Below are 55,570 nucleotides of genomic sequence, written 5' to 3'. Positions count from 1 at the left end.
CCCGGCTCAAGTCATCAGTCGCCACTGGATCATCACCGATGCCGACCAACACGTTCAAGAGGTGCGCGGCTTGGGCGTGGTGGGGCAACAGCCCTTGCTGGGGCCCGGTGAATCCTTCGAGTACACCAGTGGTTGCCCCTTGCCTACGCCCTTTGGAACCATGAAAGGCTCGTATCATTGCGTAGGCGATAATGGCGTGCCTTTCGAGGCGCCCATCGCCGAATTCGTCCTGGCCATGCCCAGAACCTTGCACTAATAGGTGTGTAGTGCGGCCTGCGTGGCCTCTTATGTAAGAACCAGGTATTGCATAGATGAAGAAACTCGCGTCATTGGTATTACTGTCGGTGCTGGCAGCCTGCACTACCGTGCCCCCCGAAACGGATCAACAGGGCGCCGCGCCTGGGGCTCCCGCAGCGGATGTGGCAAGCCAGCCTTTACAGGTGCCGGCTTTGGCACAATTGCCCGAAACCCCTGCGCGTACGCTGGCCGGAAAATTCGTGGCGGTTGACTGGTCGACGTTGCCGGGCTGGAACGAAGATAATCTCGAACAAGTCTGGAAAGCCTTCCTGAACAACTGCAAGGGCTTGATGCGGCCAGTGTCGGGTTCCTTGGTGATGCCGGCCCGTGCCGCTCCCCGGGCTTGGCAGCCTGTGTGTGCCGCTGCGTCTCAGTGGCAAGACCGACCTGCCCCTAGCGCCGCCGCCATGCGCGAGTTTCTGCAAACCCGGCTGCGCCCCTGGCGTGTGCTGGATGCCCAGGGCAAACTCGCCAGCAATACCGTCACGGGTTACTACGAACCCATCATCCAGGGCTCCAAACGGCGCGAGGGTGTCTACCAATGGCCTCTGTATGCGCCGCCTGCCGACCTGCTGACCGTAGATCTGGGTACCGTCTATCCCGAGCTGGCGGGTAAGCGCATACGCGGCAAGCTGCAGGGTAAACGGGTCGTCCCCTACGACACCCGGGCGCAAATTGCGGCCTCTAACAACCAGCCGCCTGTGTTGGTATGGGCGGCCGATCCGGTAGAAGCGTTTTTCCTGCAGATACAAGGCTCGGGTCGTGTGCGTTTGCCTGATGGCAGCATGCTGCGTCTGGCCTATGCCGACCATAACGGTCGCCCCTATGCTTCCATAGGCAAGTGGCTGGCCGACAAAGGCGAACTCTCGCTTTCACAGGCTTCCATGCAAAACATCAAAGCGTGGGCTCAGCGCAACCCGGCCCGTGTGCAAGAAATGCTGAACGCAAATCCGGCCATGGTGTTCTTCAGCGAAGAGGCTATCGTTGATCCCGAATTGGGGCCCAAAGGCGCTTATGGCATTCCGCTGATCGGCCAGCGTTCAGTTGCTGTTGATGCTGGGTTTGTCCCCCTGGGAAGCCCCATTTACTTGGCCACCACCCACCCCAGCTCGAATGCGCCGCTGCGTCGCTTGATGTTTGCCCAAGATACCGGGGCCGCCATCAAGGGTGCGGCACGCACGGACTTCTACTGGGGTTCGGGCGATCAGGCCGGCGAGCAAGCGGGCCGCATGAAACAGAACGGTCAGATGTGGGTATTGTGGCCGCGCCAGGCAGGAGCTCCTACAGCCCGATGAAATCTCCGTCTATTGTTGTCTGCGGCACCGGCCTTGTCGGCCTGGCGAGCGCATTAGGCCTGGCAAGGGCCGGCTTGCGCCCCTGCCTGTTGGGCCCGCGCCAAGCACCCGCTCCGGCTGTCCCCGAGCACTATCACCCGCGGGTTTACGCGGTGTCTCCCCCAGCGCAGCGCTTTTTGCACGAGCTGGGTGCCTGGGGCCTGCTGGATACGCGCCGCCTCACGGCTGTAGAGGGCATGCAGGTTTATGGCGACGCGGGTGGCAGTGTCGAACTGCGCGCCTGGCAGCGCATGTTGCCGGCTTTGGCTTGGATTGCAGAGTCGAGCGAGATTGAGCGCGCCTTGTATCAGGCCCTGCAAGTGTTCGGCGTAGACTGGGTCGAAGACCGTTTCGAACGCCTGGTGCAGGGCGGCTTGATCACAAGCTCGGGGCGCGAACTCAAGACACCGCTGGTGATCGGTGCGGATGGCGCCAACTCCGCCGTCAGGCAAGCGGCGGGTATTACGCAAACCGAAAGGGATTATCGGCAAATGGGCCTGGTTACTCATCTGTCAGCGGCGCTGCCGCATGGCGGCATGGCCAGGCAATGGTTTGTCGATGGTGAAATCGTCGCCCTGTTGCCCATGCCCGATACCGCCCAAGGCCACCAGGTTTCCATGGTGTGGTCCATGGAAACGTCGCGAGCCCAAACCGTGTTGGCTATGCCTGAGCAAGCGCGTGCCGACCACGTGCAGCGCTTGTTGGCAGCTGTAACCGCAGACTGTCTGGGGCCGCTCACTGTGCGGGGCGAGGTTCTGGGGTTTGCACTGACGGTGGCGCAAAGCAGCATGGTTGCGCCAGGCGTGGCCTTGGTGGGCGACGCCGCGCACCGCGTGCACCCCTTGGCGGGGCAAGGTTTAAACCTTGGCCTCGGAGATGTGGAACATTTACTGCGCGTGCTGGTCGAAAAACCTGCATTGGCCAGCCCCGGAGATGAAACCGTGCTGCGTCGCTATCGACGTGCGCGTGCCGAACCGGTGTGGGCCATGCGTATGGCTACCGATGGCTTGCATCGCCTGTTTTCTACAGATTTGCCGCCTGTGGTACTGGGGCGTAACCTGGGCATGAGCCTGGTAAACCGCCTGCCCTGGGTCAAGCAGCGGCTGATTGCTGCAGCTTCAAACAATTAAATTTCCTGCGAGGACACGCATGCCTTTTCGTTCATCCATACGTCACTTCCGCCCGGCGCAAGCCGCTTTAGCGCTGGCAGCATGCTGGGGGTTGATGGCGCCGGCGGCTTGGGCAGATACGCCCGCGCCGGCAGAGGCCGCTGCACAAGCACCGGCAGAGCAGCCTGCGGAGGCGGCGAGCCCTGCCATGGCACCTCAGCCTGAAGAGGCCGTCGTCAGTGCGCCTACGGCTGCCGAGCTTGCGGCGGCAGAAAAAGCCAAGGTGGAACAAGCCAAGGCAACCATCAAGCAAAGCTTTGCTCAGCGTTTTCCGGGTGTGACGTTGGGCGAGGTGGAGCAGACACCGCTTGCCGGGGTGTACGAGATTCCCGTTCAGGGCGAACTGTATTACGTGGATGGCAGCGGGCGCTACATGCTGCAAGGGTCTTTGATCGATCTGGAAACGCGCACCGACTTGACAGCGGAACGCGTAGCCAAGTTGACTGCCGTTGACTTCGAGAAACTGCCTTTGGCCACCGCCGTCAAGCAAGTGCGTGGCACAGGCGAGCGCAAAATCGCTATTTTCGAAGACCCCAACTGCGGTTACTGCAAGCAGTTCCACCGCACCCTGGAGCGCTTTGACGACATCACCATTTATTCCGTGATGTTCCCCATATTGGCCCCTGATTCTCGCGAAAAAGCCACGAACATCATGTGTGCCGACGATTCGGTTGCGGCGCTGCGCAGCTGGATGCTGGACGGTAAGACACCAGCCAAGGCAAGCTGCGAAACCAATATCGACGAGCTGCTGGCCTTTGGCAAGCAACACAATGTGCGCGGTACGCCCGCTGTTTTCTTCGAAGATGGCAGCCGGGTAGGGGGCGCGATGACTTTCGAGCAGCTGACGCGTCGACTCGAAGGTGTCAAGAAGCCTTCTTAAGGCTCAGCCGGGGCGGTGGGCCGTTTGCGCACCGCCTTGTTGGGTTGGGGCTTGTACTGCTGGTTCACTATCTGCACCCAGTCGCTCAGCAACGCCTGATACCTTGCATCGTCCCGTTTCCAGGTACGGTTGATGCCCATGCCGCGCACGATATTCAGCGTCAGGTTCAAGATGGTGTCGGCGTCGCTTTCGGTATAGCCCGCTTGCACAAATACTTCTCGCCATAAGTCATTGGTGGTTTCACGATAGTGCTGCATTACCGGCACGATGTGTTCCATCAGCGCTTCGTCGGTGCGGGCCACCATCACCACTTCCAGCGCGGCAATGTAAGGCCAGTCGAAATACACACTGGTGCTGTCCGAGATGAAGCCTTCCAGTGGGTTCTCGACCGCGCCCGGCGTACGTGCGATACGTTGACCACGCAGTATCCATTCGTCGTAAACGGCTTTGGTGGCTGCAATGACCAGTTCCGCCTTGGTGGCGTAATGATGCATGAGCGCGCCGTTGGACATACCTGCCGTTTTCGCAACCTCTTTGGTTGTCAGGCCGCTATAACCGCGCTTAAGCAGAATCTCTATCGTGGCGCCCAGCAGCCGCTCGCGCGCGTCGCGGCTGCGGTCTTCCTGCTTGCGACGCGCAGGGCTGGTTTTGTTGGGACTGGGTTTCCCGGCGACGCCGGCAGTGCTGATCGTCATATTAGAGCGTCCCCGAGCGGCATGAGTGTGCTCGGCAAGTGTTGCAGGGATTATATCCATGCGGGTTTCCACTATATCGAAATGTTTGTTTATTTACAAACCGATCACTCTGTTTGTGATAAATTATTCAGCATAGTCACGCTAAAGCGCAGCATTCCGAAGGAGACAATCATGGCATTTGTACGTAACGCTTGGTATGTGGTCTGTACTCAAGACACCATCAAAATCGGTGAGCCTTTTTCGCGCCAAATCTTGGGTGAAAAAATCGTGTTCTACCGCAAGCAAGACGGTACGCCGGTAGCCATGCAAGACCGCTGCCCACACCGCTTCATTCCTTTAAGCATGGGCAAAGTGGTGGGTGACGTCCTCGAATGCGCCTACCACGGCTTGCAGTTCGATTGCAGCGGCAGCTGTGTCAAAAATCCTCACGGCGATGGCCGTATCCCGGCGGCAGCGCGTGTCGCTAGCTATCCCGTTCACGAAAAACATGGCCTGATGTGGATCTGGATGGGCGAAAAGCAGGCCGACCCTGCCCGCATCCCCGACTACAGCGTGTTAGACGAAGGCACGGGTTTCAGCATCAGCGGCGGCTATCTGCACATGGCCTGTAATTACGAGCTCATGGGCGAAAACCTGCTCGACCTCAGCCACATTACCTATCTGCACGATGGTTACCTGGGTAGCCCGGAACAGGTCGGTGCCGACCAGGTCATGGTCGAAAAAGCTGATGGCGTTCAATGCAATCGCTGGATGCCCAACGTTTCGGTGCCCGGTATCTTCGACTTGCTCTATCGCCGCGACGGTCAACCCGTCGATATGTGGACGAACATGCGCTGGATGGCCCCCAGCTGCTTCTTGCTGGATACCGGCGTACATGCCGTGGGCGGCGAACGCGAAGGTCATGGCTGGTACTACGGCGTGCATATCCTGACACCCGAAACAGAAAACACCACGCACTATCACTTCATCGCCGCCATGCCACCCGACACTAAGTTGTCGCCCGAAGACGATGAAAAATTCCGCACGCTGCGCCGCTATGCCTTCGAGATGCAAGACAAGCCCATGATAGACATGCAGCAACAAGCCATCGGCGATGCCAACTTCTGGGATCTGAAGCCTGTGCTGCTAAGTGTTGATGCCGGGCCGGTGCGCATGCGCCGCACACTGGAAAAAATGGTGGCCCAAGAGCAGGCTGAACGTGAAGCAGCCAAAGCGGCGGTTGCCAAGCCTAGCCGCGAAGCCGCACACGCTTAAAACAAAGATATAAGACCCCAAGGAGACCCTTCATGCAAGGAAAATTCAAGGCCGCTCTGGCTTCGGCGGCGATTGCTGCGGCGTTCTGTACCAGTGCTCAGGCACAAGATGCGGTAAAGATAGGCTTTATTGGCGAACTGTCGGGCCCCACGGCCGGTGTTGGCCAAGACCAGCTCGACGGCTTCAAGCTGTATCTGGAAGATAAGGGCGGCAAGCTCGGTGGTGTGCCCATTGAGTTGTTGGTAGAAGACAGCCAGTTCAAGCCTGATGTCGCCATGCAAGTGGCGCGTCGTCTGGTTGAGCGCGACAACGTGTCGGTGATTACCGGTGTTTCGTTCTCGAACGTCATGATGGCCATACACAAGTACATCACCGACCGCGATGTCGTGTTGCTCAGCTCTAACGCCGGGCCCTCGCAGATCGCAGGCGAGCGCTGCTCACCTTATCAGTTTGTCACCTCGTGGCAGGGCGACCAAGCAGCGGAAGCCGTCGGCAAATATGCCCAAGAAAAGGGTTTCAAGAACATCGCTGTGCTGGCCCCCAACTACCAGGCCGGCAAGGACATCGTCACGGGTTTCAAGCGTTACTACACCGAACCCTTGGCTGAAGAAATCTACACTCAGCTGACACAGTTGGACTTTTCTGCAGAGCTGGCTACTGTGGCAGCCGCCCAGCCCGACGCTATTTTTGCTTTCTTCCCGGGTGGTTTGGGCGTGGCCTTTGCCAAGCAATATGCTCAAGCCGGCATGATGGGCAAAGTGCCTTTGCTGACGACTTTCGTGGTGGATGCTTTGTCGCTACCCGCCATTGGCGATGGGGCCCAAGGCATTATCAGCGGCGGTTTCTGGGCGCCTGACTTCGACAACGCACAAAGCCGCAAGTTTGTGTCCGACTTCGAGAAAAAGTACGGTCGCATTCCTTCCAACTACGCTGCGCAAAGTTACGACGCCGCCGCGCTGCTGGATTCGGCGCTGGGCAAGGTAGAGGGCAATGTCAAGGACAAGGCCGCCTTCCTGAAGGCTATGAAAGCAGCGGATTTCGATTCGGTGCGTGGCGATTTCAGCTTTGGCAACAACAACTTCCCCGTGCAAAGCATGCACGTCATGGAAGTCGCCAAAGACGACAAAGACCGCCTGAGCCTGAAAACCATCGCGACGCCTCTGAAGAACTACCAGGACGCCTATCACGGCAAATGCCCTCTGTAAGAGGGTAGGCGGATGGCTGAGCGACCGGGGCTGTGGCCTCCGGTCGTGGGCGCCGCGTGATCATTTGGTTTTTGACCCTCCATCCGGAGGGTTTTTCGATTTCAGGAGTATGCTTGCCGTGTTCCGCTGATGCGGGCCGCTCTGTTGGGCGGTCGGCTGCTTGACGTGTGTGCCTGGGAGGATAGTCAGTGAACATGTTTGCCTATTTCAAAGAGGCTGTTCCCTTCAAGTTTTGGCCGGCTGCCATTACCACTTGCGTACTCGTCGGGTTGTTGCTGGTGCCCACCCCGGAAGGGTTGACGCCCAAGGCCTGGAGCCTGCTGGCCGTGTTCATCACCACCATCGTCGCCATCATCCTGAAAGTCATGGCGATAGGCGTGATGTCGATGATGGCCATCATGATCATTTCGCTGTCGCAGGTCACGGCAACGTCCTCCAAAGAGGCCATCGCCGATGCGCTGAGCAGTTTTTCCAGCCCGCTGATCTGGCTGATCGTGATCGCCATCCTGATCTCGCGCGGCCTGATCAAGACCGGCCTGGGGGCGCGCATCGGTTATATCTTTATCTCATTGCTGGGCAAGCGCACCCTGGGCATAGGCTATGGCCTGGCCGTGTGCGAACTGCTGCTGGCGCCCTTCACGCCCAGCAATACGGCGCGTGGCGGCGGCATAGTCCACCCTATCATGCGCTCTATTGCCAATGCCTTCGACTCCGATCCGGCCAAGGGCACGCAAGGCAAGGTGGGCACCTATCTGGCACTGGTCAACTACCATGCCAACCCCATCACTTCGGCCATGTTCGTGACTGCAACCGCGCCCAATCCGCTGGTGGTGGATATCGTGGCCAAGGCCACCAATATGGAGCTGCACCTGTCCTGGGCGACCTGGGCCTTGTGCATGTTGCTGCCCGGTCTGGTTGCCATCCTGGTGATGCCGCTGATCATCTATTGGCTGGCGCCGCCCGACATCAAGCAGACCCCCAATGCCGTGGCTTTTGCCAAGGAAGAATTGCGCAAGCTGGGCAGCATCAAGCCGCCGGAAATTGTCATGATGTCGGTGTTCTTGCTGTTGCTGCTGCTCTGGGCCGATGTGCCGGCCATGCTGTTCGGCCCGGCGTTCTCGCTGGACCCGACTGCTGTGGCCCTGCTTGGTTTGTTCCTGCTGTTGCTCAGCGGCACCCTTACCTGGAATGACGTGCTCAGCGAGAAAAGCGCCTGGGACACCTTGGTCTGGTTCGGCGCGCTGGTGATGATGGCCGGGCAGTTGAACAAGCACGGCGTGATTTCGTGGTTTTCCGATGGCCTCAAGAGCGGCATTCTCAGCAGCGGCATGGGCTGGGAGGCCGCCGCCGCCGTGCTGGTGCTGGTCTTCCTGTTCTCGCATTATTTCTTTGCCAGCACCACCGCTCACATCAGCGCCATGCTGCTGGCCTTCCTGACAGTGGGCGTGCAACTGATACCCGCCGAATACATCAATCTTTTCATGCTGATCATGGTGGCGTCATCGGCCATCATGATGACGCTGACCCACTACGCGACCGGCACTTCGCCCATCATCTTCGGCAGCGGCTACGTCACCATGGGCCAATGGTGGCGCATCGGTTTCGTCATGGCGGTATGCGAATTGCTGATCTTCACCATCATCGGCGGTTTGTGGTGGAAGGTGCTGGGCTTTTGGTGATCAACGATACCGGCCCGCATGTTTCGTTTGGTCGGTAGCACGTGAGCTCCGCTCAAGCCCCCGAGAAAAGCTTGAAGATCAACTGCCGCAGCCACTGATTGCCGGGTTCCCGATGGTACTTGGCATGCCAGAACATATTGATGCCGATTTCGGGTAGTTTGATGGGATGAGGCAGGTAGCGCAGCCCAAAAGGCTGCGCTGACCTTAAGGCATAGCGCTCGGGCACGGTGGCGATCATGTCCGAGTTACGCAAAATATGCCCCAGCGCTACAAAGTGCGGTACATACAGGCTCACTCGGCGCTTTTCTTTGGCGCTATCTATGATTTCGTGCACTTTGTCGTGCCCTGTGCCGGTCGAAATCACCACCACATGTTCAGCTTCATAAAAACGACGTCGCGTTAGGCGGCTGCCATCCAAAGGGTGGCCCTCACGAAATAGGCAAACGTAGTGCTGCATAAAAAGACGTTGCTGGAAAAACCCTGTTTTGAGCTGCGGAATCAAGCCTATGGCCAGGTCGACTTGGCCGGCCTCCATATCGTCGCGCAGGCTGTCCCTGTTGTTGCGTACTGTGCTTAAGGTTACGCCGGGCGCCAACTCGTGCAGCGCGCGCATAAGGGGTGGCAATAGTTCGATTTCACCCAGGTCTGTCATGGCAACGGTGAAAGTGCGCTGACTGGCGGCGGGTTCGAAGCTTGCAGGGCTGGCCAGCGAACGTTGAATGGTATTAAGGGCGTAAGCAATAGGCTCGGCCAGCTGTGCGGCATAGGGTGTGGGCTCCATGCCTTTGGTGGTGCGCAGAAAAAGCTCGTCGTTCAGCAAGGTGCGCAGGCGCCGCAGTGCATTGCTGACTGTGGGCTGGCTTAGCCCCAACTTTTCAGCGGCCACCGACACGCTGCCGTCCGTGTGCAATTGGTTGAAGATGACCAGTAGATTCAAATCCAGATTCTGAAGGTTCATGGCGGGCGTTTAGGCTGGCGTCAAAGGGCGTTCAGGAGGGAGAGCAGGCGGTTTACAAGCGTAATTTCAGAGCTTCCAAGCCACCCTAGGGATAATACTAATATTTGGTTTTGAAATACATAAAATTCTGAATATTCTATTTATAAATTTGAAGGGGCTACTTATACTCCCGCCATCATCCTGTCATATTGTGTGGATTCATTCATGTCCTTGACCGTACAAGTCGAGCCTTTAGACCGTACTTTCGAAGCGGCTTCCGGTAGTAATCTGCTGGAAATCCTGCAGGCCAACGAAGTGCCCGTTTCCTATAGCTGTATGGCGGGCCGTTGCGGTACTTGCCGCTGCAAGGTCGTGCGCGGCACTGTGTTGGAATCCGGCCGTGAGTTCAAGCTCACGGGGCTGGATGATGGCCGTTATGTGCTGGCCTGCATGAGCGTGCTGACCGAGTCCTGTACGATAGAGATTCCCGAGCCCGACGAAATCGTCACTCACCCGGCGCGCATCATCAAAGCCAAAGTCAGCGAGGTCAGCATGCTGACGCATGACATTTGCCGCGTGCGCATGCAGTTGGCCAAGCCACTGTCTTTCTCGGCCGGCCAGTACGTACGCTTGCAGTTCACGCCCGAGATGATCCGCCCATATTCCATGGCGGGCCTTGCCGACGACGGCGAGATAGAGTTTCACGTGCGCGTGGTGCCTGGTGGGCGTGTCAGCAACTATATTGCCAACGAACTGAAGGTGGGCGATGCCGTGCGCGTCAGCGGGCCTTTGGGCACTGCTTACTTGCGTACGCGCCACGAAGGTCCCATGCTGTGCATTGCCGGCGGCACAGGGCTGGCGCCGGTGCTGTCCATTGTGCGCGGGGCGTTGGCGCAGGGTATGACCAACCCCATTCATATTTACTTCGGTGTGCGTTCGCCCGCCGACATCTATCATGAACAAGAACTGCGGGCGCTGGAGCAAGCGCACCCGCAGATCAAGGTGCATATCGTAGTCACTACCGGCGCCCAGGCAGACAGCCAGCGCCAAGGTCTGGTCACCGATGCGGTGGCTGAAGACTGGGCTGACCTGACGGGTTTCCGCGCCTATGTGTGTGGCGCGCCCCCCATGGTCGAAGCCGCCGCTTTGCTCTTGACTTCCAAGGGCATTCCAGCCGAACGCGTCTATGCCGACGCCTTCTATGCTGCAGCTGATTAATTTTCGAAACAGGAGCGCATCATGAGCCAAACGCCTGTCGTTTTCCCTGAACAGCCGGTCTGGCAGGACGAGGGAAGCAGCCGTATCCCGTTCTGGGCCTACACCCGCGAAGATATCTATCGCCGCGAATTAGAACGCCTTTTTTACGATAACCACTGGTGTTACGTGGGCCTTGAGGCCGAAGTGCCCAATCCCGGCGACTTCAAGCGTACGGTCGTGGGCGAGCGCGAAGTCGTCATGACGCGCGATATGGAGGGCGGGATCAACGTCATCGAGAACGTCTGTGCGCACAGAGGGATGCAGTTCGTGCGTGAGCGCGTCGGCAATCGCCAGGACCTGGTCTGTGCCTACCACCAGTGGAGCTACAGCCTGAAGGGCGACCTGCAGGGCGTGCCTTTCTTGCGCGGCGTCAAGCAGGACGGCAAAGTCAATGGCGGCATGCCCAAGGACTTCAAGCGCGACGAGAACAACCTGAACAAACTGCGCGTGGCTACGCGCGGCGGCGTGGTGTTTGCCTCGTTCAAGCATGACATCGAAAGCCTGGAAGACTTTCTGGGCCCCGAAATTCTGCAATATTTCGACCGTATGTTCAATGGTCGAAAGCTCACCATTCTGGGCTATAACCGCCAGCGTATTCCGGGCAACTGGAAGTTGATGCAAGAGAACATCAAAGACCCTTACCATCCAGGCCTGTTGCACACCTGGTTCATTACCTATGGCTTATGGCGTGCCGATAACAAATCGGCTTTGCGCATGGACGAGCATCATCGCCATGCCGCGATGATTTCGCGCCGCGGCAATGCCGGTGCCAAAAACGAAGTCACTTCGGGCGTGACTTCGTTCAAAGAGACCATGGAGATCAACGACAAGCGCTTGCTGGACATCGTGCATGAAGACTGGTGGGGCGAGCCTACCGCCGTGATGACGACGATATTCCCCAGCGTCATCTTCCAGCAGCAGGTCAACAGCGTGTCCACGCGCCATATTCAGCCCAGCGGGCCGGATGCTTTTGATTTTGTCTGGACGCACTTCGGCTACGAAGACGACACCCCCGAAATGACCGAGCGCCGCCTGGTGCAGGCCAACCTGTTCGGCCCCGCAGGCTTCGTGTCGGCCGACGACGGCGAGGTCATCGAACTGTCGCAGGAAGGCTTCCTGCAAAAACCCTATCACCGCACCCTGGCCGAATTGGGTGGCCGCGATGTCGAGGACACCGAGCACATGGTGACCGAAACCTTGATCCGCGGGATGTACGAGTACTGGCGCAAAGTCATGGAGGCCTGAGTCATGGATTTCGAAACCTACTTTCAATTAAGCAAGCTTTATACCGATTACGCGGCAGCAGTTGACGCCAAAGATTGGAATAGCTGGGTGGAATTCTTCGAAGAGGACTGTACTTACAAGGTTCAGCCCCGCGAAAACTATGAGCGCGGCTTTCCGCTGGCAACGATGAATTTCATCAGTCAGGGCATGCTCAAAGACCGTGCCTACGGCATTCAGGAAACCTTGTTCCACGATCCTTACTACCAGCGCCACGTGGTGAGCGCACCGCGTGTCTTGTCTTTCGAGAACGGCATCATCGAATCCGAAGCCAATTACGCGGTGTTTCGCACCAAGTACAACGGTGAGTCCACTGTGTTCAACGTCGGTCGCTATCTGGACCGCATCTCGGTCGGCCCCTCTGGCCTGAAAATCCAGTCGCGTCTGTGTATTTATGATTCGGAAATGATTCCGAATTCCATCATTTATCCCATCTAGGAGACCGCCATGGCTGAATGGATAGACATTTTGGCGCTGGACGAGGTGCCCGAGGATGACGTCACAGGTGTGCAGGCTAGCGGGCGCGACCTGGCCGTATACGGGGTCGAGGGCGAAGTCTACGTTACCGACAATATCTGTACGCACGGCAATGCCAGACTTTGCGATGGGTTTCTGGAAGACCACGAAATTGAATGCCCGCTGCATCAGGGGCGTTTCGATGTGCGCTCGGGCAAGGCGCTTTGCGCACCCCTGACTCAGGATATCCGAGCATATCCAGTGAAGATAGAAGACGGTAAAGTGTGGATAGAGGTAGACTAACACTCACGCCACTTTAAGACTAACCCCTACATTAAAAAAGGAGACAGGGGAGGATGACAACCTTATTGCTGTCGCAATTGCTGAATGGCGTGCAGTACGGCATTTTGCTGTTCTTGTTGGCCGCGGGGCTGACGCTGGTATTTGGCATCATGAGCTTCGTCAATCTGGCGCATGGCTCGTTGTACATGATGGGTGCCTATTTTGCCGCCACAGCCTATAACCACACCAATTCCTTCCTGCTGGCTGTCGTGGCTGCGCTGGCAGGATGCGTGATTCTTGGCATCATCCTAGAGCGCACTGCAGTTTCGCGGCTGTATTCGCGCGACCACCTAGACCATGTGCTGGTCACGTTCGGATTGGTGCTGTTTTTTAACGAACTTGCCCAGATCATCTGGGGCACTCAGCCCTATTTCCTTCCAGTGCCCAGCTGGCTAGACCAAACCGTCAGTCTGTTCGGCATTACCTACCCGGCTTACCGATTTGCCATTATTGTGGTGGGTCTTTTGGCCGCAGTGGGTTCCTACCTGCTCATCCATAAAACACGTCTGGGCATGTTGATACGCGCAGGCTCGGTCAATCCGGCCATCGTGGGGGCGCTTGGGATCAACATCAAGATGCTCAACGCCTTGCTGTTTGCCATAGGTGCTGCGCTAGCGGGGCTGGCGGGTGTCATGGCCGGGCCGATTCTTTCGGTGCAGTCCGGCATGGGCGAGCCTGTGCTCATCACTACGCTGGTGGTCATTGTCATTGGCGGCATTGGTTCTGTCAGCGGCGCCTTCTATGCGGCGCTCATCGTCGGCATTGCCGACACGCTGGGCCGGGCCTTTCTGCCCATGCTGCTGCGTGAAGTCATGGCACGCGACATCGCCAACGCGGCGGGGCCCGCCATTGCATCCATGCTCATCTACGTCTTGATGGCCGTCGTTCTGGCCATACGCCCGCAAGGCCTGTTCGTCGGAGGGGCGAAATAATGTCGGCTAGCTTCAAGCAATACAGCGTTACCACCTGGGTAGGGCTGGCGCTATTCCTGCTGCTCATTCTCGTGCCCATCTGGGGCTACGCGGCAGGGCAGGCTTTTTACGTGGCATTCTTCGCCCGTATCGTCATCTATGCCATTGCCGTGGTGGCGCTTAATCTGGCGCTGGGCTATGGCGGCCTGGTCAGTCTGGGGCATGCGCTGTTTCTGGGTCTGGGGTCTTACAGTGTGGCCTTGCCGGCCTTTTATGGCATAGACAACGGCTGGATACACCTGTTGATCTGCGTGACCAGCTGCGCCATAGTCGGCCTGGTCACGGGTGCCATCAGCCTGCGCACCACCGGTATCGGCTTCATCATGATCACCTTGGCCTTCGCGCAAATGGGCTACTTCCTGTTTGTCAGCCTCAAGCAGTATGGCGGCGACGACGGCACCAGTATTTCCGATACCAGCCAGTTTTTCGGCCTGAACCTGGGTAATGTCTACACCGTCTATACGGTGTCCTTGATCTTGCTTATCTTATTCACCTGGTGGATGGCCCGCCTGCGGGTGGCGCCGTTCGGTATGGTGTTGCGCGGCGCGCGGCAGAATGCTCGCCGGGTCAATGCCGTAGGTTTTCCGGCGCGCCGCTATTTGCTGGTGTCTTACGTCATTTCCGCCGTGGTGTGCGGTATTGCCGGCATGCTGCTGGCCAACCTCAACGCTTTTGCCTCGCCTTCCACGCTGTCTTGGATTATCTCGGGCGATTTGGTCGTTATGCTGGTGCTGGGTGGTCTGGGTACCATCTTCGGGCCGTTGTTTGGTGCGGTTGCCTTCCTGGGCCTCGAAGAAATCCTCAAGATCTTCACTGCGCATTGGCTGGCCATTTTCGGCTTGGTCATTGTCATGATCGGCTTGCTGGGCCGCGCCGGCATTGTCGGCTTTTTCGAAAGCATGAGTAAGCCTCGCAAAGCGGCACCCAAAGGAGGCCAGGCATGAGCAAGCTATCTTCCATGTTGCGCACCGAGAAACTGGTCAAGCGCTACGGCGGTTTGCTGGTCACCGATTCGGTCTCACTCGACGTGCGCGAGGGCGAACTGCACGCCATCATCGGGCCCAATGGCGCCGGTAAAACCACGCTGATCAACCAGCTATCGGGCGAGTTGCAGTCCAATTCCGGCAAGGTGCTGTTCGATGGTGCCGACGTCACCGCCATCCCGATTCATCATCGCGCCCGGCGGGGCCTGCTGCGCTCTTACCAGATCACCTCCATCTTCGAGGGCTTCACCGTGCTCGAGAACACGGTGTTGTCGGCCATGGGCGCTAAAGAGCATGCTTTCCGGTTCTGGAAGCCCATGCTGGCGCGCGAAGACCTGGTCGCTACGGCACGCGACGCGCTTGAAATAACGCAATTGTCCGCCTTGGCCGACGTGCCGGCAGCCGAACTGGCCTACGGCCAGCGCCGACAGTTGGAACTGGCCATGGCACTGGCCGCCCAGCCCAAGCTGCTGTTGCTGGACGAGCCCATGGCCGGCATGAGCGTGCAGGAATCCACCGGCGTCGTCGAGATGCTCAAGCGCCTTAAAGGCAAGCAAACCATTTTGCTCATCGAGCACGACATGAACGCGGTGTTTGCTTTGGCTGATCGCATTACGGTGCTGGTGTATGGCAAAGCCATGATCTCCGGCACCCCCGACGAAATCCGCAACAACCCCGAGGTCAAGACCGTGTATCTGGGTGACGAGGCCATAGGGTGACGAGATGACAACTTTACTAGACGTACAAGACATTCACGCGGCCTACGGTCATGCCCAAGCGTTGTTCGGCGTTTCCTTTCAGGTCGAGGCCGGCCAAGTCGTCACGCTGTTGGGCCGTAACGGCATGGGGCGCTCCACCACCATCAAGTGCCTGTTTGGCCTGCTGCCTGTCACTAGCGGCGAAATTCGTTTCGACGGCAAGCCTGTGCATACCCTGCCTTCGTATGCCATTGCCAAAATGGGTTTGGGCATCGTGCCCGAAGGGCGTCAGGTTTTCCCCAATCTTTCCGTAGAGGAAAACCTGATTGCCACGGCGCGCCCGCCGGTAGACCGCTCCTCCCAGCCCTGGACACTAGACCGCGTATACAAGTTCTTCCCTCGCTTGCGCGAGCGGCGTACTAACCTGGGCGGGCAGTTGTCGGGGGGCGAGCAGCAAATGCTGGCCATAGGCCGAGCCTTGATGACCAATCCACGCCTGCTGGTGTTGGACGAAGCCACTGAAGGTTTGGCACCGCTTATCCGCGCCGAGATCTGGGAAGCGCTGACCTCGCTCAAAGCGCAAGGCCAATCGCAAATCGTCATCGATAAGAACGTGGGGGCTTTGCTGCCTTTTGCCGATCGGCACTATGTGCTTGAAAAAGGCAAGGTCGTCTGGACAGGTACCTCCGACGACCTGCGTGCCGATAACCAGATTGTTCAGCAGTATCTGGGGGTTTAGCGAGCCAGCTCAGGGATGAAAGACCTGAATCTGCTCTACGTGTTCGAAGCGCTCTGGATAGAGCGCTCGGTCACGCTGGCGGCCGAACGGTTGAACCTTACCCAGGCGGCTGTCAGCAGCGCGCTCAAGCGCTTACGTCAGGAGCACGGCGATAAGCTGTTTACGCAAGTTGGCCGACGCATGGAACCTACGCCTTACGCATCCAGCCTGGCCCAACATTTGTTGACGGCATTGGCGCTGGTGCGTAAGGCATCCAATCACCAAGCGCCTTTCGATCCAGCGACATCGCGACGTTTGTTCACGATACGCACGCGTGATGTGGGTGAGGTGGTCTGTTTTCCCCGTATTCTTGCTCAATTGATGCACGAGGCGCCTCTTGTGCGCTTGCGCACCACTTTCGTGCCGATAGAAGAAACCCTGGCTGGGTTGGCGAGTGGCCGCATTGATCTCGCATTGGGTTTTCTTCCGTCATTGGAAACCGACATCCACCGGCGTTCGCTTGGGGGGCAGAACTACGTCTGTGCGATGCGTGCAGGACATGCGCTCGAACGGCAGCCCTTAACGCTAGAACGGTTTTGTGCCAGTGAACACTTGCTGGTCGAGTATTCGGGTAGTGGCCACCGCGTCATTGAGCAAGCGTTGATCAAGGCCGGGTTGCGCCATCAGATCAAGGTGCGCCTTCCTCAGTACTTATCCGCACCTCATTTCATACTTTCTACAGACCTTTTGTGGTGTGTGCCGTCTAGCTTGGCTTATACGCTCAGTCACCACTATCCGCTAGTACTCAAGCCTGTCCCCATCGCATTGCCTGATTTTGAGATCGCGTTGTATTGGCACGAGCGCTACCACCAAGATCCCGGCAATCGTTGGCTGCGCGATCTGATTGCGCAAACTTATCAGCCCAAGGTTTCCGCATAGCGCGAGGAGCGCTGAAAAGCGCCTTGCCCGGAAATATGCTCAGGCCCCGCATTGCGGCCAGGCAGCTTCGCGTTCTTACCGTTTTGAGCGCCTTGGCGTTGATGGGGAAGATTCCCCATAAGTATTAATGGCATTGATACTTAATAATCAATGAATACATATAGGTTAATCCTTCGGCCTTAGATAGAATTTTCATATATAAGAAGGAGGCAAAAAGTGGTCAAACGTTTCCAGGCTGTGGGTATCGTGGGCGTAGGTCAGCTGGGCCGCCCAGTGGCAGAGAGCTTGTTGCAAGCCGGTTATGAGCTGAGTGCCTATCAGCGCACGCGCAAGGGGACGCCGGTGGAGGGGGGCGGGCAGTGGGCCGAATCCCCGCTTGCACTGGCCCGCGCAGTAGATGCGCTGTTCTTGTGCCTGCCTTCCGAGGAAGCTGCCGAACAGGTACTTGAGGGCGAGTCAGGCATATTGGCGGGTCTGCGCCCGGACCAAATCGTGATCGAGCTAGGTACCTACCGTAAAAGTTTCAAGCTGGCTTTGGCTCGCAAAATACAGGCCAAGGGAGCGCAGGTGCTAGAGGTGGAGGTCAGCGGCTCACCAGTCATGGTGCGGCAACGCAAGGCAGCCTTATATATAGGCGGGGCTTCGGAATTGGTTGAAACTTGTCACTCGCTGCTAGAGGCGGTCAGCCCAAACCAGTTCCATATCGGCCCGCTTGGCAGCGCCGTGGCAATGAAACTGATCGCCAATTATTTGCTGAGCATCCATAACCTGGCGGCTGCCGAAGCCATGAACATGGCCGTGCGTGCGGGGTTTGACCCCCAGCGTGCTGTTGAGGTGCTACGTGATGGCGCGGGAGGGTCTGCGATGTTCTCTGTCCGTGCGCCTATGATGGCCAAGCGCCAGTTTCTCCCGGCCCCTGGGCCCTTCAGCACCCTGGAGAAATACCTGGATTTGGGTAGCGAGATGGCGCAGGAACTTGGCTGCGCAACGCCTCTGTTTTCCGCAGCTCAAGCTATTTATCGACAGGCGCTGGAAAGCCCGATGCGCGATGAGGACATCGCTGCAGTAATCAAGCTGCTGGAAGCGCAGTCGCGCTGAAAGCGGACACTGAAACACCTATGGCCCGGTATTGCGGAGCGTGCCGGACACAATAAGCAGGAGACTCGAATGATTCGTTCCTTGTTACACATAGGCATGACAGTGCCCGATCTGGAAATCGGGCGTGCTTTCTATGAAACCTTTGGGTTAGAGATGCGCGCGTCGGGCAATGACTATGTGTTTCGGTGCCCAGGTCGAGATCAGGATCAGATTCGACTGATGCAGGGCTCGAAGAAGAAGCTCAGCTATACCGCCTTGGGTACTAATGAAGCAGGCATGGAGCAACTGCTACGCAAGCTGCGTGAAGCAAATGTGTCCTTGCAGCCCCCGCCTTTTGATGTGCCGTTTGGCGGGATCTGGTTCCAGGATCCGCATGGCGACTGGTTGAACGTGCAGGTGGCCGAGCCCGCGCCGGCGGGGGGCAGCGTTTTACCGCCCGAGATCAACGCCCATGGGCGCTATCGGCGCATCGGCAAGCGTGCCTGCGACATCAGCACACGAGCCAAAAAGGCACGGCCTTTACGCTTAGGCCATCTCATCAAGTTTTCGCCCGATGTGCCGGCTTCGACGGCTTTTTATACCGACGTGTTAGGCATGCTGGTTTCGGATAAGTCTTTGGATATCCTCGCCTTTCTACGCGGTGCGGCAGGTGGGGATCATCACATGGTGGCCTTTGCCAAAAGTACGCATACCGGCTTGCATCATCTAAGTTTTGAGGTGGCAGACCTGGACGAGATAGAAATTGGCGCACAAACCATGATAAGGGCCGGTTATCAGGACAGCTTTGGTTTGGGGCGCCATGTAGGTGGCTCGAATTACTTTCATTATCTTCGTGATCCTTGGGGCAGCTTGATTGAGTACTTCTGGGATATCGACGTGATTCCTGAGGGTGCAGACTGGGAGCCAATAGATGCCGCGCCCCACGAAGTGATGTTCGTTTGGGCCACTACGCCACCGCCCGACGATTTTGTTCTGAACTTTGAAGCGCGTGACTGAACGCAGGTCGCAATTTTTTGGAACCGACAGTTCTACGTGTCGCGGCGATGTCTCGCTGCAAGTAGGCAGGAAATCACCCTATGACTGATGTAAAAGCCCAACTGGCAGGCATGCTGAACAAGTCCTTCTATGTGTCTCTGCGCCGGCCCGCCGATCTGTCCCGAATCGACAGTTTGCTACAGGCACACCTGGATTGGGCCGTGCAAGCTGAGCGCCGCGGAGAACTCTTCATGTCGGGGCCCTTTATGGCTGAAGGCGCAAAGCCGGGCACCCAGGGCGGCATGATGATACTGCGGGCCGATTCCGAAGCCGCCGCATGGCGCATCATCGAGCAAGACCCTTTCATCAAACAGGGTGTTTTTACCGCTGAGGTCAAGCGTTGGGTGTTGATGGAGGGCAGCATGACGGTGTCGGTGCGCTTCTCCGATCAAAGTTATCAACTGCGTTGAATAAACAGACTCCTCGATAAGCAACAAAGGATAGCAACATGAAATACCAGCTGTTCACCTATGTAGGTGAAGACGGCAGGCCCCAGCCTGGCCTGCATTTTGATGGTCAGGCCTATGCGCTGGGTCGGACATTGGAAGCCGGTGCGCCGCAATGGTGTTCGGTAGACGATCTGGTGAGCGAGTGGGAGCAAGCGGATCTGTGGTTGCAAGCGATCACCGATGAGTGGGCTGCCAAGCCCCATTTGGCGCAGCAGCACATGCTTTTGGCAGGCTTTGAGTATTTGCCGCCGTTAACGCGTTGCGGTGTGGTGTACGGGGCGGGCGCCAATTATCGTGATCATGTTGAGGCTATGGGCCGAGCCATGAATATGAAGCTGAATCTGGATCCCAAGAAAGACGGCTTACCGCCCTGGCACTTCCTTAAAGCAGGGCAGTCCACCCTGGCGGGGCATCTGCAAACGGTACCCTTCCCAGAGCACACGAGCAAGCTGGACTGGGAGGCCGAGTTGGCGGTCATCATCGGACGTCGTGCGTCTAAGGTTTCTCCGCAGCAAGCCTTGGACTATGTGGCTGGCTACAGCTGCGCCAATGACTTGTCAGCGCGCGACAACTTGACACGTCAGCAGGTTGATCCGAGTTCTCCTTTCCGATTCGACTGGATAGGGCACAAGTGCTTTACAGGATCCTGCCCCCTAGGCCCGTTCGTGACGCCGGCGCGATATGTGCGTACGCCCGAGAATCTGGGCATCAAGCTGTGGCTCAACGATGAATTGAGGCAGGACTCCAGCACATCCAATCATCTGTATAGCGTGGCTGATCAGATCAGTTATCTGAGCCACCGTCTGGATCTGGTGCCGGGCGACGTGCTGCTCACGGGAACGCCTGCAGGAGTGGGCATGGAAACAGGCGAGTTCTTGAAGCGTGGCGATGTAATGAGAGTGTGGATCGAGGATCTCGGTGAGCTTGAGACCCGAGTCGTTTGAATAACAGCGAGGAGGCAATATGCAAAAGAATCTGAAGAAGTTGACATTGGCATTGGCGATGGTGGGTTTCTGCACGGCTGTGCACGCAGATGTCAAAGTCGGTTTTATGGCGACTTTGTCCGGCGCCTCGGCAGAGGTTGGACAGGATCAGCTGGCAGGCTTTCAGCTGGCCTTGGATCAACTGGGAGGCAAGTTGGGGGGCGTACCGGCAACGCTAGTTGTCGAGGACGATCAGCTTAAACCCGAGACAGCCCTGAACGGGCTCAGCAAGTTGCTTGAGCGCGACAAGGTGGATGTGGTGACAGGGCTGACCTTTGCCAATATTCTGATGGCATTGCAGCCCAGGATAGCGGCTGTCGATGTGCCCTTTATTGGCACGGTAGCCGGGCCATCGCCTACTGCCGGTGCAGCGTGCAAGCCCAACTTGTTCATCGCATCCTGGCAAAGTGACGTACCCGCCGAAGCTATGGGTAAATACCTGAATGATCAGGGCGTAAAACGGGTGAGTACCTTGACCCCCAACTTTGTCGGGGGTAAGGACAAGGTCGCTGGGTTCAAGCACCTTTACAAAGGCGCTATTGCCGACGAAATCTACACGCCCTTGAATCAGCTGGATTTCTCAGCCGAGCTGACGCAGGTAGCATCATCACAACCGGACGCGATATTTTCTTTCTATCCTGGTGCCTTGGCTATTAGCTTCGTTCGCCAGTATGGTCAAGCCGGCATGAACCAGAAAGTGCCGTTGTACATGGTTAATGCGATCGAGGGCTCGGGCGTTGCCGCAATGGGCGATGCCGTCATAGGCGCGGTGGTTGGCGATACCTGGACGCCGGGTTTGAATAATGAGCAGACCCGCCGATTCGTGACTGCGTATCAAGAGAAGTATGGCAAGCTGGCTTCTGCCTACGCGGCTTTCAGTTATGACGCAGCCATGATCCTGGACGCCGCAATACGCAAGCTCGGAGGAGATGTTTCCGACAAAAAAGCCTTGGCCAAAGCGATAAAAGAGGTGGAGTTCCAATCGCTACGTGGCAATTTCAAGTTCGGTAACAATAACTATCCCGTGCAGGATTATCACATCTTCAAGCTTGAACCCGGCAACGATGGGAAGCCCGCGTTCAAGATGGTGCAAGAGGGGGTATTACGCAACTATGGCGATCGCTTCGCGCAAGCGTGCAAATTAAGCTGAGGCTTGTTTTGATGGAATGGCATCCCTCCGGGAGGGCCGGGGGGATGCTCTCTATGCAGACATGTCAGAGCAGGGAGGTTTTCTACCCTGCGTTGGTTACCAGCCTGATACCCGGCAAGACCTGTGCGGCAACCTCTGGGTTGCGTGTGGCGTAGTCCACGTTCATGCAGGCAATTTCCACGTGTTCTTCACCTAAGGCCTGGGCTCTGGCGCCCTGGCCATGTTCTATGGCTTGCAGCAGCATGTGGTGCTGGCAATGAGCGTGCTGCATCCAGCGCGTGCCTTCTTCAAGGGAAGACTGCATGGGCAGCATGGCGCTGGGGGCGCCAAAGGGTTGGCCATTCAGCATGTCCATCATGCGTTGTACGGTGCGATTGCCGCAGCCCTCTAGAATCAGCGCATGGAATTGGCTGTTGCCGTCTACATAGACGGCGTAGTCGTCCAGGCTCATACTGGCTTTGTTGACCGCTGCATCTATCTTCAGCAAACAAGCCCGCAGTTGCTTGGCAAGCTCGGGTGACAAGCCTTTTTCGGCGAGTTGCCGCGCGGCGTAGCCCTCGAGCACGCCACGGGTGCGAATAGCGTGCGCGACCTCTTCGTGCGTAAAGCCCCGCATACGATAGCCGCCGCTAGGCACTGCTTCGATCAGGCCTTCATATTCCAAGGTTGTCAGTGCCAGCCTGACGGGGGTGCGCGAAGCCTCCAGGCGCTCGGCCAAAGGAATCTCAGCCAGGCGCTCGCCGGGGGCAAACGCCCCTTTCAGGATGAGGTCGCGCAGCTGTATCAGGACGCGTGACTGTTGGGAATTAGGAATATTAGGCTTCATGGCAGGGCAGGGAACGATGGGCCATTCTACAGAATTCAACAGCGGGAGGGGGCGTTATGCATGCAATGTCCCGCATGAGTTTCAATATTGCATACAACAAACGGTTTGATACCTATCGTTTACCCTAGTATTTGCCATATTTTGTGGGTTTTTCTGGTTGAGTTGCATACAATTGATTTGTGGCCTTCAGGTTCTGTACGCAGTTTATACATTCCATGAAGGCAGATCCCGAACACCCCTATGGAGGTCTCCCCATGGCGATTACTGCAGAACAAAATGATTTCATGACGCGCGTAGGGCCCGGCACGCCTGCCGGCACTTTGCTGCGTCGTTACTGGCAGCCGGTTGCGCTGTCCGAAGAACTCGAAGAGAAACGCCCGCTTAAGGCCGTCAGGCTGTTGGGCCAAGACATGGTGTTGTTCCGCGACGAGTCCGGCCAGTTGGGTTTGGTGGATCGCGACTGTCCTCACCGTGGTGCTGACCTGGCTTTCGGTCGTCTGGAAGACGGCGGCCTGCGTTGCCCCTTTCATGGCTGGCTGTTCAACATCAAGGGCGAATGCCTGGAAACCCCTGCCGAGCCCGAGAACAGCCGCTTCCGTCACAGCATCCAGCAAGGCGCCTACCCCGTGGTAGAGCGTAGCGGCATTATCTTTGCCTACATGGGCGAAGGTGAACCTCCCGCATTGCCCGAGTTCGATTGTTTCGTGGCTCCTGATTCGCACACCTTTGCTTTTAAAGGGCGCTGGGAGTGCAACTGGTTGCAGGCGCTGGAAGTGGGCATAGACCCTGCTCACGCTTCGTACTTGCATCGCTTCTTCGAAGATGCGGACACGTCTGAAAGCTATGGCAAACAGTTTCGTGGTGCGTCTGCCGATACCGAAACGCCCATCACCAAAGTGCTGCGCGAATATGCCCGCCCCAATATCGACGCCAAGCTTACTGACTACGGCATGCGTATTATCTCTACGCGCAAGCTGGACGAAAAACAAACGCACGTGCGTGTGACGAACATGGTGTTCCCCGAGGCCATCGTCATTCCCATGAGCGCGCACATGACGATTTCGCAATGGCACGTGCCCATCGATGACACCTCCTGTCATTGGTATGCGATTTTCACCAGCTTTACCGAACCTGTCGATAAGAAAAAGATGCGCGATCAGCGCCTGCAACTCATCGAGCTGCCCCACTACACTTCGCGTCGCAACAAGCAGAACGACTACGGTTTCAACGTCGATGAACAGCTGAAAGAAACCTACACCGGCATGGGTCACGACATCAACGTGCACGACCAGTGGGCAGTGGAATCGCAAGGGCCTATCCAAAATCGCACACGCGAGCACCTGGCAGCCAGCGACAAGTGCATCTTCGCTTATCGCCGCATGCTGGTCAAAGCCATAGAAAGCACGCTGGCCGACCCCAAGGCGCCCGTACCCATGATGCCCGATGCTGAACAGGCACGCGAAATGATTGGGCCTATCTCCATAGACGGTGTAGGGGCCAGTACCTTGACGCCCGAACAGTACTGGGAGCAAGCCGACCGCAAGCGTCGTGAAGCCTGCGACTGGGCCGCAAAACGCCTGACCGCCTGAGGACATCATGGCCAGCTTCGTTGAACAACACGGCTTATGGACAGCCGAGCAGACTCGTGCGGGCGCAGAACTCGCCAAACGCTTCAAATCCGGTGAACTGGATGTGGTGCGTTTCGCTTTTCCTGACCAGCACGGGATCTTGCGCGGCAAAACCTTGGTGGCCGAGGCAGCTGCCTCGGCGCTGACCAGCGGCGTTAATCTGACCAGCACCCTGTTTGCCAAGGACACCTCGCACACCACGGTGTTTCCCGTGTTTGCGGCGGGGGGCGGTTTCGACTTCCCCGGCATGCAGGGCGCGGCCGATTTTGTCATGGTGGCAGACCCGACCACCTTTCGGGTATTGCCTTGGGCAAGTCGCACGGGCTGGGTCCTGTGCGATGCCTACCTTACTGACGGCAAGCCTTCGCCTTTGGCGACGCGCAGCATTTTGCAGCGCGCCTTGGGCGAGCTGGCCGAGCAAGGCCTTGAACTGTTCAGCGGCCTCGAGGTCGAGTTGCACGTGTTCCGCCTGGAAGACGCCAGCATGCAATTGCAGCATGCCAGTCAGCCAGGTCAGCCGGGCGAACCGCCTCAGGTGTCGTTGTTGTCGCATGGTTATCAATACTTAACCGAACAGCGCTACGACAGTGTCGACGAAGTGATGGAATTGCTGCGTGTCACGGCCCAGGGCCTGGGTTTGCCTTTGCATTCGCTAGAGGTGGAGTTCGGCCCCAGCCAGTTTGAAATCACCTTTGGCCCCATGGCCGGCATGGCCTCGGCCGATGCCATGGTGCTGTTGCGCAGCGCCGTTAAGCAAGTGTGTCAGCGCAAGGGCTATCACGCTACTTTCATGTGCCGCCCGCGCATTCCCAATGTCATGTCCAGCGGTTGGCATTTGCATCAATCGTTGCGCGACCTGAAAACCGGCGAGAACGTGTTTATCCCCACCGAAGCAGGGCAGAACCTCTCTGCCTTGGGGCAGCATTACCTGGGCGGCTTGCTGGCCCATGCGCATGGTTCGGCGGTGTTCTCTACGCCTACCATCAATGGTTATCGCCGCTATCGTTCTTTCTCGTTGGCACCCGACCGTGCCTCATGGGGCCGCGATAACCGTGGCGCCATGCTGCGAGTGTTGGGCGGTGTGGGGCAGTCGGCCACACGTATCGAAAACCGTATCGGCGAGCCCAATGCCAATCCTTACTTGTACGTGGCGTCGCAAGTGTTTTCGGGCCTGGACGGCATACGTCGCCAACTTGATCCCGGCCCTTGCGCCGATACGCCCTACGAGTCACCGGCTGCCTTGTTGCCGCGTTCGTTGGGCGACGCACTGCAAGCGCTGCGCCAGGACAACTATCTTTGCGAACAGTACGGACAGCGCTTTGTAGATTACTTCTGCCACATCAAAGAGGCAGAATTGGCACGTTTCAACCAGGCGGTCACCGACTGGGAGCAGCGTGAATACTTCGATATGTTTTAGGGTGACATGAAGCCGATTGCGATTTTCCAGCATACCCATGTGGGTGAACCGGGTGCCGTTCTTTCTACGTTGAACGAGCTCTCTTTGCCTTGGGTGATGGTGCCCATCATGGACGGGGCGCCGATTCCCGAAGACCCCGAGGCCTATAGCGGCATTGTGCTGATGGGTGGGGGGATGGGTGTCAACGACGGCCTGGATTGGCTGGCGCGCGAGATAGCGTTCGTGCGCCGGGCCGATGAGGCCGGGGTGCCCGTGATCGGCCATTGTCTGGGCGGTCAGATACTGGCTACCGCCTTGGGTGGGCACGTAGAAAAAGGCCCGCGCATGGAAATCGGTTGGCAAGCTGTGCAATATGAGCCCGAACCCGTCGTGCGAGAGTGGTTGGGTGAGTCCTTATCCGACGAGCTATTCCAATGGCACCAGGATATCTTCATCCTGCCCGAAGGCGCGCAGCGTTTGGCGCACAGCGATGTCTGTCCCAACCAGGCCTTCGTCTATGGCAATCGCCATCTGGGCATGCAGTTTCATCTGGAAATGACCCCCGAGCTGGTGGTCTCGCTATCGCAGGCAAACCGTGCCAGCCACGAACGTGAACTGGCCCGTAACAACCCTTCTACCAGCAGCCGCGAAGAAATGCTGGCGCAGCTGGACGTGCGTACACAGCGCATGCACCAGATGATGCGTACGGCTTATGCGCGTTGGGCACGGGGATTGAAGTAGGGCGTTGTCATCAGCGTTGCTGCCGACAATGCGGGCGGCGTGCGCGCGCCCGCATTGTCGGTGTGGGTCAGTTGCCTGTTGCATAACCTGGACGAGACTGTCATGAACCAGATCACGCATCCCCTGGTACAGGAAGCCTTGCAACACTTGCGGGAATTATCTGCCGATGAAACCTTGCGCTGGGCGGCGTTGCAGCGCGAGATCGCTTTGCTGGATGAACGCACCGCGCTAAACCGTGCCAGACGCGAAGGACATGAAGCGGGACGTACGGAAGGCCAGGCGGGTTTGTTGGAGCGGTTGCTGACGCGTAAATTCGGCAGTTTGCCTGTAGATGTCGTGGCGCGTATCGAGCAGGCAGATGCTGAGCAGTTGCAGGCTTGGTCATTCAAGCTGCTAGATGCGCCTTCCTGCCTGGACGAGGTATTCGGCAATTAGGGGCGCACTGAGCTCTTGACTCAGTGTGTGGCAGCTCTCGTCTTAAGGCGGAGCTGCCGCACGGTATTTCCCCAGAGTTATCAGCGTAGCTCGCCGCCTACCACGGTTCCCACACAGGTATTCTTGAACATTTCTTTGTGCAGACGCTTGCAGAAAGCTTCGTTCAGTACGTCTGGCCGCTGTTCTTCAAGCGTCATGGTGTGGGCTACGCCCAGGACTTCCGTGCTCTAAAGGAAATTCGCAACGTTGTTTGTGTATTGTTTCTTGGTTATATTTAATACACAAACAACATTTTGGAAATGCCGTATGTCTCGCACCACTACCATGACCGTCCGCCTCAAAGGACCGCTGAGTGACTTCGTTGCTTCCAACGTCGGTGAGTATGGTGCCTATGACAACGTTAGCGAGTATGTACGAGATCTGATCCGTCGAGACAAAGAGCGCACGGAAGCAGAGGCGTTCGAGCGCCTTAAGGCGGAGCTGGCGCAGGCATTCAATGCCCCCGAGTCTTCCTACCAGCCCCTAACAGCAGAGGATGTCATTGCCCGCAATAAGGGCTGACCGCATGGCAAACATCCGCGTACAGTACGCGGCATCTTTGCGGCTGGATGAAATTTACCGCTATACCCGAGCTCAGTGGGGTGAGCAGCAGGCAGTGCGCTACGTGACCGGTCTGTTCGATGCATTCGCCAAAATTACATCCCATGGTGTTGTCTCTCAGCCCGTCCCGTCTGAATTCGGGGTTGAAGGCTTCTTCTTCCGTTACGAGAAGCACTTCGTTTACTGGCGCTGGCTGTCGGATGGCGATATAGGTATTGTCACGATCTTGCACGAGCGTATGCACCAGATAGAGCGCTTTCGTGAAGATTTCGGGCTATAAGTTTGTGAGATGTAGAGCTGCGCGGCAAAGCGGCCTCCGCTTTTGTCTTGCCGCACAGCATTCACCAACTGTTATGAGCGCAGCTCGCCGCCTACCACGGTTCCCACACAGGGGTTGCTGCCCAGCACGAAGGCCAGGTCACCCGGCCTTTCTATATCCCACAGGGCGAAGTCGGCTTGCATGCCAACCGCCAGTTGCCCGCACTTATCCTGCAGACCCAAGGCGCGCGCGGCATGCGTGGTAACGCCGGCCAATACGCGCTCGGGCGTCAGGCGGAACAAGGTGCTGGCCATATTCATTGCCAGCAGCAGCGATGTCATGGGAGACGTGCCGGGATTGCAATCGGTAGAGATGGCAATAGGCACGCCGCCGTCTTGCAGTGCGGTAATGGGAGGCAGTTTGGTTTCACGCAAGAAATAGAAGGCGCCTGGCAGCAATACCGCCGCGGTGCCGGCCTGTGCCATGGCTTGTATGCCTTCTTGCGACAGGTACTCCAGATGGTCGGCAGAGAGAGCACCGTAGCGTGCAGCCAAGGCCGCACCATGCTGGTCAGAGAGCTGTTCTGCGTGCAGTTTGACGGGAAGCCCGGCTTGTTGTGCCGCCAGGAAGACTTTTTCGGTTTGGGCGGACGAGAAGCCTATGTTCTCGCAGAATGCGTCGACAGCGTCAGCCAAGCCATCGCGTGCGATGGCGGGCAGCATCGTTTGGCAGACCAGATCTATGTAGTCGTCGGACTTGTCTTTGTATTCGGGTGGTAAGGCATGGGCACCTAAAAAGGTGGTGCGCACATGCACCGGCAGCGTACGCCCTATGCGGCGCGCGACGCGCAGCATCTTGGATTCGCTTTCCAGATCCAGGCCGTAACCGGATTTGATTTCCAGGGTGGTGACGCCTTCGGCCAACAAGTCTTTGACACGCTTGACGCTTTGTTCAAAGAGTTCGTCTTCGGTGGCTGCCCGTGTGGCATGCACGGTAGAAACAATGCCTCCGCCTTGGCGGGCGATGTCTTCGTAGGTGGCGCCGTTCAAGCGCGCTTCGAACTCGTTGTTGCGGTTACCTGCGTAAACGATATGGGTATGGCAGTCGATGAGGCCGGGCGTTGCCCACACCCCGCGCGCATCGTGTCGATGAGCGGCGCGGTAGCCGTCGGGAAGCTCACGGCGAGGGCCCATCCAAGCGATTTTGCCGTCTTGTGTGGTGGCAATGACGGCGTCTTCCATGACGCTGTAGGTTCCGCCCTGCATGGTGGCTAGACGGAGGTTTTCCCAGAGGGAGTGCCAAAGAGGTACGGTAGTAGTCATGATCGGGTGCCGATGAGCGCGCGCATGGCTGGGTCAGCCAAGCGCGCAACGCAGCGCGCCGCTGTACGTGCGGTGCGGTCGTCTATGTCGTAAGAGGGGTTGAGTTCGGCGATGTCCGCCAAGCGCAGCTTACCACTTTGTGCCACAGCATCAAGCAGGTTCTCCACCAGCGTCAAGCTAACGCCATAGGCGGCTGGGGCGCTAACGCCGGGGGCCACAGCCGCCGGCAGTACATCTAGACAGAGCGTGAAGTAAACGTGGTCCACTTGGGCCATGAAGTCGCTCAGGTAACGCAAGGTGGCGTCTTCGTGCCCAGGGCCCATTTGGGTGTCTTCACGCCACCAAACGCCCAAGTCCTTGGCACGGTCAAACAGTGCCTGCGTGTTGGCAAAGCGGCTAATGCCCAAACAGCAGTATTGGAAAGCCCAACCCTTTTCCTGGCAATCGTCCGCGATCTGCCGAAAAGGCGTGCCGGAGCTGCCACGTGGCGCCAGACGCAGGTCGAAGTGGGCGTCAAGGTTGATGATGCCTACGCGAGGTTTTGCATGGGCACCTTGGTTTTCCAGGTGGCGCGCCAGACCCCGAAAAGAGCCCAGCGCTACCTCGTGGCCGCCGCCCAGTGTGATGGGCAGCAAACCTTGGTCCAGCAAGGAGGCCAGTTGCCCGGCCTGTTCGGCCTGAGCCGCTTCGAGCGCGTCGTCTTCACAGACCACGTCGCCCGCATCGTAAACCGGTACGGAGGGCGCAGGCAGCCCCGCCAGCATGCGGCGCAACTTGGTAGGGCCTTGACGGGCGCCTGGGCGCCCGTGGTTGCGCGCCACGCCGGCATCGCTGGCAAACCCCAGCAATGCCACGCCTTCGTGGGCTTCGTTGCTAAGCGCCTTGACGCATTGGTGCCAGCGCAAACCGGCGGCACCCTCGTCAGGCGTATCGTCACGCCCTGACCATAAAGACATGTTGGCAGGTTGAAACATAGCTGCGCTTTCCGTACTTGGATTACTTGATCATCGGCAGTTTAAGGCCGAAACGCTTGGCGCATTCGATGGCGGTTTCGTAACCGGCATCAGCATGACGCATGACGCCTGAACCGCAATCGTTGACCAGGACGCGGGCCAGACGGCGCTCGGCAGCGTCGGTGCCATCGGCCACGATCACCATACCAGAGTGCTGCGAATAACCCATGCCTACGCCGCCACCGTGGTGCAACGACACCCAGCTTGCGCCGCCGGCGGTATTGAGCAAAGCGTTCAGCAGCGCCCAGTCGGAGACCGCATCGGTGCCGTCTTTCATGCTTTCGGTTTCACGGTTGGGGCTGGCGACGGAACCGGTGTCCAGGTGGTCGCGACCAATGACGATAGGCGCCTTGAGTTCGCCGTTGCGAACCATTTCGTTGAACGCCAGGCCGGCTAGATGGCGCTCGCCCAGACCCAACCAGCAAATGCGCGAGGGCAAGCCCTGGAAGGCGATGCGTTCGCGTGCCATGTCCAGCCAAGTGTGCACGGAGCGGTTCTCGGGGAAGAGTTCCTTGATCTTGGCGTCGGTCTTGTAGATGTCTTCGGGGTCGCCGGACAAGGCTACCCAGCGGAACGGGCCTTTGCCTTCGCAGAACAAGGGGCGAATGTAGGCGGGCACGAAGCCGGGGAAAGCAAATGCACGCTTCTCGCCTTCGTCGTATGCGACTTGACGCAGGTTGTTGCCGTAGTCGACGACAGGGATGCCCATGTCGTGGAACACCAGCATGGCTTCGATGTGTTCGCGGCACGATTCTGCAGCAGCTTGCTTAAGCTTGCTGTGCTGTGAGGGATCAAGCTGAGCGGCCTTCCATTGCTCAACCGTCCAACCCTTGGGCAGATAGCCGTGGATCAGGTCGTGAGCGGAAGTTTGGTCGGTGACGAGGTCGGGCTTGATTTCGCCGGCCTGGGCGCGACGTGCCAGTTCGGGCACGATTTCGGCGGCGTTGCCCAACAGAGCGATAGAAACAGCTTCCTTGCGTTCGCAATGGTGCTTGATAAGCGCGATGGCATCGTCGATGTCGCGGGCTTGTTTGTCTACATAACGGGTGCGCAGGCGGAAGTCGATGCTGCTTTGCTGGCACTCGATATTCAGCGAGACGGCACCGGCAAACGTGGCGGCCAAAGGCTGAGCGCCGCCCATGCCACCCAGACCGGCAGTCAGAATCCAGCGTCCGGCCCAATCGCCGTTGTAGTGTTGGCGACCGGCTTCAACAAAGGTTTCGTAAGTGCCTTGCACAATGCCTTGGCTGCCGATGTAGATCCAGCTGCCGGCCGTCATTTGGCCATACATGAACAGGCCCTTGCGGTCCAGTTCGTTGAAGTGTTCCCAGTTGGCCCACTTGGGTACCAGGTTGGAGTTGGCGATCAGCACGCGGGGCGCATCAGCGTGGGTTTTGAACACGCCGACGGGCTTGCCCGATTGCACCAACAGGGTTTCGTCTTCGTCCAGTTGACGCAGTTGCGAGAGGATCTCGTCGAAGCATTCCCAGTTGCGGGCGGCGCGGCCAATGCCGCCGTACACCACCAGGTGCTTGGGGTTCTCGGCGACTTCTGCATCCAGGTTGTTCTGGATCATGCGGTAAGCGGCTTCGGCGATCCAGTTTTTGCAGCTCAGTGTGGCACCGCGCGGAGCGCTGATAACACGGCTGGCGTCGTAGCGGGGGTCGTTCTGAAGGTGGGAGTCTTGCGTAGTCATGATGGTCCTCAATGCGCGGGAGCGTTGTCGGTGTCGTCCTGATGCAGGCCCAGGTAGGCTGCTGTCAGGGAGGGGTCGTTCATAGCGTCGCTGGCTTTGCCTTGCCAGACGGGGCGTCCGGATTCCAGGACGCAGATGTCGTCGGCAACTTGCAGGGCGCGGGTGGTGTTCTGCTCAACCAGCAAAATGGTCATGCCGTCGTTGCGCAGGGTTTCCAGAGCGGCATAGCAAAGGTCGATGACCTTGGGCATCAAGCCCAGCGACAGCTCGTCTATCATCAACAGGCGGGGGCGGGCCATCAGGGCGCGGCCAATGGCCAGCATCTGCTGTTCGCCACCCGAAAGATTGCCTGCCAGCGTTTCAAGGCGTTCGCCCAGGCGCGGGAACAGGCCCAGCACATAGTCGCGGTCTTGGGTGAAGTGGCTGGCCGGTTGCACCAAGCCGCCTACGCGCAGGTTGTCTTCAACGGTAAGGTCTTTGAACAAGCGACGCCCTTCGGGCGAAATGGCCAGGCCGAGCCGCACGCGGTCGCCGGGCGACATGCCGGTAATGTCACGCCCCTGGAACAGGGTTTTGCCACCCTGTTGTGCGACGTGGCCGGCCAGGCACATCAGCGTGGAGGACTTGCCTGCGCCATTGGCGCCCAGCAGCCCCGTGATCGTGCCTTCGCGAAGCTTAAGGTCAAGACCGTGAACGGCTTGGAAAGCACCATAGCCGCAGGAAAAATCAGTCAGTTCAAGCATGGCTGGTCTCCGTACTGGCAGCGGTTTCGTCTTGAGCGCCGCCCAGATAGGCGGAGCGCACTTGCGGGTCGGCCATGACTGCGTGCGGTTCGCCTTGGCCGATCAGACGGCCGTTGTCGAGCACGACCAAGCGTTGGCAGATGCGCATGACTTCACCGAGGTTGTGCTCGATGAGAATAATGGTGACGCCTTGCTGGTTGATGTGCTGAATCGTGTCGGCCAAAGCCTTGGCTTCTTTGGAGTTGAGGCCGGCCAAGGGCTCGTCCAGCAGCAACAGTTCGGGGCTGGTGGCGAGCGCGCGAGCGACTTCCAAACGTTTCAGTACGCCCAGTGGCAGCGTACCGGGCAGCTGATCGGCATAGTCGCGTATGCCCACACGGTCGAGCAACTGCAGGGCGATCTCCAGTTGTTCTTTCTGGCTAAGGTGCATCAGTGCACGCAAAGGCGAGCGCGTCAGTTGCGAGCCTGCGGCCAGGGCAACGTTTTCGGCCACAGTGATCTGGCGCAAAGGGCGCACCAGTTGCTGCGACAGCGCCATATGCTTGCGTATGCGCTTGTGTATGGGCTGCTTGGTGATGTCTTCGCCATGCAGGTAGATACGGCCTTCAGTGGCGCGCACCACACCGGTAATAGCGCGCATCATGGTGGTTTTACCGGCGCCGTTGGGGCCGATCAGACCCAAGAGCTCACCCTTGCGCACGTCGAAAGTGACGCCGCTTACCGCCTTAAGGCCGCCGAACTGAACGGTGACGTTGTCTACGCGCAGCAGGCTGTCGTGAGAGGTCGTGTTCATGGCTGCGCTCCGTTGGGGTTGGAGGATGACTGGCGAGGTTTGCGCAGGGCGCGCACCATGCCGGCAACACCGCCAGGTGAAAAGCGCATCATCAGGAACAGCAGACCACCGTATACCAGCAGCTTGTAGTCACCAATGAACTGGAACCAGGCGGGCAGCACCGACAGGAAGGCCGCGCCAAAGATGACGCCGGGCACCGAGCCTATGCCGCCGAACACCACCATAGAGAGCACGGTGATGGATTCGATAAAGCCAAAGCTTTCAGGGCCTATGTATTTGAAATGCTGGCCGTACAAGGTGCCCGCCAGGCCTGCCAAGGCGGTGCCAATGGCAAAAGCCGCCAGCTTGTAGCGGGGCACGTCTATGCCCAATACCCGCATGGTGTCTTCGTCTTCGGCGATGCCGTTGAACACGCGGCCCATCCACGAACGGCGCAAGTACACGCACAGCGCGGCGGTAAGGGTGGCCAATACCAGTGAAAGCACCATGAAGCCGGTCTTGGAGAGATCGGGGCCGGGGATGTTGGTAATGCCCATCTCGCCACCCAGCCATTCTTGCTGGCGGACGACGCCGACGAACAAGAAGACCACGCCCATGGTGGTAATGGCCAGAAAGTCGGCACGCACCCGCAAGCTGGCCAGCCCGACGATGACGCCGAGGAAGCCGGCTGCCAGCATAGCCAACGGCATGGTGGCGTAGAACGGCATGCCGGCCTTGCACAGCATGGCCGAGGTGTAGGCGCCGACGCCCAGAAAGGCGGCATGGCCCAAGCTGATCTGCCCGCAAAACCCTGTGATGAGGTTCAAGGACAGCGCAAACAGAGCCATGATGGCCATGGAGGTAATCAGAGAAATTTCATATGCCATGTTTGACCCCTCAGCGCTTGGAGAACAGGCCCTGCGGGCGCAGCATCAGGACGATGATGAGGAAGGCGAAGGCAATCGCGTTGCGATCGAGTATGTGGCCCAGGTAGATGGTGCCGAAAGACTCCATGATGCCCAGCACCAGCGCTGCGACCAGCGTGCCGCGTACGGAACCCATACCGCCCAGCACAATAATGGCCAAGCCCTTGTATGAGGGAACGCTGCCCATGGTGGGTTCGACAAGGTTGTTCAGCAAACCGACCCAGACACCGGCAAACGCTGCCAATGCGGAACCCACGAAAAAGTTCAGATCGCGGATGGTGCGTGGACGAATACCGAATGACTCGGCCATTTGCGGGTCGGAAACCGTAGCTTGGCATGCAATACCCACACGGGTGCGGCTTTGCAGATAGCCCAGTATGCCGATGATGACGACCGTGCCACCCATGACCCAAAGTTCGGCCACCTTGAAGCTGAGGCCGCCAAACAGCGTGACGTATTGCTGCAGGGGAGGGGACTGGTAGGAAAGGCCCGAAGCGCCGAAAACAATACGGAACACTTCTTCGAAAGCAATATAAAGGCCGATGGAGGCAATGAGTGCCACGAAAGGCGGCTGCTTAAGCAGAGGCTCGTAGCACAGGCGGTACATGGCCACGCCTGCCAGACCTGCGGCCAACATGGCGACCAGGAAAGCCAAGCTGAGGCTGCCGGTGCTGTTGGTGACGAGCACACCAATATAGCCGCCCAAGGTGAACAGAGCCGCGTGTGCGACGTGAAGAATGCGCAGCAGGCCGTAAACGAGGGTCAGGCCCAGGGCAATCAACGCATAGATGCTGCCCTGAACCAACCCTTGGGCAATGAGCTCTAGGAAGAGCATGGTAACTCCCGGGTGTGTGTGAAATACGCGCCTTTATGAAGAAGGCAGCGAGGGCCGTTTCCCGTGGGAGACGGCCCGATGGATGCCAGGGTTTACTTCTTCAGGGTGGGGGCTGCAAGCAGCTCGGGGTCGGAGATGACCGAGTGGCGGCGCCATGCACCGTCTTTCACCACCTGAACTTGCATGTCGGTGTCGACTTCGTGCAAGTCGTTGAACACGAGCTTGCCGCTAGGTGTTTCGTAGGTGCCCGCAGCGATGGCGTCGCGCAGTTCCGCACCGCCCTTGCCGCCCGTTTTGCGCAAGCCATCAATCAAGATGGAGGTTGCGCTATAGGCCGCAGCGCCAACCATGTCGGCACCAAAACCGGCTTTCTCTTTGAAGTCCTTCAGGAATTCCTGAGTGACAGGCACTTCGGAGTCGCGGTCGAGCGTGGTGCTGATGATGATGCCTTCGGCAGCGGGGCCGGCGATTTCGATGAACTTGTCGGTGTCGTAGCCTTGCTGACCGATGACAGGCACGTTGACGCCGGCGGCACGCAGTTGGGAAACCAGAGGGCCAGCCGTGAAGTAATAGCCCGATGCGTAAATGGCATCAGGTTTGTCGGACTTGATCTTGGCGATGAGGGGGCCGAACTGGCGATCAGGCAGACCGTACTCGTACTCGCTGACGATATCCAGGTCGAACTTGGGCGCGGCTTCTTTGAAGCCCTCGGACAGTGCCTTGCCGAAGTCGTTCTTGATGGTAAGCAGCGTGACGCGCTTTGCACCCAGATTGCTGATCAGCTTGGCGCCGCCCTTGCCTTGCACTTCACCCATCATGGTGACGCGGAAGACGTAATCGCCGGCTTGCGTGACGCTGGGGTCGATGGTGTAGGCCGTGACGTAGGGGACTTCTGCGCTTTGGAAGATGCCGGCGGCGGCACGGGAAGCGGCAGAATACGAACCGCCTACAGCGCCCACTACCTTGTCGCGTTCGATCAGGCGGGTGGCAACAGGTACGGCTTCTTTGGCCGAAGCTTGGTCGTCATAGACGACGAGTTCGATTTTCTCGCCGTTGATGCCGCCTTGGGCGTTGGCGCGCTCGACTGCCAGTTCTGCACCGTTCAGGGCAGACTTGCCATCGAAAGCGGCAAAGCCGGTAAGGGGTACGTTGAAGCCGATTTTGATGTCGGCCAGCGCACTGGCTGAATAGCCGGTGGCGCCCAGGCACAGGGCAAGCGTCAGGGTCTTGATGCGGGAGCGAATCATGTCGTCCTCCTGGGTGAGGGTGGTGACGGGAGCTTCCGTCCGAAGGGGAAACGACCGTCAGGGGTGTGAATTACCTTGCAATAACTGAAATAGTTTAAGTTGTATATACAAGCTGCACAAGAACCCTTGCCCCGTTTTTTTTATTCGGGAAAACACCTAGGTGGCGCAGGTTTGCATCAGCGGCTTCGCCCCGTTTTGCTTGTTTTTGGCAGGGCGAAGCCGCAGTCGTTCAGGCTGATTTTTGCCAGAGAACAGGGAATAGCGAGTCGTTCATGGGCTCGCCGGCGGGCAGCCTGTCGACCAGGCCGGGGAACTCGGGAGAGGTTGTCCAGGGGCGGGGCGCATGGCGCATGTCGTCACCCAGGAAACGAACCGAGAACACCCGACGGCGACGGTCTTCCGCCACACCGCCTGCTCCGTGCAGAGTCAGCATATGGAAGCATACTACGTCGCCTGGCTCGATTTCCCAACCCAAAATACGATATTTTTCGCGTGCGGCTTCGATGTCGGGCAAATCGGCCAGCGTGCCTTCCGGGAACCACTTGGCCTGGTTCTCTTTGAAGGAGCGAGGCATCAGCCAGGGGCCAAGATGAGAACCCGCCACGAACTCCAAGGTAGAGGCGCGAGCCACCGGATCCACCGAAATCCACATGCTGCAGTTCTGTCGGCCCTCAACGTTATAGTAGGGCTGGTCTTGGTGCCAAGGCGTGCGTTGTTGGGTTTTGGGCTCTTTGACCAGTAAATGATCGTGATAAAGACGGGCCGTTTCGCACCCCATCAGCAGACCTGCGGTTTGGCCGACGGGGGATTCGAAAATAAAGCGCTCATAGGCTTCGTTTTCTTGCCAATTGCAGAAGTCTTGGAAGAAACTGCCTGGATCGTTGGCTGGGCTGGCGACCTTGCCGCGTGGGCTGGGGTGCTCCAGGTTGCGGTCTATGCCGCTTTTCAACAGCGCTATTTCGTCTGCGTTCAACAAGCCTTTCAGGCAAATGGCGCCATCTCGTTGAAAGGCCTCAATCTGTTCGGGCGTTACGACTTCGCGTATGCGCGCTTCGATACTGAGATTCATAGGTCAGGTCTCCTGGAAATGCTATTTGGATGCGCGCGTGGGTGCTGCGAGCAGAACGGGGTCGGAAATCGTGGAGTGGTGACGCCACGCCTTGTCTTTCACGACTTGAACTTGGATATCCGTGTCGACTTCATGCAAGTCGTTGAAGGTAAGTTTGCCGCTGGGGGTTTCGTAAGTGCCTTTGGCAATCACGTCGCGCAATTCGGCGCCGCCCTTGCCGCCTGTTTGGCGTAGGCCATCAAGCAAAATGGACATGGCGCTGTAGGCGGCGGCGCCCACCATATCGGCCCCATGGCCTGCGGCTTTCTGGAAGTCCTCCAGAAAGGCCTTGGTGACAGGTACCTGGGAGTCCCGGTCTAGCGTGGTGGTGATGATGACGCCTTCGGCAGCGGGGCCGGCGATTTCGATGAACTTGTCGCCGTCAAAGCCTTGCTGGCCGATAACCGGTGCGGTAACGCCGGCGGCACGCAGTTGCGACACAAATGGGCCGGCAGTGAAGTAATAGCCCGATGCGTAGATGGCCTCGGGGTTGTCGGCCTTGATCTTGGCAACCAGTGGCCCGAACTGACGGTCGGCCAAGCCATACTCGTATTCGCTGACGATATCCAGATCGAACTTAGGCGCCACTTCTTTGAAGCCGGCGCTTAGTGCCTGACCGAAGTCGTTCTTCATTGTGACCAGGGTGACGCGTTTGGCACCCAAATCATTGATTAACTTGGCGCCACCTTTGCCTTGTACTTCTCCCATCATCGTGACGCGAAATACATAGTCGCCTGCCTGTGTCACACTGGGGTCTATGGTGTAGGCCGCCACGTAAGGAACGCCAGCGCTTTGGAAAATGCCTGCGGCTGCGCGCGATGCGGCAGAGTAGGAACCCGAAACCGCACCTACGACTTTGTCGCGTTCGATCAGGCGCGTGGAAACGGGTACCGCCTCTTTGGCGGAAGCCTGATCGTCATAGACGATGAGCTCGATTTTCTCGCCATTGATGCCGCCTTGGGCATTGGCGCGCGCGACTGCCAGCTCGGCGCCGTGCAGCGCGGATTTGCCATCGAAAGCCGCAAAGCCCGTCAGGGGCACGTTGAAACCGACTTTGATGTCGGCCCAAGCGCCGGCGGAATAGGTGGACCCAGCCACGCACAGCGATAAGGCCAAGGCTTTAAGGGGGAATCGAATCATGAGTTGTCTCCGGTTGCAGGTCTAGTTGCGGTCAGTGGGAAAAGCAGGCAAAAATGGCTGCCTTTTCCACTGAACAGTATTTTTTTTCCTCAAATCAGTGTAAGTTGTATATACAAGACGTACAAGAACCTCACGCCCTGTTTTATGTCCGTGAAAACACCTAGGAGACCCCGCTCGTGATCGACAAAAAGCCGGTGCGCAAAAAGAAAGCGACGCCCGAGGGGAGTCGCGTGCCGCAGTACGAGCGCATCAAGCTGTATTTGCTTGAGCAGGTGCAGGCGGGGTATTGGAAAGAAGGCGAGGTGATTCCCGCCGAGGAAAGCCTGGCCGTGGAGTTTGGTGTTTCGCGCATGACGGTGAACCGCGCGATTCGCGAGTTGACCGCCGAAGGCGTGCTCAGCCGACGCCAGGGTGCGGGCACCTATGTGGCACAACAAAAGTATCAAGCCACCTTGGTAGAAATCAAGAGCATCGCAGATGAAGTGAGAGCACGTGGCCACCGCTACCGCAGCCAATTGCACGTGCTCGAAGAAATGCCTGCTTCGGTGGCGTTGGCCGAGAAATTTGGGCTCAAAACCGGCCAGTTGCTCTATCACTCCATCATCGTGCACTTTGACAACGACGTGCCCATACAAGTAGAAGACCGCTGGACCAACCCCGCCATCGCGCCCGACTACATGAAACTGGATTTCGCCGCCACCACCCCTAACGAATACCTGATGGCCGTAGCCCCTTTGCAGCGGGTGAACTACCGTATCGAGGCCGTGATGGCGCCGGATGCCGTGGTCGCCATGCTGGGAAGCTCCCAGCGCGAGCCTTGCCTGGTGCTGCATCGCAAGACCTTCTCATTCAACCAAGTGGCCTCTGTGGTCACCATGTGGTATCCGGGTAGCCGCTATCAGTTCGAGGGCAGTTTATAAGCGTCTGATTTGTTACTATATAACATTCATCGGAGTGCTTCGCCCTAAGGCGATGATCGACGTACGGCTCATAGCAAGGAAAGCAATCTCATGCGCGTTATACAAAGGTTCTCCACATTGGTGGCGCTGTTTTGCTTGCTAGGAGGCGGCCTTGCGCATGCTGCCCCGATTAAAGTCGTGGCCAGCTTTTCTATCTTGGGTGACTTTGTGCGCCAGGTGGGCGGCGACCGCGTCGAACTGACAGTGATCGCCGGGCCAGGCCAGGATGCGCATGTCTACGAGCCCAGGCCTGCCGATGTGGCGGCTGTGTCGAGGGCGGATCTTATCGTCGTCAACGGCTTGCATTTCGAAGGCTTTCTCGAAAGGCTGATCAAGGCCGGCGCGGGTAAGGCTCCCGTGGCTGCGCTAAGCGCCGGCGCAGCATTGCTACCGGCTGACGCGCAACATGACGAGCAACATCATCATCATGTTGATAACAAAGATGATGACCACGAACATCATGATCCTCATGCTTGGCAGTCTGTGCCAAATGCACAAATCTATATACGCAACTTGGCACAGGCGCTGTGCGATGTCGACAATGAGGGTTGCGATACTTACCGCGCCAACGCGCAGGCCTACGTCACTCAGTTGGGCGAATTAGATGCAGAGTTGCGAGCATCATTGGGTAACCTGGCTGCACAAGAGCGTAGCTTGCTAACCGCCCATGCGGCGTTCCGGTATTTCGGCCATACCTACGGGCTGTCATTTTTATCGCCTACGGGTGTCTCCACCGATGCGGAAGCCACGGCTGCCGATATGCGGCGCTTGGTCGAGCAGTTGCGCCAGCAAGAGGTGGCCGCCATCTTCCTGGAGAAGAACGCGAACCCGCGGCTGGTGCAGCGCTTGGCCAGTGAAACCGGCATGAAAGTGGGCGGCTTGTTATATGCCGACACGCTTTCTGCGCCGGGCGGCGAGGCCGACACCTATCTGGATATGATGCGCCACAACGGTCGCACCATTGTGGCCGCCATCCGTAAACAGCCCTAACGAGACTCGCTATGCAGATGGCATTTCAATTGCTCGGCGGCATGGGCCTGTTTTTGATCGGTATGGCCTTGCTCAGCGACGGCCTCACCCAGTTTGCGGGCGATGCCTTGCGGCGTGCCTTGCTGCGATTCACCGGGTCGCCGGTCAAGGCGTTTACATCGGGGGCGTTGATCACCCTGGTGGTGCAGTCTTCAACCGCCACCACCGTTACGCTGATAGGTTTCGTCAGTGCCGGGCTGATAGGCTTTGCGCAAGCCTTGGGCGTGGTCATGGGCGCCAGTTTGGGAACCACCGGAACCGGCTGGATAGTCTCTACTTTAGGTCTGAAGATAGACCTGGGTTTTTATACGATGCCTTTGATAGGGCTGGGGGCGTTGGCGCGCTTGCTGGCTCGCGGGCGCTGGCGACACATGGGTGGGGCACTGGCCGGCTTCGGCATGTTGTTTGTCGGCATAGGTACCATGCAAGAAGGCATGATGGGAGCCAATGAATGGTTCTCCTTGTCGGACATGGACGGCAGTAGCTGGGGCGGACGTGCCGTTGCATTGTTGATAGGCTTGCTGATGACGGTGTTGCTGCAGTCTTCCACCGCCACCGTGGCAGCCACCTTGACGGCGCTGGACACCGGGGCCGTGGATTTCGAACTGGCGGCAGTGGTGGTCATTGGTGCCGCCATAGGCACAACGATGACAGGGGTGTTGGCGGCCTTGGGGGGCTCCTTGCTTGCCAAGCGCACGGCATTGGCGCACGTGGTGTTCAACTTCACCAGTGGGTTGATTGCGATGCTGCTATTGCCCTTGTTGCTGGCTGTGCTTGATTTCGCCCAGCATCATTTGGGGCTAGAGCCTGGGGGCGTGAGTCTGGCGGCGTTTCATACGCTGTTTATTGGCTTGGGTGTGGCGTTATTCTTGCCCCATGCTGACTGGTTTGCACGTCGTATCGAACGTTTATTGCCCGAGCGCGGCGATTCTCCCACGCGTCAGTTGGATAGCTCTCAGTGGCAAGTGCCGGCCTTGGCCTTGGCCGCTTCCGGGCAATCATTGCAGGCGATTGCCCGAGGGCAGCTGCACATGTTGAGCCAAGTGTTTGAATATACGCCGGGTGAAGCGCCCCTGGCCAAGCACATTGCTCCGTCCGAGCTCTCCGCAATGGAAACCTCATTGCGCACCGTGCAAGAGTACTTCACGCATATTCCTGCCTCCGGGGATGATAATGAGTTGGCCGCTCAACGTTTGCGTCAGATGCACGTGCTGGATCACCTCTTGCGCTTGCAGGCTCGGGCAGCAGTGCTGCCTGGCCTAGACGCTGCGGCCAGTACGGCTGAATTGGCGCAGGCGCGTGCATTGTTTACAGATATGTTGAAGCAAGCCTCGGCTATGGTGGCGGATGATGGAGCAGCACCGTTGCTGCAAGAGGCCGACGCGCTGGAGGAACCGGCTGAACAGATTGCGCAGTTGCGCCAATTGACACGTCGCCGTGTCATGCAGGAAACCGCGCAGGGTGAGCGTGAGCCAGGGGAAGCCCTGCACACGCTGGATACCATGTTGTGGTTGCAACGTTCTGCCCACCATGTATGGCGCGTGTGCCACTATCTGGCCCAGGCGCCCACTGCTGATGCAGACGAGACGCCCTGATCTGGATGCCGGGCTAGGCTTGCGCTCAGCCCTCGTCTTTAATGATCTCTGAAGATCCGTTGAGTTTCACCGATTCAATCCCGCCATTGCGCGACGGTTCTGTACGGTACATCTGACTCACGCCTATGGTTTGCCCGTTCGCGGCAGTCAATGTGAAGTAAAAGCGCTCGTCCGCCGCCACCTTGCGTTGGTAGCGATCGTCGTTGGGCGAGTTGGTGCGGACGGACGCAATGCCGTTCAGAGCCGAAGCTTTGCTGGTATAGCGCTCACTGGTCAGGATGACCTCGTGGTTGCCGGCTTTGAGGTTGAACATATACTGGCTGCCGCTGCGTTTGAGCTCGTAATAGCCGCCCATGAGTATTCTCCTGACGATGCTTGAGGCTGGGATCTACCCGTGCATAGCTATAGTATGAAGCAGGCGCTGCGAGGCTTGGCATTGAATCGTTAAAAATGACAATGCTTGTCATTCAGCACCCTGAAAGCAGCATACTGCGGCAATATGTCAGGATTTTTGCGTTTCCAAATTCGTATTCGCGAAAGAGCGATGCGTTACGATATGCGCCATGGTTTCCACATTCAAAAGCACCTCGGGCTGGCGGCGAATCACCCGGGCCTGGGGCTATTCCCTCAATGGCCTGCGCGCCGCATTTCGTCACGAAGCAGCGTTTCGTCAAGAACTGCTGTTAGTGGTGATATTGACGCCGCTCGCGTTTCTGGTGGGCGACAGCCCTTTGCAGGTGGCGCTGTTGCTTATCAGCCTGCTGGGTGTGCTGATCGTTGAGCTGCTGAACTCGGCAGTCGAAACCCTGGCTGATGCGGTGTCGGTAGAGCATCACCCGCTGATAGGCCGCGCCAAAGACATAGGTAGTGCCGCAGTACTGCTGGCCATTGTTGGCGCAGCCGGTATTTGGCTGACCGTGTGGCTGTTTTAATGACCAACTTGCCGCAGCTTGCGCGGAGGTGAGCCGCTTTGGGCGGCCCGAGCTTGCTTGTGCCGATAGCCCCCTTGTTACAGGGGGCTTGTCATTTATTTAGCAGCAATCAGCGCGGCGGAGCCATCGCGCATTTCGGCAACGATGTCCTTCAAAGGGACTTTTTTCAATTCTTTGAGTTGACCCAGCTCTTTCAGGTCAAAGCGTACATAGTTGATGCCGTAATAGGGGCGCACAAACATTTGCTGTTGGCGCAGATCTATCAGCGACGTCCACGAGGTGTACTCCGAGGTGTATGTCCACTCGCCATTGACGCCGGGAGCGGTCATGTTGACGAGTTGCTCTTTGAAGCGTTCGTCTATGGTGATGCCACGTGGCCGGTCGAAGTTGTTCATGACGTGAGCCAGCGTTTGTATGGCTTCGGTCGGGTTGCGGCCTTTTTCGGCGAATTGCGAGTAATACACAGCCCGCACGAAACGGCCTACCGAGGTATTAGAGGCGGGTAAAGCGACGGTGGCGATGCCCGAGTCTGGCTGCGAGAACTCGCGTCCATTCAAGGTAATGGTGGACTGGTCCTTGTTGCTCAGGAATGTGTAGTTGTCCAGGTTGGTCATGTGCCACTGGAACTCAGGCCCGTTGGTCATGACGCCGACCGGGTTGTCGTGCACTTGCTGCTTGCCGTTGGCGAACTCGATGACGATGGAAGCGCCGCTTGCGTCGTGCAGTGTGTAATGAAAAGGCGTTTTCATCATGCCCAGAGGCAGCAGGGCGGTGACGAGCACGGGTTGCGTTTCCAGTGCGGCCTTCACTTCGGCGACGGTCGAGAATTGCGACAAGGTCCAGGCCCCCAGGTCGATGGCGGCCAAGACGGCTTGGGTCTGCTTGACCATGTCTGCCGGGCCCTTGGTGCTGGCAAAAGCCAATAACGCAAAGGAAAGCCCTTTATCGTTGACGCCTTCGGTGATTTTCAGGCTGCCGTTCAACGGGTCGTTGACGCCGATAGAGACAAAGGCGTGTTTGGCGGTGAAATCCAGCACATGATGTTGGTCGGCCTTGGAGCCGAAAGACGTGCCCACGGGCACGTAGGCCATTTCATAAGGCAGCTCCATGGGCAGCTCCATGGTGCGTCCCGCATACGGGGCGCCGTTCATGTCGCGATACAGCAGCGAGGTGCAGGCCTGCGCGGTCAGGGGCGCGGCGGCGGTGGCAACTGCCAGCAGGCAGGCCAGGGCGGAACGGCGTAGCGTAAGAGGGCGTTTCATATCGAAGCTCCGTGTCGAGAGTGAAGATCCCGCCTGCAATATATACCAATAGCCTGCAAGAACTGACACCTCTCTTGCGTCTTTCTGCAATTCGCGTGGTGCCGGATTCGGTCTTTCGCGCGCGCGTCGTACTGCAACCGCAGGTCTATGGTCGGCGGCGGGTGTGACGCTCAGCGCTGCGGCTGCATCCAACGCAAGAAGTGTTTTTCGACCTTGGCCAGCAGCAGGTTGGCCACCAGGCCGACCACCCCTAGCAGCAGGATGCCGGCAAACAGCTCGCCCGCCCGGAAGGCGCGTGCCGCCAGCAAGACAGCCTGGCCCAGACCGGCTTGCGAAGACAGCATCTCACCGACGATGGCGATGATCAGCGCGACCGTCATCGACAGCCGCATGCCGGCCAGGATGTCGGGCAATGCGCTGGGCAGGCCGATCTTCAGGATGAATTGCAGACGTCCCAATTGCAGCGCGGTGGCGACTTCCCTCAGCCGTGGTTCCACCGACGCAAAGCCATGGATGGTGGCCAGCAGTACCGGCCACATGGAGCCAAAGGCCACGACGAACAGGATCATGGTGTCGCTGAGGCCGAAGATGGCAATGGCCAGCGGCATGATGGCCGATGCGGGCAAGGGGCGGATGAATTCCAGTGTCGGTTGCAGCCAGGGCCTGATGGTTTGGGAAATGCCGATCAGGGCGCCCAGGGCAATGCCGATCAGCGAGGCCAGCAGCCAGCCTACCAGCATGCGTTGCACGGTGCCGCCGGTGTAGGCCAGCAGATCGCCTTGGCTCAGGCCGCGCACCAGCGTGTTCCAGGTGGTTTCCGGTGTCGGCAGGAAGGCGCGGCTGACCCAGCCTTGATGACTGGCAAGCCACCACAGGCCGACAATGGCAAGCAGCAACAGCAGGGAGTCCAGTGCGATGCGCAGACGTTGCAGCAAGGTCATGTCAGGCACCTCCCATCTTGCGGTCGGCGACCCGGCCCAGCCAGGCTGCGCCTTCGTTGATGGCATAGCCGACGATGGCAATCCAGAAGAGCCAGGCCAGCATCAGGTCGGGTTGCATGCTTTGCTGGGCGATCATGATGGCGTAGCCCATGCCATGCGGGTTGACGACGATTTCTACGGTAACGGCCACGACCAGCGCAATGGCGACCGACAGGCGCAGCGCGACGAAAAGCCGGGCGGCAATGGCCGGCAGGATGATCTTGGTCAGGCGGGCGTAGGGGCGCAGCTCCAGTGCATGCGCCACCTCGAACAACACAGGGGGAATTTGCCGGGTGGCCGACTGCGTCAGGATCAGGATGGGCCAGACGGTGGAGAACGCGATGATGCTGACTTCAAGCGACAGGCCGAAGCCGAAGAGCATCATGGCCAGTGGAATCAAGGCGACCGACGGGATGGTACGCAGGAATTCGATGGAAAAAAATGAAGCCTGCGCCGCACGTCGGGACAAGCCCAGCCAGACGCCCAGCAGGACGCCGATCACGGCTGCCATGGCTAACCCCAGGGCAGCGCAGAACAGCGTAAAGCCGGTGACGACGAACAGCGAACCATCGGCCAGGGCTCCCCAGAAAGCCAACAGGGCTTGGCTGGGCGGTGCGATGACATCGCTATTGGGTGCGGCCAGCCGGGCGTAAGCCTCCAGGCCGGCAATGGCAATCAGAGGGAAGGCCAGGGCTTGGAAAATTTGCTTGATGCGCATGCGTGCCTCAGCCATGACCCAGGTATTGATACAGTTCGCGGCGCAGGCGCAGGAACTCGGGTTCTTCTTTCGTCGCCAGTTGGTCGCGCGGTTTGGGCAGCTCGACATCGATCAGTGCCGCCAGGCTGGGCGCCTGAGCGGTGGGGTTGGCGCGCAAGGCCACCACGCGGTCCCCCAGATAGATGGCCTCTTCCAGATCGTGGGTCACGAACAGTACGGTCAACCGGGTTTTGGCGACCAGTTCCAGCAAGGCATCTTGCAGACCTTCGCGCGTCATGGCGTCCAATGCGCCGAATGGCTCGTCCATCATCATGAGCTCGGGCTTCTGCGCCAGGCAGCGGGCAATTTGCACGCGTTGCTGCATGCCGCCGGACAATTGGCCGGGAAATTTCTTGGCATGAGCGGCGAGGCCGACGGTCTCCAGAACCTCGTAGATAGCGTCGCGGTGCTGCGATACCGGCGTGCCAGCAGCCTCCAGCGCCAGTGCCACATTGCCTTCGACGGTGCGCCAGGGCAGCAGGGCGCGGCCATAGTCCTGGAAGACGAAGGCCACTTCGCGTGACGGCCCGGTGATGGGCCGACCGTTGTGACGGACTTCGCCGCCGGTGGCGTTTACGAAACCCGCCGAGGCGCGCAGCAAGGTCGTCTTGCCGCAGCCTGAAGGCCCGATGATGGAGATGAATTGGCCTTTTTCGACGTGGAACGACGTGGGCGACAGGATTTCCCTGCCGCCCAGCTCAATGCCGACCCGGTCAAACTCAAGAATGCTCATGGGAACTCTGTTTCCTTTTCAGCGAACGATGCTGCAGGCCGAAGCGGCTCCGGCCTGCAGACAGTTCTGGGCGATGCGTAGCGCCGGTTTATTCGGCGACGAGGGCCTTCAGGTCGGGGGCGCGTTCCAGCATGTTCTGTTCGCGCATGGTGTCGGCCCAGAATTGCAGCTCATCGCTGTTCAGGGCGACTTTATAGCTGGGCTTGGCCAGTTTGGCCAGGACGGGGGCGGGGATCTTCAGATACTTGCCCATGTCGGCCTGGGCTTCCTCGGGGTTGGCGGCGGCAAATTCCAGGGCTTCGGACAGGGCGGCGCGGAAGTCTTCGATGGCCTTGCTGTTTTTCTCTTGCCACGAGCGCGTCGTCATGTACAGCATGTTGGAGAAACCGGCGGGCAGGTCAGGCGCCAATTGCGACAGCAAGGTGCCGGAACCGCTGTCCACGATGCGGCCCAGGAACGGGTCGGCCGTTACGGCAGCGTCGATGCTGCCGCCCTTGAGCATATCGCCCATCTGCGGGAAGGCCCCTTCCACAAAACTGACCTGGCGCGGGTCGACGCCTTGATCGCTCAGCCATTTGCGGCCAATGATATGCAGGGCGGCGTTCAGGCCGGGAACGGCGATCTTCTTGCCTATCAGGTCGGAGGCCTGGGTGATCTTGCCGTCATTGCGCACGACCAGGCCAATGGCTTTGGAGTCTTTGCTGTGTACGCTGGTGCCGGCAATGCCGACCATTTCCAGGCCGCTGTCGTTGGCCTGTAGCAGGACAGGGCTGGCAGCGCCTGCAATCTGCACCGAGCCCGATTGCAGGGCGGCAGGCATGACGCCGCTCAGGGCGAGTTGCTGCGGCGTGACGTCCAAACCGCGTTTGCTGAAGAAGCCGCGCTCCTTGGCGACGAAGACGGGCATGAACTCGGAGACGGCGGTGTAGGCCACCGTGATCTTGGTCTGGGCGACGGCTGCGGTGGCCCCGAGGGACAGGGACAGCGTCAGCATGGAGATGAGTTTGGTTGAGATTTTCATGAGTAGGCTCCTCGAAGCGTGGTTCTTATGGGTTTATTGCCCGAGACCGGGCAGGACGCCGGTATCGGGTGGCAAGGTCAGGCGGCTGCCGGGGGGGAAGGCCGCCTCGAAAGCAGGGCGGGCGGTGATGCGTGCATACCAGTCGGCCAGGCGCGGGCGGTCAGACCACAGCGGCGCATAGCCCAGGTCTTCCATGCGCACGATGACGGGCAGCATGCTGATGTCCGCCAGCGAAAAGTCTTCGCCGTTGAGCCAGGGGCCGTGCGCCAGCGCGGCTTCCATGCGCTGGAAGGACTGCTCCAGTTGCTCCCAGGCTTGGGCAAGATCTTGCGCGCTGAAGCCCTCCGGGCCGATGCGCAAGTACATATGCTTGCGCAAGGGGCGCTGCGCCGCGAGGTCTTCCAGGACAGGCCGGGGCAGGTGGCGCAGCCCTTTGCCAAACACATAATGGAAGGAGGGGATGCGTGTCGCGGCGGAAGGGACTTCGTCGATGTAATGCGTCCAGGCGCGCATGCGGGCCAGACGCACCGGGTCGGCGGGGCGAAGCGCCTGCGCAGGAAAGACGTCCTCCAGATATTCCATGATGACGGAGGAGTCGTGAATGGCCTGCCCGTTGTGTACCAGCGATGGGACGAGCCCATTGGGATTGATGGCCAGGTATTCGGGCGTCAGGTGTTCGTTGTCCGGCAGCGAGATGCGGTGTTCCGTCCAGACCAGGCCTTTCTCGGCCAGGGCCATGCGAACCCGTTGGCTACAGGTGGAAATCAGGGCGTGATATAGCGTCAACATGGTGTGCTCCCGTTCAGCTCGGCATGAGGGTGGCATCCAGGATGGCGACGGCCCGAGTCCAACCGGCGGATGCCGCCCGGATCTTGTGCGGGAAGCAGCTGATGAGAAAGCCGTCGGCCGGCAGGGCTTCAAGATTGTGCAGCTTTTCCAGATGACAGTAGCCGATATCGCGGCCTGCCTTGTGGCCTTCCCAGAGCAGGCTGGTGTCGCCGGTTTCGCGGAAGCGCTCTGCCGTGTACTTGAAAGGCGCATCCCAGCTCCAGGCATCGGTGCCCGTCAGTCGCACGCCGCGCTCCAGCAAGTACATGGTGGCTTCATAGCCCATGCCGCAGCCGGCATTGATGTAGTCGTTATGGCCGTAGCGTTCGCCGGCACGGGTATTGACCACGACGATTTCCAAGGGCTGCAGCCTGTGGCCGATGCGCTTGAGTTCGGCATCGACCTCGGCGGCAGAAACCACATAGCCATCTGGCAGATGGCGGAAGTCCAGCTTCACGCCGGGCTGGAAACACCATTCCAGCGGCACCTGATCGATGGTGATGGAAGGCTTGCTCTCGCCCAGCTTGGCATCCATGGTCGAGTGGAAATGCCAGGGGGCGTCCAGATGGGTGCCGCTGTGCGTGGTGAGCCGTACCCATTCGGCTGCGGCGGCCTCGCCGTCAGGGAAGTCCTCCGGGCGTGTGCCCGGCAGCAGCGCGGTGAACTCACCGATGGTGTCCTGGTGCGTTTGATACTCGATACGCGGCGCCAATGGCGGCGGGTCCGAGAGCACGTCGTTTTCAAGATAGATGGAAAGGTCGATGAATCGTCGCATGGAAGGCTCTGTAGCAGGTTCAGTCCTGGGCGGGCAAGGCTTGTACGAAACGCTGTGCAATCGTTCCGAAAGGGCGCGAGCCATCGTCGGCAATCGCTTGCATGGTGACGCTTTCCCCAAATTGCAGAAAGCCGGTCACGGCCTGGCCCTGGTCTATCATTTCGATGGCGCGGCGCTCGGCAATGCAGGCCGAGCCGGCACGGCGGTCCTTGTTGGATACCGTCCCCGAACCCACGATGGTGCCGGCGCGCAGGCGGCGCGTGCGCGCGGCATGGGCAATCAGTTCATGAAAACCGAAATGCATCTCCTGACCGTTGGGCTGCCCGAACCATTCTCCATTGCGTTCGATGTGCAGCGGCAGGCAGACCCGGCCGTTACGCCAAGCCAGGCCGAGCTCGTCGGGTGTGACGGCTACCGGAGCAAAGCTGGAGGAAGGCTTGGCATTGATGAAACCAAAGCCGCTGCGGATCTCCACGGGGGTGAAGGCACGCAGGCTGACATCATTGATCTGCACGACAAGCCGAATGCGGCGTAGCGCTTGTTCCGGCGTACAGGCCATGGGGATGTCATCGGTGATGACGCCGTATTCGCCTTCGAAGTCGATGCCGTGCGCGACATCGGGCAAGGGAATATCGTCGCAGGGCCCGAGAAAGTCATCCGACGCGCCTTGGTACATCAAGGGGACGGTGTCCACATTGGGGATGGCAGGCAGCTTGAAGGCTTGCTCCATCAGGTAGCCATGGTTCAGGAAGGCGGAACCGTCGCACCACTGAGGCGCACGCGGCAGCGGTGCTGCCAGGGCGGTGGGATCGTAGGGCATGCCTGGCACGTGTCCGTCGTTCAGGGCCTGATAGCGTGCCTGCAGGGCATCGTGGCAGTTGGCCCATTGCTCCACGGCAGCCAGCAGGCTGGGGGCGATGTCTTGTGCAGGGGTCATGCGCGTCAGGTCACGCGACACGACGAGCAAGGCGCCATGCGCGCTGCCGTCGGCAAGCGAGGCGAGTTTCATGTCTGCTCCGTATGGTGATGTTTATGCTATCGTCGGCCCGAAATGTTACCGGCCTGGGGCGGTATTCTTGAAATCGTTTTTGGCGATGCCAGGTATCGTGGCCACTACGCTGTTGGGCGGATACGCTGCCGGAAGGTCTCTTTGTGGCAGCGCATCATCAGCGCCTTGAGTCAGGCAGAGACACACGGAAAGACATGAGATATCAACGAATCGATCTCAACCTTCTGATTGCATTGGACGTCTTGCTTAGCGAGTGCAATGTCACGCGGGCGGCAGAACGGCTGTGCGTGACGCAGTCCTCCATGAGCGGCATTTTGTCCCGGCTGCGCGAGTACTTCGAAGACCCTTTGCTGGTGCAGGTCGGGCGTCAGATGCGTTTGACGCCCTTGGCGGAAAGCCTGATGGAGCCGGTCAAGGACATCATCCTGCGCATCGACTCCACCATTGCGGCCCGGCCGGATTTCGAGCCGCAGAAAGCCAAGCGGCATTTCGTCATCATTGCTTCCGACTATGTTTCACGTGTCTTGTTGATGGGGGCTTTGCGCAGCATCAGCATGCTGGCGCCGGGATTGACGTTCGAGCTTCGCGCTACCTCGTGGCAGATGATCCAGGATCTTGAGCAAGGCCAGGCGGACTTCCTGATCACGCCCGCGCACTTCACCAGCAAAGACCATCCGCAGTGCACCTTGTTTGATGATACGTATCAGGTCGTGGTCAGCGCCGACAATCCCTTGTGCCAGGCGGGCGTGTCGTTCGATGACTTCATCGAGGCCGGGCATGTGGTGTACCAGCATCGCAAGAACGACAATCCATGGTTCGAGCAGTGGTATGCCAACCAGTATGGTTCGACGCGCCGCATCGAGGTCGTGACGCATGACTTCAGCCTGATACCGGGATTTGTCGTCGGCACAAAGCGCATCGCGACATTGCAGACAAGACTGGCGCGTTTGTTCAGCGAGACGGTGCCGGTGCGTTTGTTTGCGCCGCCGATGGAAACCCCAAGGCTGGTCGAAGTGATGCAATGGCACAAGTACCACGATGATGACCCAGGGTCGGCCTGGGTGCGCCAGCAGATCATGGCGGCGGCTGCCGCCATGGGGCCGGTGGCCTGAAAGGTAGAAAAACCTCGTGTCTTACCTGCCGGCTTAGCCCTTATAGCCTTGTGCAGGCCGCCAACCATATCTGGCCAATGGAATGCTTAACGCCAGGATGATGGCCAAGATGGCAGTCGCAGCCACGTAATGCGCTGGCGCCAAGGGGTCGCGCTGCAGCCAAAGCTGCGTCAGAACCGGGGTTAGGCCGCCAAATATGGCGTAAGAAACGTTGTAGGCAAAGCTAAGGCCCGAGTATCGAATGGCAGGCGGGAATGCGCGTGTGGACACGATGGGCATGGTAACGATGGCCCCGCAGAACAAGCCGATAAGGGCATAGTGCCATGCCAAGTCAAAGGCGCTGATGCCGGCCAGGTTGGAGTAGAACCAGTAGGCGCTGAGTGCCAAACCGCCCCAGGCAATCAGCATGGTGGGGCGCGTGCCCAGGCGGTCGGACATCCAGCCGAACAACACGCAGCCTAAGGTTAGCGTCAAGGTGGCCAGGCAGTTGGCTTCCAGAGCAGTGGTCGCGGGAATTTGGTACATACGCTGCAAGAGCGTGGGCGTCATCAGAATAACGACCACCACCGTCGTGGAAAGCGCCCAGGTCATGCCCGACGTTAGCAGGCAAGCCAGACGATGCTCACGAATAACCGTCTTGACGGGCATTTCATTGGCTAAAGCGCGCTGGGCGGCCAGCTCTTTGAAGATGGGGGTTTCGCTGAGAAAGCGGCGCAGGTAAACGGCGACGAAGCCGAATATGCCGCCCAGAATGAAAGGGATACGCCAGGCAAAATCCAGCACTTCCTGGGTGACGTAAACGCGGTTGATCACAATGGCAACAATAGACCCGAGCAGGATGCCGCCGGTGATGCCGGAAGTGAGTACGCCTATGCCCAGGCCATAGCGCTCTTTGGGCAAGTGTTCGGCTACGAATACCCAAGCGCCGGGCATTTCGCCGCCGATGGCAGCCCCCTGCAGCATGCGCATCAGTAGCAGTAGCAATGGAGCGGCCACACCTATGCTGGCGTAGGTAGGAAGAATGCCGATAACGAAGGTGGGCAACGACATCAAGAACACAGAGAGCGCAAACATGCGCTTGCGCCCGAGACGGTCGCCGAAGTGAGCGATGATAATGCCGCCTATGGGGCGGGCCAGATACCCAGCGGCGAAGATGCCTAGCGTTTGCAACTGCGCCATCCATTCCGGCATGTCGGGCGGGAAGAAAAGATGGCTGATCGTCACCGCGAAAAACACGAAGATGACGAAGTCGTAGAATTCCAGCGTACCGCCCAGTGCCGACAAGCTAAGCGTTTTGTAATCTTTGCGGTTCAGGGGGCGCGGTGTGGCTTGAGTAGCAGTGCTCATGGGCAGTAGGGGTAAATGGCCGGGATGACCGAGAAGCGGATTTTACCTCTCGCCGCCCGCTTGCTGTGGTTTTCGCCCTAGAAACCAAAGACTTGTGGCCAAAGACCCGCAAATGGCAAAGGCAATGGCCATAGGGTAAGCCGTGCCGTTCTGCGACATCGCCACCAAGCTGCTGACCACAAAGGCAAAGCTGAACTGCAAAGTCCCGATCAAGGCAGAGCCGCTTCCTGCGAATTTGCCGCTGGCAGACATGGCGATGGCGGCTGCGTTGGCGCCAATGAGGCCTAGCGAGGCCAAGGCAAACCATAGGGGTAGCAAAAGGACGATGAGGCTTGATGTGCCTGCCACGGCGGCCAGGATCAGGCCGGCAGCCAGGTTGACGAGCAAACCCACGGTCAGCATTTGCCGTGGCGTCCGGCGGCGCAGGCATATACGGTTCAACTGAGAGCCTATGCCTATGCCACAGGCGTTCATGCCGAACAGCCACCCGTAATGCTGTTCGCTGATATGGAACAAACCCATGAAGACGAAAGGTGAGCCGGTAATGAAGGAAAACATGCAGGCCAGTGCCAAACCGCCCACCAAGGCGGGCAAGATGAAGCTGCGTTGACGGCACAGCGACCAGTACACGCGCAACACATGGCGCAGATTCAGGGGTTGGCGCTTCTCGGGCTGCAGGGTTTCTGGTAGATAACGCCAGACCAGCAAGCCTACGCTGACGGCAAGCAGCAGAATCACCACGAAGATTGCACGCCATCCCGCCAATGCCAAGATCAGGCTGCCCAGCACCGGCGCCACTACGGGGGCGATCATCATCATGATCATCATTAACGACAATACGCGTGCGCCCTCTTGCTGCGAAAAAATGTCACTGATGACGGCGCGGGCGATGACCATACCCGCACAGCCTCCCAAAGCCTGAAGCAGTCGCAGGCTGATGAAGGTTTCGATGTCGCGGGTAAGGATGGCACCGATGGTAGCCAGACAAAACAAAGAGATGCCGAACAGTAGAGGGAGTCGCCGGCCAAAACGGTCTATCACTGGCCCGTACAGCGCCTGGCCTAGCGCCAGCCCCAAGAAAAAGGCCGACAGCGTGGTTTCAATGCGGCCGCTGCTGGTTTGAAAGTATTCAGTCATTTGCCCGAAGCTGGGCAGGTACATGTCGGTTGCCAGCGGGCCGAAGGCCGTCAGCATGGCCAAAATGATGATGAGGCGGGTATAGGATTTTTGTGTTGAGGCCATGGTAACGATGCAAGAAACTAGGGGCCGTATGCCCTGGCGTCGTTACAGGCGTATGCGCGGGCGTAAAAAAACGGGTGATGAAGTATAAGGGTTAATAGGAGTTGACGACCTATAAAACTATGGAAGCCTATGGGTTTTTCTAAATTTTATGGGCCTGCCCGCCTCGCGCTATGATGAGTATCAGTCTGCTTTTTTACCCCCTACCCAAGCTTACGGAGAACCCAATTGACGCGACTCGAAGGCAGGATAAGCATTATTACGGGCGGCGCAGCCGGCATTGGCCTAGCCACGGCGCGCAGGTTTGCTCAAGAGGGGGCCATCGTGGTGGTGTGCGACCGCAACACTGCTGCCGTGCAGGCTGCAGTGCAAGCACTTACCGCAGACGGCCATCAAGCTTTGGGCTATACGGTAGACGTTACCGATAGGGCCAGCATTGCCGCCATGATTGACGACGTGAAGGCGAAGCAAGGCCGCATCGACGTGCTGGTTAACAATGCCGGCATTACGCAAGATGCACGGCTGAGCCGCATGACGGAAGAGCAGTTCGATGCGGTGATCAACGTGAACCTAAAGGGGGTGTTCAATTGTACCCAGGCCGTGGCAGACATCATGGTCGAACAAGGTAGCGGCGTTATCCTTACCGCCTCCAGCGTGGTGGGCTTATACGGAAACTTTGGCCAAACCAACTATGCCGCCACCAAGTTCGGCGTCATTGGCTTTACCAAAACCTGGGCGCGCGAACTAGGCCCCAAAGGCATACGCGTCAATGCCGTTTGCCCGGGCTTCATCGAAACAGACATCCTCAAGACGATTCCCGAGAAAGTCCTGGAAAGTCTAAGGGCTACCAGTTGGCAGCGTCGCCTGGGGCAGCCCGAAGAAATCGCCAGTGTGTATGCCTTTCTGGCGTCAGATGACGCCAGTTACATCAACGGCACAACCATAGAGGTTTCAGGCGGGATGTCGCTATAAAACGCCAGGGCCTGGCGCTTTACCAGCTGGGCCCTTTATCAGCATGCATCTTGCGAATCATGGCGCTGAAGAATTTATCGGCAAAGCCGCTGTCGCGTATCAGCATGGCGGTCAGGTCGGCGCATTTTTCCCGGATATCGTTGGGGAGTTGCGTGTCAGGCCCAGGCAGGGCTGCGCCCGCGCATTGAATCTCTGCCGCACGTTGTACTGTCCAGAGCAGGAAGAAAGTTTTGGCAATGCTGCTTTCGGCCACCGCAATACCGTGATTGCGCAGCACCAGAATGTGTTTGTCCCCCAGGCTGGCCACCATGCGCGGCTTTTCTTCGTCAAACAGGGTAATGCCTTCAAAGGCGTGGTAGCCCACTCGCCCGTATAACTGCGCGCCATAGAAATTGTTGTAATCAAATCCCGCGCTTTTCTGGGCAATGGCCGAAACCGGTGTGGTGTGGGTGTGAATAATGCAGCGCACGTCGTCTCGTGCCTCATGCAGGGCCGCGTGCAAGGCAAACCCTGCCGGATTGCC

Annotated in this window: 58 protein-coding genes (2 of these 58 running past the window's edge); 33 read left to right on the top strand and 25 right to left on the bottom strand. The window is 58.6% G+C overall.

Annotated elements, in window-relative coordinates:
• The 4 genes in view from apaG to H0484_RS10625 are tightly spaced (at most 55 nt apart) and all read left to right on the top strand, a layout consistent with a single transcriptional unit that may run on beyond the window.
• Positions 1–256, top strand: partial view of a Co2+/Mg2+ efflux protein ApaG gene (gene apaG / locus H0484_RS10640; protein ID WP_226954618.1) — the 3' portion only. It extends 119 nt beyond the left edge of the window; the window shows 256 of its 375 coding nt (coding positions 120–375); the start codon falls outside the window, past its left edge; it ends in the stop codon at positions 254–256.
• 55 nt (positions 257–311) lie between these two features.
• Positions 312–1,592, top strand: a complete 1,281-nt coding sequence (gene mltA, locus H0484_RS10635) for a murein transglycosylase A (RefSeq protein WP_226954617.1) — start codon at positions 312–314, stop codon at positions 1,590–1,592.
• Entirely contained in the window at positions 1,589–2,761 is a 1,173-nt protein-coding gene (locus tag H0484_RS10630; protein ID WP_226954616.1) for an FAD-dependent monooxygenase, read from the top strand. Before mltA ends, H0484_RS10630 begins: the two co-directional genes overlap by 4 nt.
• A 19-nt stretch (positions 2,762–2,780) precedes the next feature.
• Complete coding sequence (locus tag H0484_RS10625; protein ID WP_226954615.1) at positions 2,781–3,680, top strand: DsbC family protein; 900 nt, start codon at positions 2,781–2,783, stop codon at positions 3,678–3,680.
• Here H0484_RS10625 and H0484_RS10620 read toward each other — a convergent pair.
• A complete protein-coding gene (locus H0484_RS10620) occupies positions 3,677–4,435 on the bottom strand; it encodes a TetR/AcrR family transcriptional regulator (RefSeq protein WP_226954614.1) in 759 nt (252 codons plus the stop codon). The genes H0484_RS10625 and H0484_RS10620 overlap by 4 nt on opposite strands.
• 111 nt (positions 4,436–4,546) lie before the next feature.
• Between H0484_RS10620 and H0484_RS10615 the strand changes: the two genes are divergently transcribed.
• From H0484_RS10615 to H0484_RS10605, 3 genes are all read left to right on the top strand, one after another.
• Positions 4,547–5,629 (top strand): aromatic ring-hydroxylating dioxygenase subunit alpha, encoded by a 1,083-nt coding sequence (locus H0484_RS10615; RefSeq protein WP_226954613.1) that lies wholly within the window; start codon positions 4,547–4,549, stop codon positions 5,627–5,629.
• Positions 5,630–5,661: 32 nt separating this feature from the next.
• Positions 5,662–6,834 carry an ABC transporter substrate-binding protein gene (locus H0484_RS10610; protein ID WP_226954612.1) on the top strand — a complete coding sequence of 391 codons (1,173 nt, stop codon included), beginning with the start codon at positions 5,662–5,664 and terminating at the stop codon, positions 6,832–6,834.
• 194 nt (positions 6,835–7,028) lie between these two features.
• The gene (locus tag H0484_RS10605) at positions 7,029–8,513 is read left to right on the top strand and encodes a DASS family sodium-coupled anion symporter (RefSeq protein WP_226954611.1); all 1,485 of its coding nucleotides are present in this window, start codon (positions 7,029–7,031) and stop codon (positions 8,511–8,513) included.
• Between the two features lie 52 nt (positions 8,514–8,565).
• Here the strand turns inward: H0484_RS10605 and H0484_RS10600 are convergent, their stop codons facing one another.
• The gene (locus tag H0484_RS10600) at positions 8,566–9,471 is read right to left on the bottom strand and encodes a LysR family transcriptional regulator (protein WP_226954610.1); all 906 of its coding nucleotides are present in this window, start codon (positions 9,469–9,471) and stop codon (positions 8,566–8,568) included.
• Positions 9,472–9,681: 210 nt separating this feature from the next.
• Here H0484_RS10600 and H0484_RS10595 point away from each other — a divergent pair, with 210 nt between their 5' ends.
• From H0484_RS10595 to H0484_RS10530, 14 genes are all read left to right on the top strand, one after another.
• Entirely contained in the window at positions 9,682–10,668 is a 987-nt protein-coding gene (locus H0484_RS10595) for an FAD-binding oxidoreductase (RefSeq protein WP_390624833.1), read from the top strand.
• Between the two features lie 21 nt (positions 10,669–10,689).
• Positions 10,690–11,952 (top strand): aromatic ring-hydroxylating dioxygenase subunit alpha, encoded by a 1,263-nt coding sequence (locus tag H0484_RS10590; protein WP_226954608.1) that lies wholly within the window; start codon positions 10,690–10,692, stop codon positions 11,950–11,952.
• Positions 11,953–11,955: 3 nt separating this feature from the next.
• Complete coding sequence (locus tag H0484_RS10585) at positions 11,956–12,426, top strand: aromatic-ring-hydroxylating dioxygenase subunit beta (RefSeq protein ID WP_226954607.1); 471 nt, start codon at positions 11,956–11,958, stop codon at positions 12,424–12,426.
• A 9-nt stretch (positions 12,427–12,435) separates the two neighbouring features.
• Positions 12,436–12,747 carry a non-heme iron oxygenase ferredoxin subunit gene (locus H0484_RS10580; protein WP_226954606.1) on the top strand — a complete coding sequence of 104 codons (312 nt, stop codon included), beginning with the start codon at positions 12,436–12,438 and terminating at the stop codon, positions 12,745–12,747.
• A gap of 53 nt (positions 12,748–12,800) precedes the next feature.
• Positions 12,801–13,718 (top strand): branched-chain amino acid ABC transporter permease, encoded by a 918-nt coding sequence (locus H0484_RS10575; RefSeq protein ID WP_226954605.1) that lies wholly within the window; start codon positions 12,801–12,803, stop codon positions 13,716–13,718.
• A complete protein-coding gene (locus H0484_RS10570) occupies positions 13,718–14,701 on the top strand; it encodes a branched-chain amino acid ABC transporter permease (protein ID WP_226954604.1) in 984 nt (327 codons plus the stop codon). Before H0484_RS10575 ends, H0484_RS10570 begins: the two co-directional genes overlap by 1 nt.
• Positions 14,698–15,459: an ABC transporter ATP-binding protein gene (locus tag H0484_RS10565; RefSeq protein ID WP_226954603.1), complete on the top strand. Its 762-nt coding sequence runs from the start codon at positions 14,698–14,700 to the stop codon at positions 15,457–15,459. Before H0484_RS10570 ends, H0484_RS10565 begins: the two co-directional genes overlap by 4 nt.
• A 4-nt stretch (positions 15,460–15,463) precedes the next feature.
• Complete coding sequence (locus H0484_RS10560) at positions 15,464–16,177, top strand: ABC transporter ATP-binding protein (RefSeq protein ID WP_226954602.1); 714 nt, start codon at positions 15,464–15,466, stop codon at positions 16,175–16,177.
• Between the two features lie 15 nt (positions 16,178–16,192).
• Positions 16,193–17,095, top strand: coding sequence for a LysR family transcriptional regulator (locus tag H0484_RS10555; protein ID WP_226954601.1), 903 nt, complete (start codon positions 16,193–16,195; stop codon positions 17,093–17,095).
• A 216-nt stretch (positions 17,096–17,311) separates the two neighbouring features.
• The gene (locus tag H0484_RS15220; RefSeq protein ID WP_226954600.1) at positions 17,312–18,193 is read left to right on the top strand and encodes an NAD(P)-dependent oxidoreductase; all 882 of its coding nucleotides are present in this window, start codon (positions 17,312–17,314) and stop codon (positions 18,191–18,193) included.
• Positions 18,194–18,262: 69 nt separating this feature from the next.
• Positions 18,263–19,189: a VOC family protein gene (locus H0484_RS10545; protein ID WP_226954599.1), complete on the top strand. Its 927-nt coding sequence runs from the start codon at positions 18,263–18,265 to the stop codon at positions 19,187–19,189.
• Positions 19,190–19,269: 80 nt separating this feature from the next.
• A complete protein-coding gene (locus H0484_RS10540) occupies positions 19,270–19,638 on the top strand; it encodes a YciI family protein (RefSeq protein WP_226954598.1) in 369 nt (122 codons plus the stop codon).
• Between the two features lie 38 nt (positions 19,639–19,676).
• The gene (locus H0484_RS10535) at positions 19,677–20,621 is read left to right on the top strand and encodes a fumarylacetoacetate hydrolase family protein (protein WP_226954597.1); all 945 of its coding nucleotides are present in this window, start codon (positions 19,677–19,679) and stop codon (positions 20,619–20,621) included.
• A 19-nt stretch (positions 20,622–20,640) separates the two neighbouring features.
• Positions 20,641–21,810, top strand: coding sequence for an ABC transporter substrate-binding protein (locus H0484_RS10530; protein WP_226954596.1), 1,170 nt, complete (start codon positions 20,641–20,643; stop codon positions 21,808–21,810).
• Positions 21,811–21,892: 82 nt separating this feature from the next.
• Here H0484_RS10530 and H0484_RS10525 read toward each other — a convergent pair whose 3' ends face one another.
• Positions 21,893–22,636, bottom strand: coding sequence for a GntR family transcriptional regulator (locus tag H0484_RS10525; protein ID WP_226954595.1), 744 nt, complete (start codon positions 22,634–22,636; stop codon positions 21,893–21,895).
• 215 nt (positions 22,637–22,851) lie between these two features.
• Between H0484_RS10525 and H0484_RS10520 the strand changes: the two genes are divergently transcribed.
• The 6 genes from H0484_RS10520 (at position 22,852) to H0484_RS10495 (ending at position 27,716) form a co-directional block, all read left to right on the top strand.
• Positions 22,852–24,225, top strand: a complete 1,374-nt coding sequence (locus H0484_RS10520) for an aromatic ring-hydroxylating dioxygenase subunit alpha (RefSeq protein WP_226954594.1) — start codon at positions 22,852–22,854, stop codon at positions 24,223–24,225.
• Positions 24,226–24,232: 7 nt separating this feature from the next.
• On the top strand, positions 24,233–25,681 hold the full coding sequence (locus H0484_RS10515) for a glutamine synthetase family protein (protein ID WP_226954593.1): 1,449 nt from the start codon (positions 24,233–24,235) through the stop codon (positions 25,679–25,681).
• Between the two features lie 6 nt (positions 25,682–25,687).
• Entirely contained in the window at positions 25,688–26,401 is a 714-nt protein-coding gene (locus H0484_RS10510) for a type 1 glutamine amidotransferase (RefSeq protein ID WP_226954592.1), read from the top strand.
• Positions 26,402–26,440: 39 nt separating this feature from the next.
• Positions 26,441–26,836, top strand: coding sequence for a DUF4351 domain-containing protein (locus tag H0484_RS10505; protein WP_226954591.1), 396 nt, complete (start codon positions 26,441–26,443; stop codon positions 26,834–26,836).
• A gap of 306 nt (positions 26,837–27,142) precedes the next feature.
• The gene (locus H0484_RS10500) at positions 27,143–27,397 is read left to right on the top strand and encodes a ribbon-helix-helix domain-containing protein (protein WP_226954590.1); all 255 of its coding nucleotides are present in this window, start codon (positions 27,143–27,145) and stop codon (positions 27,395–27,397) included.
• A 4-nt stretch (positions 27,398–27,401) separates the two neighbouring features.
• On the top strand, positions 27,402–27,716 hold the full coding sequence (locus tag H0484_RS10495) for a type II toxin-antitoxin system RelE/ParE family toxin (RefSeq protein WP_226954589.1): 315 nt from the start codon (positions 27,402–27,404) through the stop codon (positions 27,714–27,716).
• A gap of 71 nt (positions 27,717–27,787) precedes the next feature.
• On the opposite strand, the gene hutI is transcribed toward H0484_RS10495, so the two are convergent.
• The 10 genes from hutI to H0484_RS10445 all read right to left on the bottom strand — a co-directional run bounded on the left by hutI (position 27,788) and on the right by H0484_RS10445 (position 38,497).
• Positions 27,788–29,017 carry an imidazolonepropionase gene (hutI, locus tag H0484_RS10490; RefSeq protein ID WP_226954588.1) on the bottom strand — a complete coding sequence of 410 codons (1,230 nt, stop codon included), beginning with the start codon at positions 29,015–29,017 and terminating at the stop codon, positions 27,788–27,790.
• Positions 29,014–29,991 carry a formimidoylglutamase gene (gene hutG / locus H0484_RS10485; RefSeq protein WP_226954587.1) on the bottom strand — a complete coding sequence of 326 codons (978 nt, stop codon included), beginning with the start codon at positions 29,989–29,991 and terminating at the stop codon, positions 29,014–29,016. Before hutG ends, hutI begins: the two co-directional genes overlap by 4 nt.
• A gap of 22 nt (positions 29,992–30,013) precedes the next feature.
• Positions 30,014–31,726 carry a urocanate hydratase gene (hutU, locus tag H0484_RS10480; protein ID WP_226954586.1) on the bottom strand — a complete coding sequence of 571 codons (1,713 nt, stop codon included), beginning with the start codon at positions 31,724–31,726 and terminating at the stop codon, positions 30,014–30,016.
• An 8-nt stretch (positions 31,727–31,734) separates the two neighbouring features.
• The gene (locus H0484_RS10475) at positions 31,735–32,469 is read right to left on the bottom strand and encodes an ABC transporter ATP-binding protein (protein ID WP_226954585.1); all 735 of its coding nucleotides are present in this window, start codon (positions 32,467–32,469) and stop codon (positions 31,735–31,737) included.
• Positions 32,462–33,262, bottom strand: a complete 801-nt coding sequence (locus tag H0484_RS10470; RefSeq protein ID WP_226954584.1) for an ABC transporter ATP-binding protein — start codon at positions 33,260–33,262, stop codon at positions 32,462–32,464. The genes H0484_RS10475 and H0484_RS10470 overlap by 8 nt, the downstream gene beginning before the upstream one ends.
• Entirely contained in the window at positions 33,259–34,128 is an 870-nt protein-coding gene (locus H0484_RS10465; RefSeq protein ID WP_226954583.1) for a branched-chain amino acid ABC transporter permease, read from the bottom strand. Before H0484_RS10465 ends, H0484_RS10470 begins: the two co-directional genes overlap by 4 nt.
• 10 nt (positions 34,129–34,138) lie before the next feature.
• Positions 34,139–35,002: a branched-chain amino acid ABC transporter permease gene (locus tag H0484_RS10460; RefSeq protein ID WP_226954582.1), complete on the bottom strand. Its 864-nt coding sequence runs from the start codon at positions 35,000–35,002 to the stop codon at positions 34,139–34,141.
• A 92-nt stretch (positions 35,003–35,094) separates the two neighbouring features.
• Complete coding sequence (locus H0484_RS10455) at positions 35,095–36,249, bottom strand: ABC transporter substrate-binding protein (protein WP_226954581.1); 1,155 nt, start codon at positions 36,247–36,249, stop codon at positions 35,095–35,097.
• 229 nt (positions 36,250–36,478) lie between these two features.
• Positions 36,479–37,318, bottom strand: coding sequence for a phytanoyl-CoA dioxygenase family protein (locus H0484_RS10450; RefSeq protein ID WP_226954580.1), 840 nt, complete (start codon positions 37,316–37,318; stop codon positions 36,479–36,481).
• Between the two features lie 21 nt (positions 37,319–37,339).
• A complete protein-coding gene (locus H0484_RS10445) occupies positions 37,340–38,497 on the bottom strand; it encodes an ABC transporter substrate-binding protein (protein WP_226954579.1) in 1,158 nt (385 codons plus the stop codon).
• A gap of 179 nt (positions 38,498–38,676) precedes the next feature.
• Between H0484_RS10445 and hutC the strand changes: the two genes are divergently transcribed.
• From hutC to H0484_RS10430, 3 genes are all read left to right on the top strand, one after another.
• Entirely contained in the window at positions 38,677–39,417 is a 741-nt protein-coding gene (gene hutC / locus H0484_RS10440) for a histidine utilization repressor (RefSeq protein WP_390624832.1), read from the top strand.
• Positions 39,418–39,507: 90 nt separating this feature from the next.
• Entirely contained in the window at positions 39,508–40,446 is a 939-nt protein-coding gene (locus H0484_RS10435; protein WP_226954577.1) for a metal ABC transporter solute-binding protein, Zn/Mn family, read from the top strand.
• 11 nt (positions 40,447–40,457) lie between these two features.
• Positions 40,458–42,080: a Na/Pi cotransporter family protein gene (locus H0484_RS10430; protein WP_226954576.1), complete on the top strand. Its 1,623-nt coding sequence runs from the start codon at positions 40,458–40,460 to the stop codon at positions 42,078–42,080.
• Between the two features lie 25 nt (positions 42,081–42,105).
• Here the strand turns inward: H0484_RS10430 and H0484_RS10425 are convergent, their stop codons facing one another.
• Positions 42,106–42,435: a YegP family protein gene (locus H0484_RS10425; RefSeq protein ID WP_226954575.1), complete on the bottom strand. Its 330-nt coding sequence runs from the start codon at positions 42,433–42,435 to the stop codon at positions 42,106–42,108.
• Positions 42,436–42,643: 208 nt separating this feature from the next.
• On the opposite strand from H0484_RS10425, the gene H0484_RS10420 reads away from it, so the two are divergent.
• Positions 42,644–43,012: a diacylglycerol kinase gene (locus tag H0484_RS10420; protein ID WP_226954574.1), complete on the top strand. Its 369-nt coding sequence runs from the start codon at positions 42,644–42,646 to the stop codon at positions 43,010–43,012.
• Positions 43,013–43,107: 95 nt separating this feature from the next.
• Here H0484_RS10420 and H0484_RS10415 read toward each other — a convergent pair whose 3' ends face one another.
• From H0484_RS10415 to H0484_RS10380, 8 genes are all read right to left on the bottom strand, one after another.
• Positions 43,108–44,274, bottom strand: coding sequence for a linear amide C-N hydrolase (locus tag H0484_RS10415; protein WP_226954573.1), 1,167 nt, complete (start codon positions 44,272–44,274; stop codon positions 43,108–43,110).
• A 170-nt stretch (positions 44,275–44,444) separates the two neighbouring features.
• On the bottom strand, positions 44,445–45,215 hold the full coding sequence (locus tag H0484_RS10410; RefSeq protein WP_226954572.1) for an ABC transporter permease: 771 nt from the start codon (positions 45,213–45,215) through the stop codon (positions 44,445–44,447).
• A gap of 1 nt (position 45,216) precedes the next feature.
• Positions 45,217–45,987, bottom strand: coding sequence for an ABC transporter permease (locus H0484_RS10405; RefSeq protein ID WP_226954571.1), 771 nt, complete (start codon positions 45,985–45,987; stop codon positions 45,217–45,219).
• Positions 45,980–46,744: an ABC transporter ATP-binding protein gene (locus H0484_RS10400; RefSeq protein ID WP_226954570.1), complete on the bottom strand. Its 765-nt coding sequence runs from the start codon at positions 46,742–46,744 to the stop codon at positions 45,980–45,982. The genes H0484_RS10405 and H0484_RS10400 overlap by 8 nt, the downstream gene beginning before the upstream one ends.
• A gap of 88 nt (positions 46,745–46,832) precedes the next feature.
• Positions 46,833–47,765: an ABC transporter substrate-binding protein gene (locus H0484_RS10395; RefSeq protein ID WP_226954569.1), complete on the bottom strand. Its 933-nt coding sequence runs from the start codon at positions 47,763–47,765 to the stop codon at positions 46,833–46,835.
• A gap of 33 nt (positions 47,766–47,798) precedes the next feature.
• Positions 47,799–48,554, bottom strand: coding sequence for a glutathione S-transferase family protein (locus H0484_RS10390; RefSeq protein WP_226954567.1), 756 nt, complete (start codon positions 48,552–48,554; stop codon positions 47,799–47,801).
• Positions 48,555–48,567: 13 nt separating this feature from the next.
• A complete protein-coding gene (locus H0484_RS10385) occupies positions 48,568–49,368 on the bottom strand; it encodes a cyclase family protein (protein ID WP_226954566.1) in 801 nt (266 codons plus the stop codon).
• 19 nt (positions 49,369–49,387) lie between these two features.
• Positions 49,388–50,377: a fumarylacetoacetate hydrolase family protein gene (locus H0484_RS10380; protein WP_226954564.1), complete on the bottom strand. Its 990-nt coding sequence runs from the start codon at positions 50,375–50,377 to the stop codon at positions 49,388–49,390.
• A 194-nt stretch (positions 50,378–50,571) separates the two neighbouring features.
• On the opposite strand from H0484_RS10380, the gene H0484_RS10375 reads away from it, so the two are divergent.
• Positions 50,572–51,489 carry a LysR family transcriptional regulator gene (locus H0484_RS10375; RefSeq protein ID WP_226954558.1) on the top strand — a complete coding sequence of 306 codons (918 nt, stop codon included), beginning with the start codon at positions 50,572–50,574 and terminating at the stop codon, positions 51,487–51,489.
• Positions 51,490–51,522: 33 nt separating this feature from the next.
• Here the strand turns inward: H0484_RS10375 and H0484_RS10370 are convergent, their stop codons facing one another.
• Both H0484_RS10370 and H0484_RS10365 read right to left on the bottom strand, forming a co-directional pair.
• The gene (locus H0484_RS10370) at positions 51,523–52,836 is read right to left on the bottom strand and encodes an MFS transporter (protein WP_226954556.1); all 1,314 of its coding nucleotides are present in this window, start codon (positions 52,834–52,836) and stop codon (positions 51,523–51,525) included.
• 42 nt (positions 52,837–52,878) lie between these two features.
• On the bottom strand, positions 52,879–54,078 hold the full coding sequence (locus H0484_RS10365; RefSeq protein ID WP_226954554.1) for a Bcr/CflA family multidrug efflux MFS transporter: 1,200 nt from the start codon (positions 54,076–54,078) through the stop codon (positions 52,879–52,881).
• 225 nt (positions 54,079–54,303) lie between these two features.
• Here H0484_RS10365 and fabG point away from each other — a divergent pair, with 225 nt between their 5' ends.
• Complete coding sequence (gene fabG / locus H0484_RS10360) at positions 54,304–55,047, top strand: 3-oxoacyl-ACP reductase FabG (RefSeq protein ID WP_226954553.1); 744 nt, start codon at positions 54,304–54,306, stop codon at positions 55,045–55,047.
• 19 nt (positions 55,048–55,066) lie between these two features.
• Here the strand turns inward: fabG and H0484_RS10355 are convergent, their stop codons facing one another.
• Positions 55,067–55,570: the 3' portion of a class II aldolase/adducin family protein gene (locus H0484_RS10355; protein ID WP_226954552.1), read on the bottom strand. The gene runs 279 nt beyond the window's last position; 504 of the gene's 783 nt are visible here — the last part of the coding sequence; its start codon lies beyond the right edge, outside the window; it ends in the stop codon at positions 55,067–55,069.

The sequence above is a fragment of the Mesopusillimonas faecipullorum genome (assembly GCF_020539505.1).
Classification (GTDB): Bacteria; Pseudomonadota; Gammaproteobacteria; order Burkholderiales; family Burkholderiaceae_B; genus Mesopusillimonas; species Mesopusillimonas faecipullorum.
Note: the sequence above shows the minus strand (reverse complement) of the source record. Positions and strands in the feature narration are given on the sequence as shown.

Bases quoted from the DNA above. Each gene is read 5' to 3' on its own strand.
- mltA (WP_226954617.1), top strand. From the start codon at position 312: ATGAAGAAACTCGCGTCATTGGTATTACTGTCGGTGCTGGCAGCCTGC.
- H0484_RS10630 (WP_226954616.1), top strand. From the start codon at position 1,589: ATGAAATCTCCGTCTATTGTTGTCTGCGGCACCGGCCTTGTCGGCCTG.
- H0484_RS10625 (WP_226954615.1), top strand. From the start codon at position 2,781: ATGCCTTTTCGTTCATCCATACGTCACTTCCGCCCGGCGCAAGCCGCT.
- H0484_RS10620 (WP_226954614.1), bottom strand. From the start codon at position 4,435: ATGGATATAATCCCTGCAACACTTGCCGAGCACACTCATGCCGCTCGG.
- H0484_RS10615 (WP_226954613.1), top strand. From the start codon at position 4,547: ATGGCATTTGTACGTAACGCTTGGTATGTGGTCTGTACTCAAGACACC.
- H0484_RS10610 (WP_226954612.1), top strand. From the start codon at position 5,662: ATGCAAGGAAAATTCAAGGCCGCTCTGGCTTCGGCGGCGATTGCTGCG.
- H0484_RS10605 (WP_226954611.1), top strand. From the start codon at position 7,029: ATGTTTGCCTATTTCAAAGAGGCTGTTCCCTTCAAGTTTTGGCCGGCT.
- H0484_RS10600 (WP_226954610.1), bottom strand. From the start codon at position 9,471: ATGAACCTTCAGAATCTGGATTTGAATCTACTGGTCATCTTCAACCAA.
- H0484_RS10590 (WP_226954608.1), top strand. From the start codon at position 10,690: ATGAGCCAAACGCCTGTCGTTTTCCCTGAACAGCCGGTCTGGCAGGAC.
- H0484_RS10585 (WP_226954607.1), top strand. From the start codon at position 11,956: ATGGATTTCGAAACCTACTTTCAATTAAGCAAGCTTTATACCGATTAC.
- H0484_RS10580 (WP_226954606.1), top strand. From the start codon at position 12,436: ATGGCTGAATGGATAGACATTTTGGCGCTGGACGAGGTGCCCGAGGAT.
- H0484_RS10575 (WP_226954605.1), top strand. From the start codon at position 12,801: ATGACAACCTTATTGCTGTCGCAATTGCTGAATGGCGTGCAGTACGGC.
- H0484_RS10570 (WP_226954604.1), top strand. From the start codon at position 13,718: ATGTCGGCTAGCTTCAAGCAATACAGCGTTACCACCTGGGTAGGGCTG.
- H0484_RS10565 (WP_226954603.1), top strand. From the start codon at position 14,698: ATGAGCAAGCTATCTTCCATGTTGCGCACCGAGAAACTGGTCAAGCGC.
- H0484_RS10560 (WP_226954602.1), top strand. From the start codon at position 15,464: ATGACAACTTTACTAGACGTACAAGACATTCACGCGGCCTACGGTCAT.
- H0484_RS10555 (WP_226954601.1), top strand. From the start codon at position 16,193: ATGAAAGACCTGAATCTGCTCTACGTGTTCGAAGCGCTCTGGATAGAG.
- H0484_RS10545 (WP_226954599.1), top strand. From the start codon at position 18,263: ATGATTCGTTCCTTGTTACACATAGGCATGACAGTGCCCGATCTGGAA.
- H0484_RS10540 (WP_226954598.1), top strand. From the start codon at position 19,270: ATGACTGATGTAAAAGCCCAACTGGCAGGCATGCTGAACAAGTCCTTC.
- H0484_RS10535 (WP_226954597.1), top strand. From the start codon at position 19,677: ATGAAATACCAGCTGTTCACCTATGTAGGTGAAGACGGCAGGCCCCAG.
- H0484_RS10530 (WP_226954596.1), top strand. From the start codon at position 20,641: ATGCAAAAGAATCTGAAGAAGTTGACATTGGCATTGGCGATGGTGGGT.
- H0484_RS10525 (WP_226954595.1), bottom strand. From the start codon at position 22,636: ATGAAGCCTAATATTCCTAATTCCCAACAGTCACGCGTCCTGATACAG.
- H0484_RS10520 (WP_226954594.1), top strand. From the start codon at position 22,852: ATGAAGGCAGATCCCGAACACCCCTATGGAGGTCTCCCCATGGCGATT.
- H0484_RS10515 (WP_226954593.1), top strand. From the start codon at position 24,233: ATGGCCAGCTTCGTTGAACAACACGGCTTATGGACAGCCGAGCAGACT.
- H0484_RS10510 (WP_226954592.1), top strand. From the start codon at position 25,688: ATGAAGCCGATTGCGATTTTCCAGCATACCCATGTGGGTGAACCGGGT.
- H0484_RS10500 (WP_226954590.1), top strand. From the start codon at position 27,143: ATGTCTCGCACCACTACCATGACCGTCCGCCTCAAAGGACCGCTGAGT.
- H0484_RS10495 (WP_226954589.1), top strand. From the start codon at position 27,402: ATGGCAAACATCCGCGTACAGTACGCGGCATCTTTGCGGCTGGATGAA.
- hutI (WP_226954588.1), bottom strand. From the start codon at position 29,017: ATGACTACTACCGTACCTCTTTGGCACTCCCTCTGGGAAAACCTCCGT.
- hutG (WP_226954587.1), bottom strand. From the start codon at position 29,991: ATGTTTCAACCTGCCAACATGTCTTTATGGTCAGGGCGTGACGATACG.
- hutU (WP_226954586.1), bottom strand. From the start codon at position 31,726: ATGACTACGCAAGACTCCCACCTTCAGAACGACCCCCGCTACGACGCC.
- H0484_RS10475 (WP_226954585.1), bottom strand. From the start codon at position 32,469: ATGCTTGAACTGACTGATTTTTCCTGCGGCTATGGTGCTTTCCAAGCC.
- H0484_RS10470 (WP_226954584.1), bottom strand. From the start codon at position 33,262: ATGAACACGACCTCTCACGACAGCCTGCTGCGCGTAGACAACGTCACC.
- H0484_RS10465 (WP_226954583.1), bottom strand. From the start codon at position 34,128: ATGGCATATGAAATTTCTCTGATTACCTCCATGGCCATCATGGCTCTG.
- H0484_RS10460 (WP_226954582.1), bottom strand. From the start codon at position 35,002: ATGCTCTTCCTAGAGCTCATTGCCCAAGGGTTGGTTCAGGGCAGCATC.
- H0484_RS10455 (WP_226954581.1), bottom strand. From the start codon at position 36,249: ATGATTCGCTCCCGCATCAAGACCCTGACGCTTGCCCTGTGCCTGGGC.
- H0484_RS10450 (WP_226954580.1), bottom strand. From the start codon at position 37,318: ATGAATCTCAGTATCGAAGCGCGCATACGCGAAGTCGTAACGCCCGAA.
- H0484_RS10445 (WP_226954579.1), bottom strand. From the start codon at position 38,497: ATGATTCGATTCCCCCTTAAAGCCTTGGCCTTATCGCTGTGCGTGGCT.
- H0484_RS10435 (WP_226954577.1), top strand. From the start codon at position 39,508: ATGCGCGTTATACAAAGGTTCTCCACATTGGTGGCGCTGTTTTGCTTG.
- H0484_RS10430 (WP_226954576.1), top strand. From the start codon at position 40,458: ATGCAGATGGCATTTCAATTGCTCGGCGGCATGGGCCTGTTTTTGATC.
- H0484_RS10425 (WP_226954575.1), bottom strand. From the start codon at position 42,435: ATGGGCGGCTATTACGAGCTCAAACGCAGCGGCAGCCAGTATATGTTC.
- H0484_RS10420 (WP_226954574.1), top strand. From the start codon at position 42,644: ATGGTTTCCACATTCAAAAGCACCTCGGGCTGGCGGCGAATCACCCGG.
- H0484_RS10415 (WP_226954573.1), bottom strand. From the start codon at position 44,274: ATGAAACGCCCTCTTACGCTACGCCGTTCCGCCCTGGCCTGCCTGCTG.
- H0484_RS10410 (WP_226954572.1), bottom strand. From the start codon at position 45,215: ATGACCTTGCTGCAACGTCTGCGCATCGCACTGGACTCCCTGCTGTTG.
- H0484_RS10405 (WP_226954571.1), bottom strand. From the start codon at position 45,987: ATGGCTGAGGCACGCATGCGCATCAAGCAAATTTTCCAAGCCCTGGCC.
- H0484_RS10400 (WP_226954570.1), bottom strand. From the start codon at position 46,744: ATGAGCATTCTTGAGTTTGACCGGGTCGGCATTGAGCTGGGCGGCAGG.
- H0484_RS10395 (WP_226954569.1), bottom strand. From the start codon at position 47,765: ATGAAAATCTCAACCAAACTCATCTCCATGCTGACGCTGTCCCTGTCC.
- H0484_RS10390 (WP_226954567.1), bottom strand. From the start codon at position 48,554: ATGTTGACGCTATATCACGCCCTGATTTCCACCTGTAGCCAACGGGTT.
- H0484_RS10385 (WP_226954566.1), bottom strand. From the start codon at position 49,368: ATGCGACGATTCATCGACCTTTCCATCTATCTTGAAAACGACGTGCTC.
- H0484_RS10380 (WP_226954564.1), bottom strand. From the start codon at position 50,377: ATGAAACTCGCCTCGCTTGCCGACGGCAGCGCGCATGGCGCCTTGCTC.
- H0484_RS10375 (WP_226954558.1), top strand. From the start codon at position 50,572: ATGAGATATCAACGAATCGATCTCAACCTTCTGATTGCATTGGACGTC.
- H0484_RS10370 (WP_226954556.1), bottom strand. From the start codon at position 52,836: ATGAGCACTGCTACTCAAGCCACACCGCGCCCCCTGAACCGCAAAGAT.
- H0484_RS10365 (WP_226954554.1), bottom strand. From the start codon at position 54,078: ATGGCCTCAACACAAAAATCCTATACCCGCCTCATCATCATTTTGGCC.